At 54.6% G+C, this 56087-nt stretch carries 53 protein-coding genes and 2 pseudogenes (1 of these 55 running past the window's edge); 29 read left to right on the top strand and 26 right to left on the bottom strand.

The window, feature by feature from the left end; genetic code table 11:
- On the top strand, window positions 1–104 hold the 3' portion of the coding sequence (locus tag ACN6NG_RS19800; protein WP_474315654.1) for a response regulator. The gene continues 328 nt to the left of window position 1, outside the view; 104 of the gene's 432 nt are visible here — the last part of the coding sequence; its start codon lies beyond the left edge, outside the window; it ends in the stop codon at window positions 102–104.
- Here the strand turns inward: ACN6NG_RS19800 and ACN6NG_RS19795 are convergent.
- Window positions 70–474, bottom strand: a complete 405-nt coding sequence (locus tag ACN6NG_RS19795) for a response regulator (RefSeq protein WP_474315651.1) — start codon at window positions 472–474, stop codon at window positions 70–72. The two genes, ACN6NG_RS19800 and ACN6NG_RS19795, sit on opposite strands and share 35 nt — an antisense overlap.
- Before the next feature lie 138 nt (window positions 475–612).
- The gene (locus ACN6NG_RS19790; protein WP_008091010.1) at window positions 613–1026 is read right to left on the bottom strand and encodes a low affinity iron permease family protein; all 414 of its coding nucleotides are present in this window, start codon (window positions 1024–1026) and stop codon (window positions 613–615) included.
- A 162-nt stretch (window positions 1027–1188) separates the two neighbouring features.
- Here ACN6NG_RS19790 and ACN6NG_RS19785 point away from each other — a divergent pair, with 162 nt between their 5' ends.
- Window positions 1189–2235, top strand: coding sequence for a zinc-binding metallopeptidase family protein (locus ACN6NG_RS19785; protein ID WP_474315647.1), 1047 nt, complete (start codon window positions 1189–1191; stop codon window positions 2233–2235).
- 19 nt (window positions 2236–2254) lie between these two features.
- Here the strand turns inward: ACN6NG_RS19785 and ACN6NG_RS19780 are convergent, their stop codons facing one another.
- The 5 genes from ACN6NG_RS19780 to ACN6NG_RS19760 form a co-directional block, all read right to left on the bottom strand.
- Window positions 2255–2503 (bottom strand): hypothetical protein, encoded by a 249-nt coding sequence (locus ACN6NG_RS19780; protein ID WP_280345083.1) that lies wholly within the window; start codon window positions 2501–2503, stop codon window positions 2255–2257.
- 143 nt (window positions 2504–2646) lie between these two features.
- Entirely contained in the window at window positions 2647–4401 is a 1755-nt protein-coding gene (locus ACN6NG_RS19775; RefSeq protein WP_474315733.1) for a glycoside hydrolase family 15 protein, read from the bottom strand.
- Between the two features lie 535 nt (window positions 4402–4936).
- Complete coding sequence (locus ACN6NG_RS19770) at window positions 4937–5380, bottom strand: DUF421 domain-containing protein (protein ID WP_008091015.1); 444 nt, start codon at window positions 5378–5380, stop codon at window positions 4937–4939.
- A 9-nt stretch (window positions 5381–5389) separates the two neighbouring features.
- The gene (locus ACN6NG_RS19765; protein WP_442118874.1) at window positions 5390–5896 is read right to left on the bottom strand and encodes a hypothetical protein; all 507 of its coding nucleotides are present in this window, start codon (window positions 5894–5896) and stop codon (window positions 5390–5392) included.
- 11 nt (window positions 5897–5907) lie between these two features.
- Window positions 5908–6411 carry a CinA family protein gene (locus ACN6NG_RS19760; RefSeq protein ID WP_474314628.1) on the bottom strand — a complete coding sequence of 168 codons (504 nt, stop codon included), beginning with the start codon at window positions 6409–6411 and terminating at the stop codon, window positions 5908–5910.
- 184 nt (window positions 6412–6595) lie between these two features.
- On the opposite strand from ACN6NG_RS19760, the gene ACN6NG_RS19755 reads away from it, so the two are divergent.
- Entirely contained in the window at window positions 6596–6760 is a 165-nt protein-coding gene (locus tag ACN6NG_RS19755; RefSeq protein ID WP_474315644.1) for a hypothetical protein, read from the top strand.
- A 30-nt stretch (window positions 6761–6790) separates the two neighbouring features.
- Here the strand turns inward: ACN6NG_RS19755 and ACN6NG_RS19750 are convergent, their stop codons facing one another.
- On the bottom strand, window positions 6791–7648 hold the full coding sequence (locus tag ACN6NG_RS19750) for a glucose 1-dehydrogenase (protein WP_474315642.1): 858 nt from the start codon (window positions 7646–7648) through the stop codon (window positions 6791–6793).
- 433 nt (window positions 7649–8081) lie between these two features.
- Here ACN6NG_RS19750 and ACN6NG_RS19745 point away from each other — a divergent pair, with 433 nt between their 5' ends.
- Window positions 8082–8348 (top strand): hypothetical protein, encoded by a 267-nt coding sequence (locus tag ACN6NG_RS19745; RefSeq protein WP_319006744.1) that lies wholly within the window; start codon window positions 8082–8084, stop codon window positions 8346–8348.
- Between the two features lie 92 nt (window positions 8349–8440).
- Here ACN6NG_RS19745 and ACN6NG_RS19740 read toward each other — a convergent pair whose 3' ends face one another.
- Both ACN6NG_RS19740 and ACN6NG_RS19735 read right to left on the bottom strand, forming a co-directional pair.
- A complete protein-coding gene (locus tag ACN6NG_RS19740) occupies window positions 8441–8674 on the bottom strand; it encodes a PLD nuclease N-terminal domain-containing protein (RefSeq protein WP_008091025.1) in 234 nt (77 codons plus the stop codon).
- Between the two features lie 19 nt (window positions 8675–8693).
- On the bottom strand, window positions 8694–9896 hold the full coding sequence (locus ACN6NG_RS19735; RefSeq protein WP_161990096.1) for a zinc-dependent alcohol dehydrogenase: 1203 nt from the start codon (window positions 9894–9896) through the stop codon (window positions 8694–8696).
- Window positions 9897–10223: 327 nt separating this feature from the next.
- Between ACN6NG_RS19735 and ligD the strand changes: the two genes are divergently transcribed.
- Both ligD and ACN6NG_RS19725 read left to right on the top strand, forming a co-directional pair.
- Entirely contained in the window at window positions 10224–12875 is a 2652-nt protein-coding gene (gene ligD, locus ACN6NG_RS19730; RefSeq protein WP_474315730.1) for a DNA ligase D, read from the top strand.
- A 179-nt stretch (window positions 12876–13054) separates the two neighbouring features.
- The gene (locus ACN6NG_RS19725; RefSeq protein WP_054881380.1) at window positions 13055–13345 is read left to right on the top strand and encodes a hypothetical protein; all 291 of its coding nucleotides are present in this window, start codon (window positions 13055–13057) and stop codon (window positions 13343–13345) included.
- A 302-nt stretch (window positions 13346–13647) separates the two neighbouring features.
- Here ACN6NG_RS19725 and ACN6NG_RS19720 read toward each other — a convergent pair.
- Both ACN6NG_RS19720 and ACN6NG_RS19715 read right to left on the bottom strand, forming a co-directional pair.
- A pseudogene (locus tag ACN6NG_RS19720) lies at window positions 13648–13854 on the bottom strand (helix-turn-helix transcriptional regulator); the annotation flags it as partial.
- A gap of 24 nt (window positions 13855–13878) precedes the next feature.
- Window positions 13879–14259 carry an NUDIX domain-containing protein gene (locus ACN6NG_RS19715; RefSeq protein ID WP_161990093.1) on the bottom strand — a complete coding sequence of 127 codons (381 nt, stop codon included), beginning with the start codon at window positions 14257–14259 and terminating at the stop codon, window positions 13879–13881.
- A gap of 161 nt (window positions 14260–14420) precedes the next feature.
- On the opposite strand from ACN6NG_RS19715, the gene ACN6NG_RS19710 reads away from it, so the two are divergent.
- The 3 genes from ACN6NG_RS19710 (at window position 14421) to ACN6NG_RS19700 (ending at window position 18362) form a co-directional block, all read left to right on the top strand.
- Window positions 14421–17063 carry an ATP-binding protein gene (locus tag ACN6NG_RS19710; RefSeq protein WP_161990092.1) on the top strand — a complete coding sequence of 881 codons (2643 nt, stop codon included), beginning with the start codon at window positions 14421–14423 and terminating at the stop codon, window positions 17061–17063.
- 98 nt (window positions 17064–17161) lie between these two features.
- A complete protein-coding gene (locus ACN6NG_RS19705) occupies window positions 17162–17596 on the top strand; it encodes an NUDIX domain-containing protein (protein ID WP_474315637.1) in 435 nt (144 codons plus the stop codon).
- A gap of 202 nt (window positions 17597–17798) precedes the next feature.
- Window positions 17799–18362 carry an isochorismatase family protein gene (locus ACN6NG_RS19700; RefSeq protein WP_161990090.1) on the top strand — a complete coding sequence of 188 codons (564 nt, stop codon included), beginning with the start codon at window positions 17799–17801 and terminating at the stop codon, window positions 18360–18362.
- A 200-nt stretch (window positions 18363–18562) separates the two neighbouring features.
- On the opposite strand, the gene ACN6NG_RS19695 is transcribed toward ACN6NG_RS19700, so the two are convergent.
- Entirely contained in the window at window positions 18563–19357 is a 795-nt protein-coding gene (locus ACN6NG_RS19695; protein WP_161990089.1) for an OBAP family protein, read from the bottom strand.
- A 1013-nt stretch (window positions 19358–20370) separates the two neighbouring features.
- Here ACN6NG_RS19695 and ACN6NG_RS19690 point away from each other — a divergent pair.
- A complete protein-coding gene (locus tag ACN6NG_RS19690; RefSeq protein ID WP_161990087.1) occupies window positions 20371–20613 on the top strand; it encodes a hypothetical protein in 243 nt (80 codons plus the stop codon).
- A 33-nt stretch (window positions 20614–20646) separates the two neighbouring features.
- On the opposite strand, the gene ACN6NG_RS19685 is transcribed toward ACN6NG_RS19690, so the two are convergent.
- On the bottom strand, window positions 20647–21237 hold the full coding sequence (locus ACN6NG_RS19685; protein ID WP_474315633.1) for a class I SAM-dependent methyltransferase: 591 nt from the start codon (window positions 21235–21237) through the stop codon (window positions 20647–20649).
- Window positions 21238–21497: 260 nt separating this feature from the next.
- On the opposite strand from ACN6NG_RS19685, the gene ACN6NG_RS19680 reads away from it, so the two are divergent.
- The 11 genes from ACN6NG_RS19680 to ACN6NG_RS19630 all read left to right on the top strand — a co-directional run bounded on the left by ACN6NG_RS19680 (window position 21498) and on the right by ACN6NG_RS19630 (window position 33088).
- Window positions 21498–21695 (top strand): DUF4113 domain-containing protein, encoded by a 198-nt coding sequence (locus tag ACN6NG_RS19680; RefSeq protein ID WP_420029643.1) that lies wholly within the window; start codon window positions 21498–21500, stop codon window positions 21693–21695.
- Window positions 21696–21786: 91 nt separating this feature from the next.
- A complete protein-coding gene (locus ACN6NG_RS19675; protein ID WP_161990085.1) occupies window positions 21787–22056 on the top strand; it encodes an antirestriction protein ArdR in 270 nt (89 codons plus the stop codon).
- Window positions 22057–22209: 153 nt separating this feature from the next.
- Window positions 22210–22533, top strand: a complete 324-nt coding sequence (locus ACN6NG_RS19670) for a hypothetical protein (protein WP_161990084.1) — start codon at window positions 22210–22212, stop codon at window positions 22531–22533.
- Between the two features lie 457 nt (window positions 22534–22990).
- Entirely contained in the window at window positions 22991–23200 is a 210-nt protein-coding gene (locus tag ACN6NG_RS19665) for a hypothetical protein (RefSeq protein ID WP_161990216.1), read from the top strand.
- Window positions 23201–23362: 162 nt separating this feature from the next.
- On the top strand, window positions 23363–23572 hold the full coding sequence (locus ACN6NG_RS19660; RefSeq protein ID WP_161990083.1) for a hypothetical protein: 210 nt from the start codon (window positions 23363–23365) through the stop codon (window positions 23570–23572).
- A gap of 690 nt (window positions 23573–24262) precedes the next feature.
- A complete protein-coding gene (gene drt2, locus ACN6NG_RS19655; RefSeq protein ID WP_474315629.1) occupies window positions 24263–25558 on the top strand; it encodes an antiviral reverse transcriptase Drt2 in 1296 nt (431 codons plus the stop codon).
- A gap of 171 nt (window positions 25559–25729) precedes the next feature.
- Window positions 25730–26014, top strand: coding sequence for a metallophosphoesterase (locus ACN6NG_RS19650; protein ID WP_474315627.1), 285 nt, complete (start codon window positions 25730–25732; stop codon window positions 26012–26014).
- Window positions 25896–26144 (top strand): hypothetical protein, encoded by a 249-nt coding sequence (locus ACN6NG_RS19645; protein ID WP_474315737.1) that lies wholly within the window; start codon window positions 25896–25898, stop codon window positions 26142–26144. Before ACN6NG_RS19650 ends, ACN6NG_RS19645 begins: the two co-directional genes overlap by 119 nt.
- Window positions 26145–26929: 785 nt before the next feature.
- On the top strand, window positions 26930–28726 hold the full coding sequence (locus ACN6NG_RS19640) for a hypothetical protein (protein ID WP_474315623.1): 1797 nt from the start codon (window positions 26930–26932) through the stop codon (window positions 28724–28726).
- Window positions 28727–28837: 111 nt separating this feature from the next.
- Window positions 28838–29125: a hypothetical protein gene (locus tag ACN6NG_RS19635; protein ID WP_474315621.1), complete on the top strand. Its 288-nt coding sequence runs from the start codon at window positions 28838–28840 to the stop codon at window positions 29123–29125.
- Window positions 29126–30934: 1809 nt separating this feature from the next.
- Window positions 30935–33088: an AAA family ATPase gene (locus ACN6NG_RS19630; RefSeq protein WP_474315619.1), complete on the top strand. Its 2154-nt coding sequence runs from the start codon at window positions 30935–30937 to the stop codon at window positions 33086–33088.
- Between the two features lie 557 nt (window positions 33089–33645).
- Here ACN6NG_RS19630 and ACN6NG_RS19625 read toward each other — a convergent pair.
- Window positions 33646–33864 (bottom strand): hypothetical protein, encoded by a 219-nt coding sequence (locus ACN6NG_RS19625; RefSeq protein WP_474315616.1) that lies wholly within the window; start codon window positions 33862–33864, stop codon window positions 33646–33648.
- A gap of 370 nt (window positions 33865–34234) precedes the next feature.
- On the opposite strand from ACN6NG_RS19625, the gene ACN6NG_RS19620 reads away from it, so the two are divergent.
- Both ACN6NG_RS19620 and ACN6NG_RS19615 read left to right on the top strand, forming a co-directional pair.
- Complete coding sequence (locus ACN6NG_RS19620) at window positions 34235–34423, top strand: hypothetical protein (protein WP_306381544.1); 189 nt, start codon at window positions 34235–34237, stop codon at window positions 34421–34423.
- Window positions 34424–34482: 59 nt separating this feature from the next.
- Window positions 34483–35166: a metallophosphoesterase family protein gene (locus tag ACN6NG_RS19615; RefSeq protein WP_474315614.1), complete on the top strand. Its 684-nt coding sequence runs from the start codon at window positions 34483–34485 to the stop codon at window positions 35164–35166.
- 397 nt (window positions 35167–35563) lie between these two features.
- Here ACN6NG_RS19615 and ACN6NG_RS19610 read toward each other — a convergent pair whose 3' ends face one another.
- The 3 genes from ACN6NG_RS19610 to ACN6NG_RS19600 form a co-directional block, all read right to left on the bottom strand.
- Window positions 35564–36577: a DUF3800 domain-containing protein gene (locus ACN6NG_RS19610; protein ID WP_474315611.1), complete on the bottom strand. Its 1014-nt coding sequence runs from the start codon at window positions 36575–36577 to the stop codon at window positions 35564–35566.
- A gap of 805 nt (window positions 36578–37382) precedes the next feature.
- Window positions 37383–38210, bottom strand: coding sequence for a hypothetical protein (locus tag ACN6NG_RS19605; RefSeq protein WP_474315609.1), 828 nt, complete (start codon window positions 38208–38210; stop codon window positions 37383–37385).
- Between the two features lie 477 nt (window positions 38211–38687).
- Entirely contained in the window at window positions 38688–39377 is a 690-nt protein-coding gene (locus tag ACN6NG_RS19600; RefSeq protein ID WP_474315607.1) for a hypothetical protein, read from the bottom strand.
- Window positions 39378–39733: 356 nt separating this feature from the next.
- Here ACN6NG_RS19600 and ACN6NG_RS19595 point away from each other — a divergent pair, with 356 nt between their 5' ends.
- The gene (locus ACN6NG_RS19595) at window positions 39734–40219 is read left to right on the top strand and encodes a hypothetical protein (RefSeq protein ID WP_474315604.1); all 486 of its coding nucleotides are present in this window, start codon (window positions 39734–39736) and stop codon (window positions 40217–40219) included.
- Between the two features lie 228 nt (window positions 40220–40447).
- Here ACN6NG_RS19595 and ACN6NG_RS19590 read toward each other — a convergent pair whose 3' ends face one another.
- The 5 genes from ACN6NG_RS19590 to gmtY all read right to left on the bottom strand — a co-directional run bounded on the left by ACN6NG_RS19590 (window position 40448) and on the right by gmtY (window position 48413).
- A complete protein-coding gene (locus ACN6NG_RS19590; protein WP_474315602.1) occupies window positions 40448–40960 on the bottom strand; it encodes a hypothetical protein in 513 nt (170 codons plus the stop codon).
- Window positions 40961–41604: 644 nt separating this feature from the next.
- Entirely contained in the window at window positions 41605–42081 is a 477-nt protein-coding gene (gene greB, locus ACN6NG_RS19585; protein WP_474315600.1) for a transcription elongation factor GreB, read from the bottom strand.
- Window positions 42082–42328: 247 nt separating this feature from the next.
- Window positions 42329–42925 carry a gamma-mobile-trio protein GmtX gene (gmtX, locus tag ACN6NG_RS19580; RefSeq protein WP_474315597.1) on the bottom strand — a complete coding sequence of 199 codons (597 nt, stop codon included), beginning with the start codon at window positions 42923–42925 and terminating at the stop codon, window positions 42329–42331.
- Entirely contained in the window at window positions 42922–46938 is a 4017-nt protein-coding gene (gene gmtZ, locus ACN6NG_RS19575) for a gamma-mobile-trio integrase GmtZ (protein WP_474315594.1), read from the bottom strand. The genes gmtX and gmtZ overlap by 4 nt, the downstream gene beginning before the upstream one ends.
- Window positions 46939–47066: 128 nt before the next feature.
- Complete coding sequence (gmtY, locus tag ACN6NG_RS19570; protein WP_474315592.1) at window positions 47067–48413, bottom strand: gamma-mobile-trio recombinase GmtY; 1347 nt, start codon at window positions 48411–48413, stop codon at window positions 47067–47069.
- 706 nt (window positions 48414–49119) lie between these two features.
- Here gmtY and greB (ACN6NG_RS19565) point away from each other — a divergent pair.
- A pseudogene (greB, locus tag ACN6NG_RS19565) lies at window positions 49120–49452 on the top strand (transcription elongation factor GreB); the annotation flags it as partial.
- Window positions 49453–49578: 126 nt separating this feature from the next.
- Here greB (ACN6NG_RS19565) and ACN6NG_RS19560 read toward each other — a convergent pair.
- Both ACN6NG_RS19560 and ACN6NG_RS19555 read right to left on the bottom strand, forming a co-directional pair.
- Window positions 49579–52086 (bottom strand): ABC transporter permease, encoded by a 2508-nt coding sequence (locus tag ACN6NG_RS19560; RefSeq protein WP_197862879.1) that lies wholly within the window; start codon window positions 52084–52086, stop codon window positions 49579–49581.
- Window positions 52086–52769, bottom strand: coding sequence for an ABC transporter ATP-binding protein (locus ACN6NG_RS19555; RefSeq protein WP_016500545.1), 684 nt, complete (start codon window positions 52767–52769; stop codon window positions 52086–52088). The genes ACN6NG_RS19560 and ACN6NG_RS19555 overlap by 1 nt, the downstream gene beginning before the upstream one ends.
- A gap of 10 nt (window positions 52770–52779) precedes the next feature.
- Between ACN6NG_RS19555 and ACN6NG_RS19550 the strand changes: the two genes are divergently transcribed.
- From ACN6NG_RS19550 to ACN6NG_RS19540, 3 genes are all read left to right on the top strand, one after another.
- Window positions 52780–53385, top strand: coding sequence for an arylesterase (locus tag ACN6NG_RS19550; RefSeq protein ID WP_016500544.1), 606 nt, complete (start codon window positions 52780–52782; stop codon window positions 53383–53385).
- Between the two features lie 58 nt (window positions 53386–53443).
- Window positions 53444–53734, top strand: a complete 291-nt coding sequence (locus tag ACN6NG_RS19545; RefSeq protein ID WP_016485900.1) for a hypothetical protein — start codon at window positions 53444–53446, stop codon at window positions 53732–53734.
- A gap of 113 nt (window positions 53735–53847) precedes the next feature.
- Window positions 53848–54825 (top strand): L,D-transpeptidase family protein, encoded by a 978-nt coding sequence (locus ACN6NG_RS19540; protein WP_016500543.1) that lies wholly within the window; start codon window positions 53848–53850, stop codon window positions 54823–54825.
- A 133-nt stretch (window positions 54826–54958) separates the two neighbouring features.
- Here ACN6NG_RS19540 and oprI read toward each other — a convergent pair whose 3' ends face one another.
- A complete protein-coding gene (gene oprI / locus ACN6NG_RS19535; RefSeq protein ID WP_003259780.1) occupies window positions 54959–55210 on the bottom strand; it encodes an outer membrane lipoprotei OprI in 252 nt (83 codons plus the stop codon).
- Between the two features lie 508 nt (window positions 55211–55718).
- On the opposite strand from oprI, the gene ACN6NG_RS19530 reads away from it, so the two are divergent.
- On the top strand, window positions 55719–56000 hold the full coding sequence (locus tag ACN6NG_RS19530) for a GNAT family N-acetyltransferase (RefSeq protein WP_016500542.1): 282 nt from the start codon (window positions 55719–55721) through the stop codon (window positions 55998–56000).
- Window positions 56001–56087: the final 87 nt, after the last annotated feature.

The raw sequence follows: 56087 nt of genomic DNA, 5'->3' as shown, positions 1-56087 counted from the left end.
TATTCAAACCATGGTCGGTCGAAGAGCTGACTGCGACAATCGCCAAGGCCTTGGTTCGCAAGCCCGGTATTACGCAGCAGGACGTTGATCAACATCCTGCATGAGATAAGGCTTCACGCACTCTATGAAACGTTCTAGCGGCCAGGGTTTTTGGAGGAAGTGGATGCCTTGAGGTAGTGCCTCACTCATTTCAGGATGATAGCCGCTGGATACGATGACGTCGGTGTCTGGCAGTTCCTTACGTGCGATCCAAGCCAGGTTCAATCCTGTCGAGACTCCCGGAGTCCGGACATCGGTAATCACCAGTGACCATGGTTGCAGTCCCAGCATCGCAATGCCTTCATCGGCAGTCGCCAGCGCAGTCACGGCTGCGCCTAGATCTTCCAGCAGCATCGTGATCATTTCTCGGAGGGCGGGTTCATCCTCCACCAGAAGAACAGAGGGAGGCATATCGGGGAGTTTTGGCTCAATCATCAGGGTACTCTTATCCAAGCGCACGTGAATAAAGCCATCCATCCTTGAACCGCCGCAACGGCATGGCGACGCGCGATATCATTCCGACATCGCTTTCGCCGGGAAAATTCACTCGCACTATCTGAAAGAAATTTCACCTCATTTTATAGCGTCTTCGCTGGGGGCTTGAGCGGGATCGGCGTCGGCCCTAGGTACTTCCTGATCACATTTCTCGCCCATCGCCCGGTACTCCTTTCGCAGCGCATGCAACTGCTTGTTGTCCAGCGCTTCGAGGTCAAGGACGGAACGCTCGGCAGACTTTGTCGCCCGGATCAGCTCGTCCAGCTTGAGATGGATGATGTCGTTGTCCCGGTTTTGAGTGTTCTGAATTAGGAAGACCATCAGGAATGTGATGATCGTGGTAGAAGTGTTGATAATGAGCTGCCACGTATCGTTGTAATGAAACCAAGGCCCGGAGGCTGCCCACATCGTGATTAGTACGATGGCGATGAGAAAGGTGCTTGGCCTGCCTGCGTGGTCTGACAGCCGTTGGCAGAATTGCGCGAATTTCATGATGCTCTCCCTCTGATACGTTGCGCTTACTCAGTTGACCGCCCGCGTGATCAGAAATCATTTTTTACATTTGGCGGATGCAGCGAAAGGTGGGCACGATCACTTTGAACAGCAGCGGCGCAAGCAGGGTCAACCGCTACGACTTTGCTTTGGAGGGTAGTCATGGAAGTCGAGCCGCTGTTGACAGAGCTCTTGATGGCGCGTGGCCCAGGTGGTCAGGAAGATGAGGTACGTTCGATTTGTCTGCGAGAGCTCACTGCATTCTGTGATGACTTGAAAGTCGACAGGGCGGGGAACGTCATAGGCCTGATCAAGGCTGCGCATGACAGTGATCCTGGCAAGGCGATCAGGGTTATGGCGCACCTGGATGAGATCGCCATGATCGTAAAAACGGTCGAGGCTGACGGGACGCTTAAGGTTGTCGCGCTTGGTGGAGCTCAGCCGATCTGCTTTGGCGCTTGCCCAGTCGACATGCTGGGCGACCGAACGACACTTCCGGGCGTTCTCTCTTACGGCTCGATGCACAACAGTGGCAGCACCCCCACAGGCCGGGACGTATTGGCTGGCGACGTTCACTGGAATGATGTTCATGTGGTTACTCGTCTAACCAAAGTCGCGTTGGAAGAAGCGGGTATTCGACCAGGGTCGCGCGTGGTGCTGAGTCAGCACTGGCGCAGGCCATTCATCGTCAACGACTGCATTGCCGCGCATTTCCTTGATGATCGAGCGCCTGTCACCGCCGTGATTCATTCCGCTGCCTTGCTCAGCAAGCGTCGGCATTTGCTCAAGCAGGATGTCTGGGTGGTGTTGACCACACTCGAGGAGGAGTCCAACGCTGGTGCAATGTATGCAGCCCGCACGCTACCGGGGGATACCACCATCGCGGTTGAAGTAGGGCCCGTACTAACTGAGTACGACACGCGGCTATGCGCAGACCCGATTATCAATACCGGCGATCAGAAGGGCTACTACAGCCGGACGGTGATCCACGGCTTGCTTGATGCTTCCCGGCGGGCCGGTTACGAACCTCAGGCAGCTTTACTGTTGGACTTCGCCTCGGATGCCAGTGCCGTAATGAGCGCAGGAGTCTGCGCGCGTGCGGGCTGCATTGCCATTCCAACTGAAAACACGCATGGGTTCGAGTTGATCCATTCGCAGGGGATATCCGCCTGCGCCGCGACGCTCGTCGAGTATCTGATCGACCCTTAGACTACCTGTTTCAAGCCGGTCATGACCGCAGCTCGGCTGCTGTGTTCTTCCTCCAACCCCTGAGGTTCATAAGACACAGCACTACCTGAAGCACAATCAATGCCCACGCTTGTGCATGCCATCCCCAGACCGTCCATAAAATGTTGCTTGCGATAAAGCAACAGAAGCCCACTTTGCGCCGCCCAGGGCGATGCGATCCAATACACCAGGCTGCCAGCACTGTGACCGCCATCGCTGGCCATTCCAGCAGCTCAACCCAACTTTCCATCAAACCATTCCAGACCATTTCCATAAACCTAGAGCCATTTTCCGTCGGTCAAGCCGCTTGTGAGTAATCCGGATCCCTTTGGATTTGGAGTTCACCCTAAAGGACTGGGTTCCGCACACGATAGGGCAGGTGAGCCGGCCCATTTAACGCTCTGGGCCGTAACCGCTGATTGCCAGGGCGGCGCGCATCGCAGCAAGATGCGTAAGCCCTTGCGGCAGGTTTCCGAGGAAGTTTCCTGTACTAGGATCGATCATTTCTGAGTAGATCCCCACGCCATGTTCCAGGCCTTTCACGGCAGCGTGATACGCTGACTCGCCCCGCTCGCACTCCCCGAGAAGCGCCCAAGCTTCAATGATCCAGAATGTACAAGCCAGGAAGCAGCCTTCTTCCTCATAGGCTTGGCTATATCGGTAGTGGAAAGCCCCCGCGCCGAGCTCGGCCTGGACAGCTTCCAAGGTACTACGCAGACGTTTTGGTGAGGGATAGCCTATGCGCACGGCAAGTGCTACTGACGCATCGAGTCGATCTGTCCCAGGATAAAAAACGTAGGCCTGACGTCGTTCACTCCAACAGTGTTGCTCGATCCATGCCTGGATGCGTTGCCGTTCTCGATCCCACCGTTCTCGGCATGTGGTCGGGAGGTGACCACCATCAGCAAGTTCGATGGCGCGACTCAAAGCCTGCCAGCAACTGATCTTGGACATCGTGTAGTGACGCGTCTCCTGCAATTCCCATATCCCTGCGTCAGCCTGCCTCCAGCAATCGGCGCATTGATCAGCAAGACCCGCCAGGAGCATTGCGCTGGGGGAGTCGAGGATATTGCCGCTGTCGATGAAACAGCGAGCGGTCTCGAAAATGTCGCCGAAGACACCATGTTGGAGTTGGTCACGCGCGTCGTTTCCCACTACTGGAGGTGAATTCTTGTAGCCAGGGAGGTTAACCCTGCGCGTGCAATCACCGAGCGCCCCATCCAGCGTATAAAACACCCTTGGGCCATGCTCGCCCAGTCGATTCAAAAGCCAGGTGAAAGCTGCCTTGGCTTCTGGCTGTGCACCGATAGCCAGGAATGCCTCGATGGTATATCCAGCGTCCCGGATCCAGGCGAAGCGGTAGTCGAAGTTCTTTGTACCACCTATCCGCTCGGGCAGCGACGAGGTGCCTGCAGCCATGATCGCGCCGCTCGGTGAGGATAAAAGAAGCTTTAGAGCGAGTGCATTGCGCACAACCAGTGGTTTGAGTGGGCCGTCATAGATGAGGCTCTTCGACCATTGGCACCACTCTCGATGCGAACCGTCAATACGCTCGTCGATGAGCTCCAGTGGTGGGAGCACCAGTGGCTCATCTCGCCCAGCCACAATCGCCAAAACAGTCCCTTGCCCCCGGCCTACCCTGATGAATGCCCGGACGCCCATGTCATCCTTGCGATCAATCCGCAACTGGGCGTCGTGCATAAACATTCCTAGGATGCGACCGGCATGAAACACGCAGCCGTTGTCATTCGGCGTCAGATAAGGGCTTACGGTATCGGCCTGTGTACCGAAATCAATGGCGATGTCGAAATCGACAAAACCGTCCATCCCCTCTATACGCCTCGCGAGTTCAGCCCAAGGTAAACGACCAGCTGGGCCACTGTTGAGCGATTCGGTCACTCGCGCTTTCCCGCTTGAAGTGACAAAGCACGTCTCTAGTACGTTGCTGCCTGGGAGATAACGACGTTCAGCACGATACTTTTCGCGAGGGGTGATGGAAAAGAACCCACCTGAGTGAGGTGCCAACAACCGGTCGAACAATGGTGGAGAGTCCATCTGCGGAACGCACCACCAATCAATAGAGCCGTCCAAGCCTATCAACGCCACCGAGCGCCCATCACCCAGAGCCCCGTATTGCTCCAGCAGCAACCATCCGCCGTCGTCGCGTTGGGGTTCAGCGTGCTGCATGCCATCGGCGAATTGGTTTTCCACGAGACGTTACCCTGCTGGAGTGTCCAGTTGGGACAGGCTTGTCGAGCTGATGGTTCGCTCCGACTTTCAGCTGGAAGTCTTTTCTCAGATGATTTAACAATCGGAATTTCGAGTTGCCGCTGAACTCTCAGTCGACGGTAGGTGCATCTTTTTCTCGGCTCCAATCCTCCCAACCAACAAGACCAACAGAGGGTTTTATGACTTGTCTGATTTGCGCAGGGCATGCGCACTCCGTGGAATGTGCGACGGGGTGGGAAGAGCGGCATCGTTCGGAGTGCGGAGGCTATCGCATCTCCCAATCACTCATTTTGGCGATGATGGATCAGGGGCAGATCTTCGACACCAGTAAAATGTGAGATGGCTGACCACCCAGCGGAGTCTGATGCCTACTCCAATAATTGAGCCTCACCACGCCATTCTCCTTAGTTAAATAGGCGGGGCCCCGTGGCCTGCCCGAGGCTCCTAGAGAATGTCACTCGTTGGGAATGATCGAGATCTTGCCGTTGCGCTCGACAATGGCAAATTTGATCTGCTCCACTTTTTCGATTCCCTGGCTATCGCGTGCAGATTCAAGAATATCGTCTTCAGTGAGTCGCGCTCGGTGCATACGGTGGTGCAGAAAACGGCCATGCTCAACGACCAGCGTAGCGTGGCCGTCCAGCAGTCGCGCCAAAGGCTTGGAATTGAGTTTCGCGAGCGACAGTCCGACATCCAGGACGATCAGCGTCGCGATGACCAACATGGCATTGGTGAAGGAAAAATCATCGCCCAGCAAAGCCTGTTGGGTCGCTTCGCCGATGATTAACAGCAGCACAAAATCAAAGGTCGTCAAGTCAGCTAAGGAACGTCTGCCTGCAACGCGAAACAACAGCATGAGGGCGATGTACATGCCGGCTGCGCGAAGGATTGAATCCATTGCTCGCTCCTAAGGGAATAGGAAGGTAGAGAAGCGGACTGCACTGGATGGGCCTGCGCGCACCGCGCATTCCAGTGTTCCAACATACTCGCTGCGTAAGGTCAGATAGAGCGTGGCAATGCCATCCTCGCTGGTTCCCAGTTGCAGCAAGATGGCCTTGCCCTGTGAGAGCGAGGCTTGTGGTTGAGGTTGTATAGTTTCGATGCTGGCTTCGCGCAGTAGTGAACCATCGAGCTGCACCATGATGGGTTCTCGGGCGCTGCCGCGTACCGTGATGCGCAAGCTGTCAGTTGTGCCACTGCGGCTGAGGCGTTGATACTCAACATGCAGACGGCCATCAGCGCTCGTGACCTGAGCATTGCTGAGTGGGCCATTACCGAATACGCCGGCCAATCCAAGTAAGACAATGACGACCAACAGGTACCAACCCACGCGTTCGAAGCGCCAGACGCGCTGCTGCATGGTCATGTCTTCCTGGACAGGCTGCTGTCTCGACACCAGTTCATCATCCGCCATAGCCCTAAACCTCAGGCGCGCTCCCCACGAAGCCAGCGCTCGTGATAATGGATCAGGCGGGTCAGTCCGTAGACAGCCCCGTCATGCATGACCTGCGCTCGCTCTCCAAAAAAACGCTGGGTACCGGTAAATACGGCAATTGGTTCCCCGGCAAATGCCCACGCAAAGCACAGCGTGCCGGGTAGAACTCCAGATGCTGGGCTAGGCCCGGCTACACCGGTAGTTGCAATAACGACATTGGCATCGCTGTCCTTCAAAGCCCCTAGAGCCATCTCCCAGGCGACTGGTTCGCTAGTCAGCCCGTATCGTTCGATGGTCTCCGCGCTTACACCTAGCAGACGCTTCTTGGCGGAGGGGGAATACACTACGTAGCCGCTTTCGAGCACCTCGCCTGTACCTGGGAATGCCGCTAGCAGAGCGACCATGCAGCCTGCTGTGCAGGACTCGGCAGTGGTAAGTACCAGATGGTGGTCTTTGAGGTATCCAAGCACGGCCAGTACGGGATCACTTGCCATTTTGATGTCGACTCGTTGTTCTTTTGTGGTGGACGTGTCAGCTATGTAAATGGTTCACCGGTTCAGCGTAGGTTCGCTTGGGTTCTTGACTTGAACTTCATTCCCCGCCTCAGCCTCAATTTAGGTAGCACGGAGCTGGGCTCCGAAGTGTTATTTGAATGACAGAGATAAGGATAGGGTAGCCATGAAAAAGCACACCGACACCGGGCATAGGCCAAAGGCCCCGTCAAAATCCCAGGGTGAAGAAGAACGCGACAACGATGCTCATCGACCGGATGGCTCATCAGGCACCGATCATGACTCAACCGCACAGAAAACAGCGCGTAATGAAGGGGAGAAGAAGCACTGAGGCCAGCAACAGCTGGCCTCAGTGCTTTCATCAGAGGATGGGTTTGCCGCCGGTTATCCCGTAGCGTGAACCCGAGATGTAGCTGGCCTCATCAGAACCCAGCAAGACATAAATCGGCGCGACCTCCACCGGTTGCCCTGGTCGCCCCATTGGGTAGCTCGAACCGAAGTTCTTCACGGCTTCATCCGGCATGGTGGCAGGTATCAGCGGTGTCCAGATCGGGCCGGGGGCCACGCTGTTCACCCGTATGCCTTGCTTACCCAGCAGTTGGGCGAGGCCGGCGGTGAAATTGGCAATGGCGCCTTTGGTGGCGGCATACGCCAACAGGCTGGGTGATGGGTCGTCAGAGTTGACCGAGCTGGTGTTGATGATCGACCCGCCTTTGGGCATCGACGGCAACGCGCGTTGGCAAATCCTGAAAATGGCGGTGATGTTGGTATCGAAGGTTTTCACCCATTCATCGTCGTCAATTTCGGCCAGGCTTTCATGGGCCATCTGGAACGCGGCGTTGTTGACCAGAATATCGATGCGCCCGAACTGCGCCACAGTCTTGTCGACGATGTCGTAGCAGTGCTGCTTTTGCGCCAGGTCACCCGGTAGCAGCAGGCACTGCCGGCCAGCAGCTTCCACCCAACGCGCCGTTTCCTGCGCATCTTCGTGCTCATTCAGGTAGGAAATCGCAACGTCGGCGCCCTCGCGGGCGTAGGCAATGGCCACTGCGCGCCCGATGCCGCTGTCGGCGCCGGTGATCAGAGCGATTTTGCCTTCGAGCCGGTTGTTGCCGCGGTAGGTCTGCTCACCGCAGTCTGGATACGGCTCCATCTTGCGTTGTGAGCCTGGCACGCTTTGCGGCTGAGAGGGAAACGGGGGAGTAGGGTAGTCGCTCATGGGGGGAAGCTCCTGCAGTTAAGAACGCTTATTACCGTTCGAAACGTACTAGAGGCTGGTGTTGAGGTGAATTCAGGAATAGTACGACGGACGGTCAGCTTGCCATCGCCGATGACTCCCGAGGATTGAATGTAACAATCGCTATCAGTCTCACCGAGTCACGGGCAGGGCTTAACTAGGAACAGCCCTCCGGTAGGACTCAACCTATGAACTCAAAGTACCCCGTCATCATCGTCATATGAGTCTGGGATATTGGTGGTGAGCGACCCAGTCCAAACCCAGAACAATCAGCAAACCTCTGATCCTAACGTCACAGAGTGCCCAATCATCTTTACATTCGTCTCGAGAACCTCGTCCAGGCCACTGACACTGCTCCTCTGAACCTTTGAGGCATTGACGACTCAACCGGGCATCCGACGTGAGAGTGCTATTGATGCGCACCTTTGAGAAAGACCTCTCTGCACCTCAACTGTTAAAGCTCAACTGGTTGGCCGGATGGTTTCGGGTGCTAGAGGACAGAGCATTGCGTATGGATTCGCCGGACGACTATCACGAGGAACTGCTTCGCCGGGCGGATGAGATGGATCGTCAAGGAATCATCTCTTGGCAGGAGTGGCGTGATTTACGTCGAGAGGCTGACGCTGCTTACCTTAGAGCCGTAGCAGGGGACGATTATCCCTCAGGGTTTCTCAGGAGCTGAGTTAGGGAATGCCGCTACGCTGCGCCCTGAGGCAGGGCAGGGCCCCATAGGCGCCGCGCAGGTATCCATGCAGCTCGGTTTGAATGAGAATGTCAGCCCTTGCTGTGTTCGTCTGACGTCGGCCCAGTCCCGCGTTTAATTCCACGCGGCCCAGCTATTCCCCAAACGGCCAGTCCAACCAGCGGTAGAGCCAGGATCAGCAAGGCCCACATGGCTTTGGTTGCATCGGTCTTGTCGCTTCGGAACACGCTGACAATTGCCCACAGGTCGATCAACAAAAGAATGGTTGCTACCGCGATCCAGAAGTACGTACCAAGGTCGTTCATGAGTTTGTCCTCCGGTGGCTTACACGTAATCACTCCCTAACGTTCCAGAGGCCGCCCCTGGAACGAGGATGACTTTCCGGCAGTTATCCTGTTTTTGATCGAACATTTTGTAGCCCATGGCAGCCTCTTCCAGGGCTAGGCGGTGAGTAACGATCAGTTCCGGTTGCAGACGCCCGGCTTCTATGTGTTCGAGCAATTCCGGTAGGTATTTCTGCACATGGGTCTGGCCCATCTTGAACGTCAGCCCCTTGTCGAACGCATCGCCAAACATGAAAGCGTGAATGAAGCCGGCATACACGCCCGGCACACTGACTACGCCTCCGCGCCGCACGGCGGCAATGCTTTGGCGCAGGGCCTTGCCGCTGCTGCCCTCGATCTTGAGTGCCGTCATGACTGTTTCTGCAGTGCTGCCCTTGGCCTCGAAGCCAACGGCGTCGATCACGGCGTCGACGCCCCGCATACCCGATGTTTGTCGAATGATGCTGTCGGCGGGATCATCATCCTGCTCGAAGTTGATTGGAATTACGCCGTAGGCGTCGCGGGCGTAGGCTAGGCGGTAGTCGTTGTCATCCACCATGAAGATGGTCTGCGCGCCGAGCATTCGCGCGCACGCCGCGCTGAGTAGACCCACTGGCCCCGCGCCGTAAATGGCGACTGAGGAACCTTGGCCGATCTCGGCGTTTATGACGGCCTGCCAGGCGGTCGGCAATATGTCGGAAAGAAAAAGCACTTTATCGTCAGCTAGGGCGGTGGGCACCTTGAAGGGGCCGACATTGGCTTTGGGTACACGCACGTAATCGGCCTGGCCGCCTGGAATGCCACCATACAAATGGCTGTAGCCAAACAATGCGGCGCCTGGCGGAATGCCTTTCTTATTAATGATGGAACCGCGTCCAGTGTTAGTGGTTTCGCAGGCGGCGAACAGATCGTGCTGGCAGAAGAAGCAACTGCCGCAAGCGATGACAAAGGGGATCACTACACGGTCGCCTACCTGCAGATTGGTTACGTCCGTCCCTATGTCTTCGACGATGCCCATGAACTCGTGGCCGAAGATATCGCCCGACTCCGTTTCCGGAATCTTTCCTCGGTACAGATGAAGATCAGAGCCACAAATGGCAGTCGCGGTGACCCTGAGGATGATGTCGTCGGGGTCTTTAATAATGGGGTCAGGGACGGTATCGACTCTGACATCGTTAGCTCCGTGGTAAGTCAATGCTCTCATTGTCTCAAGCTCCTGCAACCGTGGATTTCGATAGAGGTATGCAGGGGAAGCCTCATTGAGGGCCAAAGTTCAGCTGAACCTGTCGAGTGGTGCTGCCCTTAATTATCTGAGCTCTCACCGAGCCCCGATTCTGATCTGAACGATAATCCGGTTGCTTGAATCAAATCAGGAAGGCTAATCCCGGGGAGTGAAACTCAAGTGGACGACACTTCGGTTGCTTTCATGATCTTTGCAGCTGACCACCCAGATGCGCTTCAGCAAATTCGTGCATTAGGCGAAGCCGAGGCTCTAGAGGCAGGTGAACCGTTGCCAGAGCTTCGCAATACGATGGTCAATCAGATCCTTGCCGGGGAAGCCACCCATCGAGGCATTTCGCTAGAAGCCCTCGTAGAGGAGCTCATTGGAAGGCTTGACGAATCAGCTCACGACTCAACCCTGCCTGGCCTTGAAAAATACAACCAAATGCGGAATTTCGATGCCACACCCGAACCATCAGGTGAGCCAAGAATTTCGAGGCGTTCAAAGCGTGCCGCTCCTCAAGCCTTACAGTTCTGTGTTCAGAAACATGATGCCACCCGGCTGCACTACGATTTCCGTCTGGAGCTTGATGGCACCCTTAAAAGCTGGGCCATACCCAAGGGGCCGTGCTTCGATCCAAAAGTGAAGCGCCTCTCGGTGCATGTCGAAGATCACCCACTCGATTACGCCTCGTTCGAGGGCACCATCCCCGAAGGGCACTACGGCGCTGGGGATGTGATCGTTTGGGATCGCGGTGTCTGGCTTCCTCGAGGTGATCCAGCGGAGGCCTATAAGAAGGGCCGCATGAAGTTCGAGTTGCAGGGTGAAAAGCTATGTGGTGAGTGGAACCTCGTTCGAACGAACATAGAGGGAAAGCAGGAGCAGTGGTTTCTGATCAAGCACCAAGACGAGGCCGCTAAACCGCTTGCCGATTTCGACGTTGTTGTCGATCTGCCCAACAGTGTGCTGAGCGACCGTACCATCATCCCCAAGAAGCGCGGTCGGGTGAAAGCAACGTCATCCAATCCGACCCCTCCTACAACCGTCACCGGGCCGGGCACAGAAGACGCTGTGGCTGCAGCACTGCCAGAGAAGCTGTCTCCGCAGCTAGCGACCTTGGTGGACTCCAGCCCTCGAAGCGAAGAGTGGCGCTACGAAATCAAGTTCGATGGTTACCGCATGCTGTGCCGCGTCGATGGAGATGACGTCAGGCTGTTCACCCGCAATGGTCACGATTGGACTGCGAAGTTGCCCAAGCAGGCGGCTGCAATCGCCTCGCTTGGACTTGAGTCAGCCTGGCTTGACGGCGAGATCGTTATACCGGATGAAAACGGCGTGCCGAATTTCCAGCTGCTACAGAACGCATTCGACGCCGGCAAGAGCCAAGGCATCGTTTACTACCTCTTCGACCTGCCATACCTCAACGGCACGGATCTTCGGCAGGTGCCGGTCGAGGGCCGTCGGGCGTTGCTAAAGCAGGTTCTCGATGAATCGACCGACCCGCTGCTGAGGTTCTCCGAAGACTTCACCGAAGACGTCGACGCATTGATGAACAGTGCTTGCCAGATGCGTATGGAGGGGCTGATTGGCAAACGCTTGGGCAGTCTTTACGTATCCCGGCGCAGCGATACCTGGATCAAGCTCAAGTGTAAGCATCGCCAGGAGTTCATCATCGTTGGCTATACCGACCCGAAAGGTGCGAGGAACGGCTTTGGAGCACTCGTCCTTGCCCTCACTGATGGAGACAGCGGAAAGCTGAAGTACGCCGGCAAGGTCGGCACTGGTTTTACCGAGTCGACTCTCGCCACCATTTTGGAAACGCTGCTGCCCCTGGAGCAGAAAGAGGTGCCGGTGATGAACCCACCGAAAGGTGTCGACGGCAAAGGCATTCACTGGTTGCAGCCGACGTTGCTAGCCGAGGTCACCTTCGCAGAGATCACCTCGGACGGTGTGGTCAGGCACGCGGTGTTCCAAGGTGTCCGGACGGACAAACCTGTCCACATCATCACGGAGGAGAAGCCGGCGCCTGCGCCGAAGGAGCGAAGGTCAGCCAAGGCGAAATCGGACGACAAGGGCTCCCCGACCAAGGTGCGGATCACCCATCCTGAGCGTGTGATTGATCCCAGCAGCGGCCTCACCAAACGAGACCTGGCCGAATACTACGCGCAGGTCTCACCTTGGCTTCTGCCTCATCTGAAAGACCGGCCCATCGCTCTAGTCAGGGCGCCCGAAGGGATTACCGGAGAGCTGTTTTTCCAGAAGAATGCTGACCGTCTCGCCATCCCGAACATCACTATGGTGCCGAAGGCCGAAGCTGGTAAAGCGGGTATGGTCATCAACAGTGTCGAGGCCCTGGTCGGTGCCGTGCAGATGAGCACCATTGAGCTGCACTCCTGGAACGGTACGACTGATCACATTGAGCAGCCAGACCGCTTCGTGTTGGATCTCGACCCGGATCCCGCGCTGCCTTGGAAGGCCATGGCCGAAGCGACTCAGCTGACCTTGGTCGTGCTCGATGAATTGGGCCTGCAGTCGCTTCTTAAAACCAGTGGCGGCAAGGGCATCCACATCATGGTGCCGCTCACGCCTAAAGCTTCATGGGAAGAAGTGAAGGACTTTAGCCAGGCCATTGTGAAATACATCGCCAAGCTGATCCCGGATCGGTTTTCAGCCGTGTTAGGCCCGAAGAATCGTATCGGCAAGATCTTCATCGACTACCTGCGCAACGGCAAAGGGGCGACTACCGCCAATGTCTTTTCCGCGCGTGCCAGGGAGGGGCTACCGGTATCGGTGCCGATCTTCAGGGAAGAGATCGTCGAGCTGCAGTCGGCGGCGAAGTGGAACATCAGGAATGTTCAGGAGCGGCTGGACGAGCTTGGTGGTGATGACCCGTGGGAGGGCCTGCCAAACATGAGGCAATTGATCACCCTGGAAATGAAAACGCGGATCGGAATGAAGTAGGCCTTAGCATTCTGCGGCTTGGTCGGTCTCAACTCTAAGTTGTACAAGAAAATTTGTTTGTATCAGTAATCAGACCAGTTGTCCGATACCTATATTTGGCCACGCCAAAGTCATTGAACCACCGTCTTGCTTTGCTATGGTTAGGTTTCCGTATAAGACTAAAGTCGTAGGAGGACGGCATGCGTATTCGTGGTGATGTTTTTTGGGATTGGGCGGATCCAGTGCTTCATCATCGCAGCCACGACGAGGAGCTCGATGACGGCACGACTATCGATGTTCAGGTCAGGCTCTCGCGCACAGGTCAGACGCAAATGTTCATCGGCGTGTACGCAGGAAGTGGAATGGCGCTGCATGAGGAAGCTTTCGAATCCCGCCCCGGCGAGTCAATGACCCGAGCATTAGCCTGGGGGGTTGGTCGAGCAAGGCGTCTGGCGACAGATCAGCGCCCTAATGTGAAACAAGTGGCCTAGCTGCAGCCAGTATCCGTGGCCGTTGGCTCAAGCGTCAGCGGCCACAACCGTCTCCTCTCAAAAGCCAATCCCATTTACCAGCGTTAGGGTCAGCCATTTGCTGCTCGTCCCGTAAAGCCTTTAACGTCGTGTACTGAAAGTCAGCTCGCATCCGCAGATTTGCGCAGTCTGGGACAAGCCATCTGAGGCTTCCAAAGCCCTGAGCGACCTCAGTACCTGGCCACAAGCATTAAGTTGAGCCGTTATTAGGATCGATTGGGATACCATTCCCGACCTTGCTAAATAGTCTCTTGTTGCCATGCCTAGGGCGTCATCCCTTCGGATCTCATAAACTTTCGACAGAAATGTGGTTGATCGTAGAAACCGCACTCCAGCGCGGTCTCGGCGAGCATCATCGTCGATGTCTCTAGCAGTTCTTTACTCTTCCTCAGCCGCTGCTCACGCAACCACTGCTGAGGAGAGACCTGTGTGGATACCTTGAACATTCGCGAGAAATGGCTTCGGCCCAACAGCGCCAGCCTCGGGATTCTGGGCTACCTGTGATTGATCAGGCCTTCTCGCTTCAGCAGCTTGATGTTGGTTTGCTTCACGATCACCCCTGTCAGTTCATGATCGCTGAACCAGCGGCATTCCACGATTTCGTGACCCGCGCTCGGCAGCATCGTGGGTTCGATAGACATTTGATAAAGGTAGTGTTCTTCGTCATCGAAGATGTAATGGCCCAGAAACCGAGCGCCAGTGAAGGGCAGGCTTGTCTCCTCCTTCAGCTCTCGTTTTGCCGCGTCAACATGCCCTTCGCCAGGATCAATCTTGCCGCCTGGCAGTGACCATTCAGGAGCTTCCTTGCGGACAAGAAGAATCTTCCCTTTCTGCAAGCAGATCACTGTCGAATGCATCTCTCGTATGTTGGTCATGTTCAGTCCTCCTCTATGTACGGAGGGCTTGAGAATCACGGGGAAAGTTCACGTTAAACGACGATGTGAGCATTGGCGCCTGCCAGCTTTTGTCAGACCAGCACGCCGGTGCATGGATCTTGAGTTAGATTTATAGGTCTACCCCGATGGTGCTTTTTCCTATGGATTACGGTGATCAGCGCTCAGCAATCGAATCGTTCGTGACGAACGACGGCCAGATTGGTACCCAGATGCGTCGAGTAGATTGGGCCAGTACTACCCTGGGTGATCCAGGGTGCTGGCCAGTTCAACTGCGGCACGCCGTGAATTTCTTGCTCAGCTCGGATCTGCCCACAGCGCTTCTTTGGGGTGCCGACAGCACACTGCTCTACAACGACACCTGGATCCCGGCCATGGGGCACCGTCATCCCCTAGGGCTGGGCAGGCCCGCGCACGAAGTCTGGACGGCGGTGTGGGGGCGGGTCGGTCTGCAGCTCGAAGCGGTAATGGAGAAGGCAAGCCTGTTATTACTCTCCGATGCGGAGTTTCCGGTTCGCCTGGATCGAGAAAAGCCGTGGGCGTTCAGCTTGAGTCCTTTAAGAGCCCCTGAGGGGCACATCGTTGCTGTCCTGGTGCAAGGGCAAGAAGTACAGCCGTCAGCCCTTGAACCAGTACCGTCGCACATTATGCTGGGTCGAGATCGCCGTATGTTCGACCAGGCACCGGGGTTCATCACCATCTTCCGAGGCCCTGACCACATCTTTGAATTCGTCAACGAGGCCTTCAGGCGGAGCTTTGGTGATCGAGGCTATCTCAACCGCTCTGTACGTGATGTATTCCCCGATCTGGAAGGGCAGGGTTATTTTTCCTGGCTGGATGAGGTGTTCAAGTCGGGCGAGCGGTTTGTCGCTACCGGCACGCCTATTTCGCTGCTCTGGCAATCAGATGGGGCCGAGATCCGCTACCTCGATTTCGTGTATGAGCCTGTATTCGACGATGCCGGTGTAGTGACCGGTATTTTCTGCGAAGGCTTCGATGTCACGAAACGAGTGGAGACCGAGCGGGCGCTTAAAGAGGAAAGCCGCACGCTTGAGATCCTTCGAGACATCAATGCGGCGTTCGCCAGTGACCTGAACCTTGAACGGATCGTGCAAAACCTCACGGATGCAGCAACGTCGCTCACAGGAGCAGCTTTTGGCTCGTACTTTGCCAACGAGGTCGACGATGCCGGCGCGCATCTGAAGCTTTATACCTTGTCAGGTGCTGATCGCTCGGCCTTTGAAAAGTTGGGTCATCCTCGTGCCACTCCGGTGTTTGCACCTACTTTCCGGAATGAAGGTGTCGTTCGATCCTTGGACATCCTGGCTGACCCTCGCTATGGCCAGTTCGAGCCCCATCATGGAATGCCTAAGGGGCATCTGCCCGTACGCAGTTACTTGGCGATCTCGGTGGTATCGAGAACAGGCGATGTCCTAGGAGGGTTGTTTTTCGGTCATCCCGAACCGGGAAAATTCACTGAGCGGCACGAACGGCTCGTAGTCGCCCTGGCCGCCCAAGCAGCAGTGGCCATCGATAACGCCCAGCTTTACCGGCAGGTACAGCAGGCGAAAGCCACACTTGAAGAGCGGGTCGCTCAACGCACAGACGAGCTTTCACAGGCCAACGAAGCCCTCCGCCAAGCTCAAAAAATGGAAGCACTTGGGCAGTTAACGGGCGGAATTGCCCACGACTTCAACAACATCCTGGCGGCGATTCTGGGAAGCGCCGATTTACTATCACGGCGATTGAAACAGGGGAAAGGCGAAGCTACGGCGCGCCTGTTGGAGGGAATTCAAGTCAGCGCCAAGCGAGCAGCATCGCTGACTCAGCGCCTGCTCGCATTCTCTCGACGGCAGACGCTCGATCCCCGGCCTACGGACGTCAACGTACTTATCGATGGTCTGGTCGACCTGATCAATCGCTCGGTGGGGCCGGCAATTTCTGTCGTCACGCATCTGGAGCCGGATCTTGGGTTGTCCCGGATTGACCCTGCCCAGTTGGAGAGTTCGCTGCTCAACTTGGCGATCAACTCGCGTGATGCCATGCCCGAGGGGCGCGGTGCGATCTCCATCACTACGCAGACAATCGAACTCGACGACCTGATGGCGGGTCGTGCCGACCTGCCTCCAGGCGAGTACATCGCGATTTCTGTAACTGACTCGGGAAGCGGCATCTCCCCGGAGAACATCCAGCGGATATTTGACCCGTTCTTCACCACCAAGCCACTTGGCCAGGGCACCGGACTGGGGCTATCCATGGTGCACGGTTTTGTACTGCAGTCCGGTGGCCAGATTGATGTGCATTCCCAAAAAGGTGTGGGCACGACGATCCGCCTCTTGCTGCCAAAATTCGAAGGGCAACTGGAATTACTCGAGGGCGAGGCCAGGCAGAGTGCGCTTAGCGGTCAAGGGGGCGGGAGAATTCTAGTAGTCGATGACGAACCTATCGTGCGCATGTCCATCGTGGAAGCCTTAATGGAGGCCGGATATGAAGTTGATGAGGCTGAAGATGGATTTAGCGCCATGCATACGCTTCGCTCGTGTCCACCCTATGATCTTCTCGTCACCGATGTCGGGCTTCCAGGTGCGCTGAATGGACGCCAAGTGGCAGATGCTGCTCGTGAGGCTTTTCCAGACCTTCGGGTTCTATTCGTGACCGGTTTTGCAGAGGCATCGGTTTTGAAAGGTGGATTCCTGACACCTAGCACGGCAGTGATCACAAAACCGTTCGACATTCAGGTACTCCTGAACAAGGTGACCGTAATGCTGCACCAGCCCCAGACTTGAGCAGGGTGCCGGAACTCAGCTTCCTACCCGGCAGTCATCAGCATAAGGAAGTTCGTCCCCGCGTTCAGGATGTCGCGCGTTCTTAGGTGCGATCCCTCATGAGCGTCATCAAGCATCGTCCAGCAAGGGCAAAAGTAACGATCATCTGTACTCGAAATGACCAGATTCTTCTTGTTCGCAGGAAGGGTGCCAAATGGAAGTTTCCAAACGGTCTGCTTGAGAGAGGTGAGGCCCCGACCGTGGCTGCTGCTAGAGAGCTTTGGAAGGCGCTATCTTTGCACTGCTCAGGTCTGCATCACGTGGGCACCATTGAGGTAGGCAACGTGCTCCACCATATCTTCACCACTGACTTCGCTGATGGCTGTAGCGTTGCGCTGGGGAGAGGCATTGTCGCGTGTAAGTGGATCGGCTGGGAGGAGCTGAGTTCCACCATGCTAAAGCCTACAGCCGCGGCCTTGCTTTCCCTGGGCCTGCCACAACTTATCCATTTCGATGAAGTGGAAGCGCTGACGTCGGCAACCGCTGAAATTTGAACGGACGTATGGAGTTTGCGGTGGCTCTAACCTAAGCGTCCGCCAAACAGGCCATGCGCGAGCACGACCGGAATCCAGGTACGTGTAGCAGCCGCTCATCACTGGTCTTTTGTCGGCACCGATTCCCTAGCGGGACTGCACTGCTTGTTGAAGGGAGGTCGTTGCAGCACACTGAGCATCCATCGTAAGGAAACGGCCGCATATGAAGGCTACGCCTCACACCCCCCTGATTATCCTGGATGTCCAAGATGCTATTGATCAGCCTATCTGGAATGGCAAGAGCCACCCTGGTTATCTGTCCGTCATCCAGCGCCTTCTGCGGCACTGGCGATCAAACGGCTGGCCCGTACTTCATGTGAAACATGATGAAAAGAATCCCACCTCCAGCTATCACGTTCATGGCCCCTGGAATGGAATCAAGAAAGAAGTGGCTCCGATAGAGGGCGAGGCTGTCATCATCAAGCATGAGAACTGTGCATTCATAGCAACCCGATTGGATGCCATTCTCAGAAGCATGCAAGTAAAACGTATTGTTCTGGCTGGCGTTGTGATTCATAACAGCATGGATGCGACTATCCGAGCGGGGAAGGCACTTGGATACGAAATTATTCTCCCTGCGGATGCCACAACTGCCGTACCCGTCAACAGGTCAAACGGAACGTGCTGGGACGCCTTTACCGTTTATGAGCTGACCTTAGCAATATTGGGCACTGAATATGCCCACGTTATGTCATCAGAAGATGTTATCGCACAGTTCTGCTTGTAAAGCAGTTCCTGGCACCCACTCATTCGACAGCATGACTGCAGTGGCCAGTTCGCCTTGAGCGCGGCTAAACTGCCCAAACCTGTGAGGATGGAAGCCCGGAGGGCCGCAACTTAGCTAAGCCAGGTTGCGGTTTACGACAGCGTCCCCGATAGGGGCCCGTTCAGTCATTCCTGCCGCAGCAACGGAGCAAAGCTCTACGGCTACCGGCTTGACCGGCTGTTTGCTTTCTCAGGTGTCGGTCTGGTGGGCTGATGCAGATGAGCGCCTGTTGGATCGGTGATCTGAATAACGTTGCCGTGCTGCCAACCATCCGCCTTCGGATCAGCCGCAGGGATTTGAATGTCAGCCCGCTGAGCTTTCGTTTTTGCCGCATCCACCCTCAGACGCCGATTCCGCTGCTCGAGCATCGTTGGATCAGCCTGGCCATCCGCTGTGAACCCCATCATCAACTGCGGGACGCCCACCGGTAGGGCTTTGTCCTGGTCGGTATGCCACGTGTGCCATGTCTTCCCGTAGGTACGGGCGAGCCGCTCCATCAGCGCATGTTCTGCAGGTGCGGGGATACCCGGCGCGATCAACTGCCCGGATGAAACCTCATAGCCATGGCTGTGCCACATCGCCTTCTCCTTGGCCGGCAGACCAGCAAACAGCTTCTCGTCGATGATGTACTCGACACCCATGATCTTCGCTTCCTTGGCATTACCGTCGAAGATGACGCACTGGATGACATCCTCATTCAGGATGGAGCAGTAGTGATGCGCTTCCATCTGCACATCAGGATGTCCATTGTAAAAGTGGAAGCCATCCAGATAGGCGTTAATAGCCTCAATGGGCGGCTTGACCTGCAAGGTCGCTGCCCCGGCTTCCAGCAATTGGGTCTTGGCTGATTCGGGCCTGCCGGGTGTCTCCACAGGCGACTTCGTCTCAGGAGCAGCGCAAGCCCACAGCAGACTACAGGCCAGGGGAAGGGTTATGAATCTGATGAGTTGTGGCATGAGAGTGGCTCTAGCTAGTGTCCTCAAGGGACAGCCTGGGCCAGCAGAAGGGACAATTCAGAAGACAAACGGCCTGTGTTGATAACAAATTCCAGACAAAAGAAAGCCCGCTGCTAGGCGGGCTAATGGGAGCTTCTATCACACGTAGGGATAGGGCGAGTGTTGCCTAGGTGTCGTGAAAATTGGGTGAAAGAAAAGTCCCGACAATGTCATCAGCGGATTCTCCTAACACAAAGCAAGCCATATGCGCGTGATCTGCGGCTGAGATTTGCGACGGTTCACGTGGTTGAATCTTGTGGTCAAAAAGGCAAGCGGAGCGCGCCGGCCCAAAGGGCCAGAGGCGTGAGGATGGAAGCCCGCTAGGGCCGATCCCTGGCGACGCCAGGGATCGGTTCACGACAGCCGTCCCCGGTTAGGGGCACGTCCAGGGGGATGATTGGATCAAGCAGTTTCAGGCAGGCCTGAAGCTACCGTCTGGGTAGCATTTACGATGCCAATCGGATGCCACTAGGGTGGGGGCCTTCTTCCAAGCGAGGTGAGCCACCATCACGCTCCAGGTTCACTATTTCCAAGCGAAGGTCATCGATAAGCTCCGCTGAGGATCTGCCAGATTCCAAGCTCAAGGTCAGTGTCAGCAGCGTCAGTGAGCTCACCTCTAGCCGCTGACTCACCTGCTCGAGCTTATCTAGCGTCAAGCGGGACTTGCCGCCTTCGAGCTTTGAAAGAAACGTCCTACTCGTGTCACCGAAGTCCCGCTGTGTGATTTTTCGCTGACTGCGTAGCGCCCGAAGAACAATGGCGAAAGACGATTTCAGTGACATATGCGATCTCTCCGCTTGAGCGTGTCTCCGGTGAAATCCACGTGGGATCTACGCGCATCCTCGAAGCCTGTGGGCTGGCCTGGCCTCGCGGTCAGGAGGAGCTACCGTTCCGTCGAAATACTGTTGATGCATCCAGTATATCTCGCTAAGCTCGTCAGGAGAACATTTGTACTACTCGCGGTGATGAGCGTTATGAACAAGCCAGACCAGACCCTTGATGATCGCTTTGCTTTTTTCTCGCGCGAGGAGCTGCTCGAGCAGCAGTGCCTGTTGCTGGAGAGTGAGCTGACGGTGATGGGCGAGGAATTGATGGCCTCTCGCGAGAAGATCGCCACCTTGGTTTTGATGTGGACGGGCGTCAAAGCTGAACTGCAGAAGGCGGAGATAGAGCTTACTCAGGCGAGGTATCAGCTTCAGGTGGGCAGCGCTCACTGAGGAGGTAACGGCGTTGCTAACCACTTGCGTAGGTTATTGATGAGGCTTGCGCACGATCACATTGATCCGGTGCCAATTCACAGCTCCAGAGTCGATGACCATGGATAATTCAGATTCACGCAGCAGGACAATCTCGAATCCTTCGCTTAGCCTCCGAATGTCATCCACGCTATGGAATGACATCAGCTCTTCGCTCCCCCAGCCGTGCCTCAAACCAAAGAAATGACCTACGAATACACCGCCCGGGACAAGGGCGTTGCGAATCTGGCACCAAAGGTTGGGAAATCTGTTAGGCCTGCAAAAAGGAAGAGCTAGCCCTGCGTGAATCAAAGCAGACGATGGAAAGTGGGCCAGATGCTCGAAGTCCGCGACCTCAGCAGTGAGTAGGCGAGCTTCGGCCATGGAGCATTTACGGATCGTTCGCGCGATGGCCTCAGGTTCTTTGTCAATTGCCAAGACCTGCCATCCGCCTTGAATGAGCTGCCAGGCCTCATTGCCTGACCCACATCCCAGGTCTATCGCATGGCGAGGCTGTAGGCCTCTGACGTGATCCATCGCACAACTGAGAAGTGGGGAGGGAGCGCGTGTTTCAGTACGTTCGTAAAAAGCATTCCAGCTCGTCATGGATGAAGCGTCCTTACCAGTCCATGTCTTAGGGCGCAGGGGCCATTGTGGGAAATCTTACCTCACTGGATCGATACGGACGCTCGGGTAATGTTTCCCTAGATTACCTAACGGAGAAAGTGGGGTCGTGCGAAACGGACGACACGCGTTTGCTGACAAAGACAGCGCAGGAGGAATGAAGCGGGTGTACCGGGAAGGTTTTAGCTACAGCAAGGTAGAGGTGCTGCTGCTCGACCTTAGCCCATCGAACGAAATCACCGGTGACCTGTTCGCGGGCTCAGCCAGTGACGAGTGAGAAACTGTTGGGCGTGATGGATGCGGTTAACGGCAGATGGGGTAGGGGAACGATGGGGCTTGTGAGCGTGCCTGTTGATCCTGCTTGGGGCATGCGGAGAAAGATGATGAGTCAGAGTTTCACGGCGAGGGTTTGTGAGCTCTGGACTGTCTACGGCGAGTGAAAGGCTAGGACAGCGGTAGGTTTGTTGGTGGGCGTTTCATTTCCGCTGCTGAGTGCCTGATACTTACAGCTAACAAAGGAGAAATCGATCTATGAAGGCGTTTTGGAATGCACTGCGCGTAACTGCTGCCCGATGGCGAGCAAAGAATGAGGAGTACCGGGGCGGGATTGTGATGATCTGGGAAGGGGAGGTATACGCCTGGAAAGATGAGGTTCGAGATCCTCAATGCGAACGACCAGGCGTGTTCGCAGTTGATGAGGAGGGTCAAATTTTTATCGCGGTAGGTGGTGATGACTACAACGGAGCAGAACGCTGGGTCGTGAAACAGCCAGCGGTGGATAATTGTTCAGGTTCAAGCTAAGCAAATTTTGAGGGCCTACTGCTTCGTCCTCGATGATCAAACGCTTTGGCACCAAGGCACATCCTCCAGATTGTCTCTTCGCAACGCTCATTTGATGGCTGAGCCTGATCGACGGGTGGTCTGTCATTCGAAACAGGGCAGGAGCTTTCCGATATGCATCCAACGACACCTGACGGTCGCTACTTCGTAGTCAAAGGTCAGCTCTGGCGCTGCAGCAACCCCGCGCTGCCTGATGAGGAGCGTCAGCACTTGGTGCATGACTTGATGGAAGCCCGGCGAGCAGTGAAGGAAGCCAAAGCACTGGATGATGAAGACAAGCTGCATTCCGCTCGAGCAGAGGTGGATAAGGTGAAAGTGGCTCTAGGAGAGAGGGGCCCGGTATGGTGGTGCGACGGCAGCCCGGATTACAACCGCCACAAGGCAGTGAATACGCCCTACGCTGACTGGTACGCCGCGATGTTCCCTGATGCCCGATAATCTCGCCAATCCCCGCAGGGGCTAATGCCGCTGTAAAATCCTCTAGAGGTAGTAACGGCCAGATCTGCCTCCAAGCGATGGCACAATTTTAAGGAGTTACACCTGGTGTGCAGGACGGTCATGGAATTGATATTCGCGGTGAGCGTGGCTATGGCGGTGTTCACCTTCGTTCTTTTGCCGTGCATCATCTTTTGCCTCGGAGTGCTGCTTGTGCTAGGCATCGATGACAGATTTGTAAGCCCCGTTGTGGTTTACGTGGCCTTCCCTGAGGCCGTTTTGATCAGCGGGTACCTGCTGCTTCACTACTGGAGGCAAATCACGGAATTCGTAAGGTCGATTTCACCGTGATCACTCTGATGCTGATCCGTCGATTGCTCGCGCCAGGGCTCCCGCTGCATTGAGTCTCAGCGATGTCACGTGCATTGGAGGACTCGGAGGAGTACCTAAAATGACTGGATTGAAGCGAACGCTTTTGGGCATGGCAGAAGCAGGTGAGCCGCTGCTGAGGCAGGCGCTCGAGGCAATTAGAGCCTACAACGAGGCGATGGCCCAGGGCCGGCCCGAAGCTGAGCTTGAGCGCCTTCGCGTCGCGGCTGATCACCTCTACGAGACCGTGGTCGACTATCAACTGCACGTAGCTGGTACCTTAGGTGAGTCGGTACACTAAATTGGAATGTGCCGTGTCACGCCGCTCACCGTAGCGATGCTGATTACGGAGTTGTCCTCAGTGAGATCTCACCGCCCCGAGAGTGCCGAAACCGGTACCGCAGAAGCTGACGTATTCGTGGCTATGATTCAGCCAATCGTATAGCCCATTGGAGTTACCACGATGAAGAAGGATTTCAACAGCGTTTTGCTTCCTGATCATCCGATGTACGCCGATGCGGTGGAGGCTATGAAACGGTACCATCGGGCACAAGAAGACGGTGTCAGCGGGCCTGACATAGAGCGCCTGCGGCTGTTAGCTGAACATAGCTTTCAGGCAGTCACTGACTATCAACTGCAGGCGCTTGGCGGGCCATCCAAGACCAGCCATTAGTAAGGAACGCTAAACGCAGTGCGGTCTGTCAGCCCCAAGAGTGGTGGAGTAAAGGCCCTCTCCCAGGTTCAGTGTCTCCACATCGACCTAATGCTGACGAGTTGGAATCTGCCCTCCCGCACCGTTAGCCGGCGGGCCACAGTCATCTAGATGCTGCCAGGCCTAATTTGGCTGCCATCAGGTCGGGGGCCTTTATCTTTCGAAGATACTACTGATGACAATTTAGGTTTGAGGTTATCTGTCAGGGGTGTCCGTGGCTTAATTATAAAATTTGTCAGCTTTTTGACGCCAAATCTGGTGGCTCTAAGAGCTCTAGAGGGTTATGGGCGCATTTCGGCGACGCTTTATAGAGGATAGTTGAGCTTGTTTTACTTGGTGGGCTCTGCTAAATTTTCAAGCGCTCGTAGTATTTGACCACGAGGTGAATCACAGATTGTCAATCTCTACCATATTTGTCGCCCAGGCGACCAACAGGCTGAGAGCGAACGAGCGGAACTTGTTCTTCATTGAGCACCTCCGAGCGAAACAATTATCGTGATCCTGACATTATACGTCATCCCTAGCAACTGCGGCCTAGTTCACGTTACCGTTTTCGGTACGCGGGAATGGATAGTGTGGGGAACATTTAAGATTAGCCGGTGAGGTAGCCATGGAATGCCGCCATCCTAGCCTCACCGGTTGGCTTATTTCATGGATAAATTAGCTGAAATGGATAGCCGTGAGTGGTATAAGCCCAGGAAATATCTTCATTTTGATCGCCCTGTTGGCGTGAATAAAGCATTAAATTATGTAGCTAACCCCGATAAGGTTAGTACGCATTCTTTTTATCCTTTTATTCGTAACGTCGCGCTTTCCACTAAAATAAGCTACAATTCTAAGCATAAAATATTTACTCAAGTTAATAAGCAGAGAAATATTTCTTATGCTGCGCATATGGATTCGCATATATGTGCTTATTATTCAGCTATTTTAAGTGCCGCGTATGAAAAGGAGCTTGCAATGCACGGCCTGGGTACTTCGGTGCTAGCGTTTCGCTCAGTAGATGGAAAAAGTAATATCCACCATGCTCACGCGGCGTTCGAAGAGATCAAATCACGTGACGAGTGCAGCGTCCTTTGTTTTGATATTAAGAGTTTTTTCGATGAGCTTGACCATGGCCTTATCAAAAAAGCTTGGGCAAGATTGCTCGATCTGAAAGTTCTTCCCAAAGATCATTTTGCCGTTTACAAAGCCATAACGAAATATTCTTGGGTTGGTAAGGCCGCAGCGTTTGAGACTCTAGGTGTCTCGATCCACAATCCGTCCGTTGAAAATAATCGCCTGTGTACGCCCGAAATTTTCAGGGAAGTTGTGCGTGCCGGGGAGTTAATCAACCCGAATTTGGAGGGGTTTGGTATACCCCAAGGGTCGCCGATTAGTGCGCTAATATCAAATTTCTATATGTTGGAATTTGATCGTCAGATGATTGCCTTTTTGGCCGCAACAGAATCGGTTTACTACCGGTACTGTGATGACATCATGGTGATTTGTCCAATTGAATTTGAAACGAAAGCGCATGATTTTGTTGTTGAGGAAATACGAAAGCTTAGGCTTGAAATACAGCATAAGAAAACAGACGTCCGTCAGTTTAAGCGTAATCGAAGTGGTGATCTAGCTGCAGAGAAGCCAATACAGTATCTGGGTTTTATGTTTGATGGAAGTCGAGTTTACATTCGGCCCGCATCTCTGACACGTTACTATCGTAAAATGCGTGTAAAAATTCGGCTAGCCAAGAAGTCTAGAGATCGGATCAATGCTCTTCGTAGAGATAGGGGAGAGGTGGATCGTAAGCTATTTCTCAAATCCATATATAATGGATATTCACATCTCGGACGCCGGAATTTCATAACATACGGGTACAGAGCCGCAGACATCATGGATTCTAAAACCATTCGTCAACAGCTCCGCTCACACTGGCGTAAAATCCAGAAAGAAATCCTAGATTGATCTTACACCTTCAATAGTCGCGAGAAGGCGTTGAGGAAATGAGCCCCAGCGCTTGCCTGGCCGAGCGGTGGTAAATTGGCAGCAACAAGAACGGCTTGGTGGATAGGGGCCGCGCGCGCTTCACACCGGTTAGCTGCTAACGAACCGCAATACAGTGGCAGGATCGAAGGAATGATTTGGTTTCTAGGCGACGTACATGGGCGTTTTGATCATGTCATCAGGCTGGTGAAGGTTCATCGTCCTGATGCTGTGGTCTTCCTTGGCGATCTTGAGTGCAGCTTGCCCCTCGACACGATCCTGCGTCCGATCCTTGGCCTTACCGAGATCTGGTATATACATGGCAATCACGACACGGATCAAAGGAGCTACTGGCACAATCTGCGTGGCAGCGGCTTCGTTCTTCCTGAGCTACCTTGGCATCCCGGCTCAGAAGGTTGGGGTGCTTCCGCTGCGTGAGGTGATCAACCGTATTGCTTCAGTGCCGTTGATCAACTGGCCTCTGGAATCCCTGCGTGCCGTAGGTCGTGGTGTTAAGCGTGACTTTATCGACGGTCTGCCGTGGATTCCTTGGATGGGGTTGCGCTGACGCTTTGCCTTTCGATCGGTAACGAAATGATCGTTGACCCTGCAACGAATGGGATTCCGTTCACGTCTGCGTATGGCAATTTCGTTGAGGACGTTCTCGGTATGGTTCTGTTCCTTTGCGTGGCACAGCCGTTCGTGCGACGCGCCAAGCAAGCGGCAGCTTCGCTGGTTTGACTGGAATGCCGCCTAAGGATGGGCGGTATCCGTCCCGAAGGTCGTGCTTCTGAGAAAGTGATCAGTTCTAGGAGCTCAGCTGGTTTCTTCAACTGCTCCCTTGGAATGAGCATCACTATTAAAGCAGGGGCAGATCGTCTTCTGCTCGGCAATCGGACTCAGTGAGTAACTGGAACTCGATGCCAGCTGCCTTCAGCTTCTCACGTAGCTCTTGGATCTGAGCCTGCATTTTTGTTCTCCCCTCATCACTGGCAACATTGCTATGTCAGGCCTGAGCTTCAGTGCCAGCTCGGCGAAGCCTATGAGGTCATTTGGGCGAAGACTTCTCCAGGAGGTTTTGACCTCGCACATGATTGAGCGTCCGTCGATAATGGCTATGCGTGACCACCATTTCGCAACCAGTGCAAGCTAGATTCTTCAAGCGACGGGCGGCAGTCATCGATCTCTGGACGACTGGAAGGCGCAGTGTGACGCGAAGGCCGTCGCGAGCTGGACTGAGTAGACAATCCGGTCAACTCACGCTGGGTAAAGGCATCTTCGGCTTCCGGTTAAACTGATGCCTGGCGCCTCGCCCACAAGTGTGATGGGGTACTGGTGTTGCCTCAGCCGTAAGTGCTGGACGGGATCAATGTAAAGCCGATCATCAGTGCGGCTGACGACCCAAAAACGAACATACAGGGAGTTCCCGTGCTACAGGCTGCGACCGGCAAGCTTTTCAGCAATCGCGATAACCCACGTACCCAAGTTCTCAAAGGGGTGATCTACACGAACCTGAATCTCGGGGTTGTTGACCGAGTCAGCACCAGGATCGGGAGCCTGATCAACCTGGATACTTCTCACACTCCGGCCGCGCTTGGGTATGAAATGACCGAGTACATGGAGGCGGCCGAGCCGGAACCTGGGGTTCTGGTTTCGCGCACCATGGGTGCTTACATTGACGACTTTGCTGACGTGGCGTCCTTCAGCTTGCAGGTGATTTGCTCGCCTAACGTTCACGTTGCTGAACGCCTGCTACGCCAGCGCCCCCGACCAGGGGAGCGGCAGCCCAGTGAGCGCATGGCACGCTTCTATGACGCGTCCGTGATGGTCACTCAGTCGGAGATCCAGGCTTTCGAAAAGTTAGCCGAGCAGCTGATCGGGTTGCAGCGCAGCACATACCTTGCAGCCATCCAGGCCATTAGAACGTACGTGGCCGCTGTTCACAGGATGAGCGATGACCTCAACCTGGCCTACACGTTGCTAGTGATGTGCATCGAATCGCTGGCTCAGAGGTTTGATGGCCACGAACCAGCCTGGACGGATATTCCTGAGCCGAAGAGGGCAGGGATCGATGCGGCTCTGGACGGTGCGGATGGAGCGCGCACGCAGGCAGTCAGGGCCGCGGTGCTGGAAGTGATCCACCCTCGCCTTAGTTATCGATTTGTCCAGTTCATCCTGGCCCACTTGCCGGCGGATTATTTTACCGCTCAAGCCGATGCTCAGGCACATCCGATCGGACGCCGTGACCTGGAGGCAGCACTCCAGAATCTCTATGGGGTGCGCTCAAGCTATGTTCACACGCTCAAACCGTTAACCAAGGAATTTCTGCACTTCGCCAGCCACCATGAAACCTGCGAGGATGATGGCAAGCTCACCTTTACCTTCCAGGGGCTTTTTCGACTCGTCAGGACGGTAATCATTGAGTTCGTTCAAAAGGCAGAGACGATTGAGCATGAGCCATGTAACTACGAGTGGGATAATCCTCACCTTCTGAGGATCAGACTCGACCCGTCGATGTGGATGTACAACCCTGCCAGTTTGAATAGCCAGACGCCAAGGCGCTTCTTCCAAGGGTTGGTCGAGTTGCTGAATCAGTGCCTGCTTGAGTACCCCAACCGCAAGCTCCACCGACCCGCCCAAGTGATCGACGCCGGCTGCAGTATCATTTCGCAAATGAGCGAACCCCAGAGGGTTTCGTTCTTGGCGTTCTGGTATCTATCCAACGTCTACCTAGGGCACGTACCAGGTCAGAGGCTCCACACGGCTAAAGAGCTGGAGCTGCTGAACAAGCCCAGCGTCGAATCACTGATTGCGCAAGCAGTCCTGGGAGGCGATACCGAATGGACACCGACAGACCATCAGACTCAGCTGGATCGCTATTACTCTCAGCGCTACAAGTCCACCGGCATCAAGGTGCCTGCAAACGTGGAGGCGTGTATGGGACTAGCAATAGCAGAACGCTACAGGCTCGCAGGTGACTCAACTTCGGCTATTTCAGCGTTGGCGTCTGCTGCCGAGAACTTCCCGCATCTCAAGCAGCTGCGTACATTGTCGGCTGGGTATGACTTGGACACTCCCATCACGTGGCTTTCGATCATCTACCCACGCACCACAGGGCCGCGGGCAACCCTCGAATGCAATGGTTTGTGACGGGCCATTGTTGCAGCTGTTGATTTGCTCTCCCGTCAGCTCAATAGCGCAACCGCAGCACTTTTTAGTTCGCCTCCCAGTGCGAAGGCCCTGGAGGACTTACGCCTAGCTGTGGAGATATCCATCAAGGCTGTGCTCGTCCTAATGTTGAGGCATACGGATGCGACCCTTCAGAAGCGGTTCAGCCACCGACTTGTACCGCTGAGGACGGAGCTGCTTAATGTCAAGCCAGACCCAGGCTTCACCGAGGCAGAGCTCGCGATCTACCCAGAAGTCTCTGCGCGCTACGGTGACCTCCCAGATGATCGGGCGAACATCTGGAAGGGCTATGAGTTGGCGCTTCGTGTCGTTGCGATGAGCTTTGAAATCATCCAAAGCGAGCTGCTGGCCAGGCAGTGATGGATTGGCGGCATCAGGAACGGATTGGTGTGCACGGGAAGGGTGGGACGCACTTTAAGGGCGGTTCATCGCTAACCAACCGCAATATTGCAGCAGGGTCTAAGCAATAATTTGGTTTCTTGGCGACGTACATGACCGTTTTGACCACGTCATGCATTGGAATTTGGATGCAGTGAAGTTTGCCAAGCAGGAGCTAGAAATTTACTGGCGTTGGTTTGGCACTTTTTCCTGTTTGGGTATGTACGTCCCCGTTGGAAATGGCGGGCCCAATACGCTGCCCCTTGGGTGCGCGTAGGTGCCAAGGCCATTGGTTGGGTCATGAGCATCTCGTGGCAAGTAACGGAACAATTCTGGTTGGCGATCTAGTCGGGCATGTGGGGCTGGATCAGGACGATCGACTGCGGTGGCGTTGGCGGAAGCCATGAGTGGTTGCAGGCGTGTAGGTTCGGCGTGTGCTGCGTTGCCAGGTTGTACAGGTGGATGGTCAAAACCAGCTTTGTAGCCGGCGAAGTCGTCGCAGATCAGCTTGTCGTTCCAGTCGCCCAAAAAGTTACGTGCATGTTCGCCAGCACGGCTTGCCTAGGTCGCGTCCTTCCGGCTGTCCGAGGCGGGGTGACTTCTGGCGGCGTTGTCACGGGGCAGGCCCAATGCACGGCGATTGGAGGGTGTGCGGTCGGGGTTGGCAGGCCGTTTGAAAGCGTCGCTGCTGCGGGCTCGAAGAGACCGGCTGAGGTAGGCTACTTGAGCCTTTATGTCGGCAAGGAGCAGACGATATGTGATGGCCGGTTGGATGTAGGGGATAGAACGGTTCGTGTAATCCAAAAAAGAAAACCCCGGCTCGAGGCCGGGGCGGGTGTTTCGTGGTCTACGCAAGGAGTCGTAAGCTTTCGCCCATTGGAGCTCAGTGCCAACCATTTCTCAATCCTACGGCGGTTGATACTGATGTCAACCCTTTTATAGAGGCCACTGGCCAGTAGGAAGCTGAGCATGCTGGACACTGTACAATACAGACCCCACATGATCGACCAGCTCATCAGCTCTCCTGTGGAGCTCCAAAGTTTGCGGTGTTCTTTACCCCTTGCCCAGCGCTGCAGAGGTAACGCTTCGGAACTCCATTGACATCGTTTTGACCACCGGAATCGGCAAGTTTTGGTGAAAAGCCGGCGAGTTCTCATACAAAAGCTTCAACCCCTCCACTGAATTAGCTAGCAATGCAGTGAGCCTTATGTCGCAGCTCCGCGCTCGAAGAGCCGGCTATGTGATGGGGGAGGCCTTCTATGCTGAGATCAGCATGGCATGTTTTGAGCTGAGTATCTACGCCGGCTGTTTATCGAGTATGAGGTGTAAATGAAAGTCGCTGAGCTGACTCAGTTGCTGCAAGCGTTCGACCATGAGATGAAAGTGCTGATGACACGTTCGGATACGGGCCTGGAGAACGTTGTCGCTTGCTATGACGATCTGGTTTGCCGAGGGCGGGTATGCAAGTGCTATCGATCTCGAGTAGCAGGAGAATGTCATTCTGACCCTTGCATCAGCCTTTAGATGCCTCGTGTACGCTGAGCGCAGGTTATGTACCTATCGCCAATCTGGACTCGAAGAGGCCGGCTTGATCTTCTTAAGTTGTGGGGCTCGGGCAAAAGCTTGATACGGCCAAGAGCACAAATGTACTCATTTGGGAAATTGCTTACCACCGAGGTGGGCGGGGAGTGCGGGCAGCCCTTCCGTTGCCACTATAGTGCTATTAACATCAGCGGATAGCTCCATATCATTGATCCAAACTAGATCGGCCGGTTGCCAAGGACTGCCCTCATGCTGCTAAACGTGTCGTTGTGTGATGTCTCCAGCTACTCCCCAGTCGCTCCAGTGGTGCTTGGGCCACTGAAGAAGATAAACCTCATCTACGGCCAAAATGGGGCGGGGAAATCAACGATCGGTAACTATCTGCAGACCCTGGATCATCCGTCGTTCGGTCGCTGCAGCATTTCAGAGCAAGCCGTAGAGCCTGATATCTGCGTTTACAACCAAGTCTTCATCGAGAAGAATTTTCATGGGGGTAGTCAGCCAGGTGTATTCACTCTCAACGAAGACAACGTTCAGGCTGAGAAATTGCTCAGGGAGGCTGAGGCCGCGATTCAAGCACTGGAAGCCGACTACCAAGCAGAAATGACGCTAGGGAAGGAGTCCAAAGCCGCTCAAGAGGCCTTGGAGCAATCCTTTAAGGACGGAATCTGGGCCCTGCGTAAGCAGGTAGAGTCGACGGCGCTAGCCTACTGTCTGCAGGGCGTCCACACCAAGGATCGCATGCTTGATAAGGTCACTACTCTGGCGTTTTCGGAGACCCCAGACACCTTTGAGTTACTAGCAAATGAGGCGAATGAGCTGGTCAAGGCTAATGACCAGCCCATCCCCTCCATCCAGAGCGTTTCCTTCTGGGCGAATGTGGTCGAGCAGGATCCACTGCTCCAGGAGCAGATCATCGCTTCGGACGAGTCCTACCTCTCAGGCCTGATACTTGCCTTGGGTAACTCCGACTGGGTGAAGCAATCTTTCGGCTACCTCGAACTAAACGCCGAGCAATGCCCGCTCTGCCAGCAAAGCCTGCCCAAAGATTTCTACGACGACATCAAAAAGGTGTTTGACAAGACCTATGAGGAACGGCTAGGCCGGCTGCAAAAGCTACGGTCGCAGTACAGTTCCGGAATGCAGACACTGGTTGCCCAAATTGATGGCGCAGAATACCCCACTCCAAAACTGGCTCAGCTGACTGCCGACCTCAAAGCGTTGCTGATCGATAACCTCTCCTTGCTCGACAAGAAGGTTTCGAATCCATCTATCGTGGTCACGCTCTCCTTAAGTGACGATCTGATCGCAGACATCAATCAGCTGATTGATGTGGAGCAGGTTCGTATAAAAGCTTTCAACGACAAGCTTCGTGAGAAGGGTCGGCACCTGGCAATGATCACCGAGCGTTTTTGGTACTGCTATCGAGACGCTTGCGATGAGCTGATGCGAGACACGCTGCCAAAAATTGAGGAGTTCAGAGAGCTTCGCAACAAGAAGCGCGAAAGCGTGCAAGCCATGCGTGACGAAATCGTCGAGCTTCGTAAGAAGAAAGCTGAATACACCTCGCAAACCACCAACGTTGATCAGGCTGTCGAGAACATCAATCGTTGGCTGGGACTGTTGGGGTTGCAAGGCTTCAAATTGGTAAAAGAGGAGGGGCCTATCCCTCATTACCGACTGGAGAGGGCGGGTGCGAGGGAGAAGGTTTTCGACACGCTCAGTGAGGGGGAAAAGACACTGATCTCGTTCCTCTACTTCCTAGAGGTGTGCAACGGAGAGCTGGATTCAGCGTCGAAAAAGCTCAAAAGCCAGCGTATTGTCGTGATCGACGATCCAATTTCCAGCCTGTCCCACAATTACGTCTACGATGTCGCCGCGCTCATCCGCAAGCAAGTACTTCTGCCCGCCAATCGCTTCAAGCAGGTCATCGTCATGACCCATAACCTATTCTTCTACCATGAGCTGATCAAGCTGATAGAGGACGACCGGCGAGATAACGAAATGACCTTGTTCAAGGTTTCCAAGGCCGATTACAGTACAATCCAGCCTCTTCAAAGGGGGGACATTCGGAATGACTACCATGCCTTCTGGCACACCATGAAGGACGCCCTAGAAGGCAAAGCTTCCCCAGCTCTCATCCCAAACATGATGAGAAACATCTTGGAATACTACTTCGGCTTCGTGCAGCGGAAGGAAAAGCTCTGGAAGGTGATCGATGACCTGTCCGATGCGAACCCCGAGTTCCGAGCTCTTTACCGGTACATCAACCGCGAATCTCACTCTGACCCCGTCAATCTGGGTGAATTTGGCGGCATTGACCCTAGGCAATTCCTAGAGCAGTTCAAAAAAATCTTTGTCGCTACAGATTTCGAAGAGCACTACAACCTGATGATGGCCTGACTCCGTGGTCTTATCCCATCAGCCTTTGACGCCAGGTTGGGGCTACTAAAGTCTAGGGCGGATGCTTTGTTGGAGATGGCCAATTGCCTTCTCAACAGCATCAGGCCTTGCTAGTATTGCTTTCGCAGCTACCCCCAAGGATCTCTAGTACCGCCGCGCATTCAACGTGCACTGCTTCGCATACGGAGTGTGAAGGCGCTCAGCAGCCCGCTGAGGACGGATGGAGAAACTGATCATGAGCAATCGTGAGAAGGTAGTGCCTGTACGGCAATACGAGCGTTTCCGCCTGGGTCGTTGGGAGACGGTGTGCAAGCATCGTCGCTCGCTCCCACAGCGGTAACTTCTAAACCCCTTAGGGGGTGGCTGCTCCACATCCTCCTCACTTCCCCAGCCGCGGTGGTAGTTTTTCGTGATGGGCTCCATTGGTGAGCTAGAGCTTCCGGTTAGAAAATTATCGCTGGGACATAATTATTGCCGAGCATAATTCCAAATAGTCTCCCACCCCATCTGCATCCTTCAGCTTCAGTACTGCATCGGTTGTTCGGGCAGGAGCCCGCCTAAGGTTTTACGCTCGCCGCTACCAGTACCGCGATGCCCTGCCGCACGGCATCAATATTGTCGTCCAGGGTGGCAAGTGCCCCATTGACGTTGTCCACAACCGTAGCTGCGGCCCTATCACCAACCCATTTAGCCAACTCTTCGATTGCGGCATGCAATGCGTCCTGGTTATGGCTGAGACGCTCAAGGACTTCAGTAGCTGTCCGTAGCTCTTTCATGATTAGCATGTCCTGGAGAGGTTGGCAGTAGACCTTGTATCACGGCTTCCGTTAGTAGAGCTGGCATCTGATCGTTACGAAACTAGAATTCGCAACAAGCGGAGCGCGTAGGCGTGACGGATGGACGCCTGCAGGGCCGAGACCACGGCGCACGCCGGGGGCTTGGTTCACGACAGCCGGCTCCGAAAGGGCACGCCCGCGTTAATCAGACAAGAACGTCAGCACCTGGTGCTTGATTTAGTAGCTTTCATGCCGAACCATCAGTTGTTGCACCGGAGCTTCCTAAGTGTCAGGTTTCAGCGATGGCGCTTGTACTGGTAGCAATGTAGGAATACCTGAACTGCCTGAATTGAAGCGAACGCTGCTGGGTATGGCTGAAGCAGATGAGCCACTGCTGAGGCAAGCGCTGGAAGCGATTCGAGCCTATAACGATGCGACGGCTAACAATCGACCTCCAGCTGAAATTGAACGGCTGCGCCTTGAGGCAGACCATCTCTATCTGACAGTGATCGACTACCAGCTTTATAAAGCCGGGGCGTTGAGCGAGTCGCTACATTAGTGCGGCTTGACTGTGCCAGTGCCGGATCATCTGTGGATACGATTGCGTGAGGGAAACGAGTGATTTGGTTTCTAGGCGACGTACATGGGCGCTTTGATCATGTGATCCGACTGGTGAAGCTTCGTCGTCCCGAGGCAGTGATCTTCCTGGGTGACCTCGAATGCAGCTTGCCCCTGAAGATGATCATGCGCCCGATCCTCGACATCACTGAGATCTGGTTCATTCACGGCAACCATGACACGGATCGTCCAGCCTATTGGCATAACCTCCATGGCTGCGGTCTCGCTGAACGCAGCCTGCATGGTCGGGTAGTGGAGATTGCTGGCCATCGCATAGCGGGGCTGGGTGGCACATTCGAGTCGCAAGTCTGGCTACCAGGCAGCCCTGATACCGGCATCCAGAATTACGCAGACTACCTCGACCGTCTGGCGCTCAGACCTCACCACGAAGACATCGTAGCGACGAAGAAGCAGCACGCGCTTTCTGCAATCTACCCGGACGACTACTTCACGCTCGCTATGGAGAAGGCGGACATTCTGGTCTGCCATGAGGCTCCCAGCTGCCACCCTCACGGTTTCTCAGAGATCGATGAACAAGCCCAGGCAATGGGCGCAAAAATGGTCGTGCATGGACATCATCATGATTGCCTGGATTACAGGTCAGAGTGGCCGAAGCTTGGTTTTGAGGCTCATGGTGTAGCGTTCAGATCCATCATGGCCATCGACGGCTCTGTCATCTGTTAAGGCTTGGTGTCTTCACGGTGCGGCAAGCTGCTTGGTCATAGCCATCGGCGTTTCGGGCTCGAAGAGGCCCGGCTGAGTCGTCGCTAGGTCTTCTATCCTGAGCTTGCAGGAGAGAGGGCGAGCAGTTGCGTCAGGTCATCGTCGCGGAGTGGGGTGAGTACATGAAGGTTGGTGAGTTGATTCAGTTGCTGCAAGCGTTCGACCCTGAGATGAAAGTGCTGATGACACGCTCGGATACGGGCCTGGAGGACATTGTCGCTTGCTATGACGACCTGGTTTGCGAAGGGCGGGTTGCCGGGTATGACCAGCTCGATGAGTACGTTCAGTCAAAGGGCGCAGACGCAACCACTGCTTACAAAGTGGTTGTCATCGACATGTGCGAGCTCCTACCGATGACTCATCCACGAATCATAGGTCGTTGCTGTCGCTTCATCATTTTGACCAGCCTTTCGGTGGGCTTGTCGAGCACCTTTTCCTCGCCCATCGATAGCAGCAGCAAGGGATGCCGACCGCGTCCGCGAGCAACCATTAGCCGCCCTAAAAAAGCCGCCGCTCTGAGGTTGTCTTTGAATCCTTTTTTCAGACACCGTCTCAACCCTGAGGCTAGTAAATCCGCCAATTGGATACCGAAATCACTCTGAGAATCGACGAATTGGAAATCCTCTCTAATTAATTTACCGATATCCAACACATCGCTCAGGTCAACATCCATTCCGTATTGCTCTTGGAGATAGGTTGGGCGCTCTTCAAAATTATACTTCGCCATGTGGCTGTAATCGAAACCTTCGATCATTATGAGTGGGTCATCTAGAGACAGCGTCTGTAGATACGGTGCGCTGAGCTCTTCGAATACGGTTTCAAACTCAGTTTTTCGCGTAGGCTCTTTTTGATCCACGCGCCATGCAAATGAACCCAATGACTCCGGGCTCCTTTGTACGTAGTAAATTACCGCCTGAGAAATTATGTAGTGCATCAATTGGATTTGACTTGCGAACTGAATGTAGAGCTGATCTGACAGGCCTAGCACTTTTTGGGAGAGGTTCAGAATACTGTCCTTCATGCTTTGGTGAACCATTTTGTCGATATGCTTCACCAGCGCCTCAGCAGCTTGATTTTTGTGTCGGCGCGCAGCTTCGGGGGTATTGAGGTGAGCGTTTGTCGCCAGTCCATAAAATGTGCAATTTAGCTGTGCGAGCCGATTTAGCAGCCGGAAGTAGCTCAGCTCGTTGCCAGCCATTCCGAGCTTTACCTCGTCAGTTACTGTAAACCCATTCTCTACTTTGAACTGTTGGAGCGCACTTTCAGCAGCGCCCTTCGCCTCGTCGAGGATGACCACTGCTCCGATGGTGCTCCAGGCGTTATTATCGGTTGCGTAGGCGAACGATCCTGACTCGTCGATAAAAATTCGCATCACTTCTCCATGCTTCGACTAATGGGGCAACGAGTGGCATGCGCCGAATTCTCCGGGCAGACCCTACTCATCCTAAGTGGCCAAGAACGAGCGCGAAATTACATTGCCAGATCGAGAGGGGAGGGTTCAAGTGGGGCGCATCGCTAAAGGGCTTCTATGCGCAAACTCGGCCCGTTACCAGGAATATTGACGAGGGAGGTTGAGCCGAGTCTATTGAAACTTCGGACTCGAAGAAGCCGGCTGAATCGTTGCCAAGGCCTTTATCCAGGCTCGTAGGGTAGGGAAAGCTCAAGGTCACAATTGAACAGATCTGCAAGCGCTGGCAGACCGCCAACAAGCCGCTGATAGCGTTCCTGATCACCTATGAGATATCCGGGAGGAAGCGACGCTTCAAGGAGCTTCAGATCTACATGTTTGCAAAGGGCAAATACAAAAAAATCCGCTCTCAGCCTGCTTTGCCCTGGGAAGTAAATCGAGCGAAGGCGAATAACGAGTCTGAGGAAGCCGCATGATCGGGAGGCGCGACTAATGAGGCGGTAGGGGGCGCCGAATCAAGTGCCCCCTAGATTCCTGGCTATTCCTCAGATTCCCCAACCACTGCTCGTCGGCATTAGTAGGGTTGAGAGGGCCTGCTGGGTCTGTCCCGAGACAACGGCCGCCTAGGTGAGCGCGTCCGCTGTGAGGGTGGGAACTCCAGTCTATGCCCTCCGCCTGATTCACCAAGGTTGTGGCTGCGTCTTAGCGGGAGCACTGGAGCTTACGCTGTACTGAGTGGCGACCACCATCGATCGGTTATGCGCATAATTTAAGCCGCCGCCTTCAAGGGTAATCTTGCGTCAGAGATCGGTAAGGTGGCCCGTTTTAGCAGAGCTTGAACAAAAAAGTTTAAGGTGTTTTTGGAGCACTTTCCCTTACGGCGCTCTAGGTAGAAGTCCCGCGAAGCTCTCCAGGCTAGTGCAACCATGCCAAAGACTACCACGCTATAGATGGTAAGAACGATGCTGGTAACAGTATACGCTGTGAGATTATGAAGGTATGGAGCTGCTTGCACTTTCAAGCTCTCATTGTTGTCCAGTATTCGGAACGTAGCATTCATTGCGAGCCCGACAAAGCCAAGGGTAAAAAATCCGCGAAACAATTTGAAGCTAAATATGTGATTAAGAATATTTTCTCCAAGAGTAAGCGCATTTTCTTTGAAGATTTTGCTGAGGCCAATTACTTTGTTAAGATTTTCTACGATCTCTAGATAAGAAGCCTCGGGTGCATTAACGTTTCGCTTTAACCAAACTGTTTTATAGTCTTCGAGCTTGCTTTTTGAGAAATTGCTTTCATTACCAAGAATGCGATGCTTTCTGAGCATGAACTGCCGGTATTGCGGTTCGTACCTGTGCGCCAGTAAGTATAACGCGATAAGTTCGAAGATGGCGGCAGTAAGGCTAAGGGGAAGTGTGAGATTCGAATCGGCTACTTGCGCTGCGATCGATACGCCCATGAGAATCACTGTAAGGAAGATGAAGCCAATGGCAAGCCTATAGGTTTTTGTCTTGGGGCCAGATGCTATTGTTGAGGGGCCGAAAATCAGATTATATTTCATCGCCAGTGTTTCAATCTTTTCTAATGTTAAGGTTTCCATCGGTTCTCTCAGCCTGTATTTCGTTCATTGCAAGCGCTTTTTTAATAAATCATTTACTGAGAAGCTATGTTGAGTGACTGCCCACGGCACCTTACCGCACTTCGCCAGGGCTGTCAGCGGTCTATCCCATGCCATGTGCATGTCGCCGCTGCGGGATCGAAGAGGCCGCCTGGGTTGGAGATTAGTCAGACGATTGGACTGGTCGCATAGCTGTACACTGTTGCACTTTCGTTTTCCAGAGTTGACTGGGCGCTTCCACCGATCTGCGCTACCTGTGCTCTTCCATATTGGGAAAGTGCGGATATTGGATCTAACCGAGTTGAAGGCGGCAGGAGAGCTATCGCGTTTCCCGCAGGGGCTGCGGTTTTTATTCACGAAGTTGGAGTCGAGGGAATCGCGTGGTCTTCCACGTTGTGACTTGCAGGAGAGCGGCTGAGCACACCAACAGCGTCAGCCGTTTGTCATGGATCGGAGAGATCACCACCCGGCGTAATGGCTTACAAGGTGAGCCCAAATCTTCAATGCCACGCGATCCTGGCGAAGCGTTTTAAGAGCCTCTACAGCAGAAATTTTAGTTGGACATCCTCCGATGAGAAAAATCTTGTCGCGCTCCCCGAGATAAAGGTGCAACAGGGTAAGAACCATGATCTGCTGTACGGGTTCCATGAATCTGTACGACTTACGCATGGCCTCCAATCGCTCTGGAATGGGCTCAGATTGATCATAATCGAAAGCCTTTGGTCGCATTGTGTAGTGACGGCCTTCATCACCATAGGGGCTGACCTGGGTGAAACAGCTTTCTAACCCATAGTCATTCACAATCTTCCAGGCGGTTTCCCCAAAAATCTCTCCTCGCTGGGCAGCCGAAGGAAAGAGCGGTGGCTCTGCACCGCAGATAATAGCTAGCGCAGTGTATTCAGTTGCGTCCATGCAAGGGATTTTGATGATCAACTCTACGAGTTCGTAGTTTGGGATGCGACCTGCGGCGAAGATAGGGTCAATAGCTGCATAGGCAGCCACAGCCACGGGGATACGGGAGTGATGAATGTAACCTGAGCTTGCCCTTTCCATGTCGGTAAACGCCCAGGTGCCAGCAGACGTTTTGTAAACGCCTAATTCATTAATAAGTGCAATGCTTTCATCCACATGTTGGCTGTAGCTGCTCATAGAGATGTCCTCCTTCGTCACGGCGGGGTGTTTGATGGTAAGTGACTTCCAGACTGCAGGATTTTCTATCGGAAAAGCAAGTGGGTGCGGTCGATGCATCTCTTTATGCTGAGGCGCTCAGCTAGTGATACTTGTCAATTTATATATATTGTTTATAATTTTTGTTCTTGTGATCAATGCCTTGCGAAAGTAACGGTATCAGCTCATATCATTTTTTTCGGCGGAGCTAAGAGGGGGGCGGCCAAGTTTCCCGATGAATGGTTGTTTTCCGGTGGGCCTGGTTTTCGGGAAGTGCCGTAGAAGTAATCGCTTGACTTACATGTTACCTGCTCATCTCTCCGGTCAATTAGACGAACATGGCTTACACTGATGTTTCGTCTATCAGCGGAGTCTTGGACGTGCCTCAATCACCGTATGAAATTCATCAGGGTATCCTCCTAGACGGTAAGTATGGTACTGCCTACCTACTCCAGGATTTCGTGCTTCACCAGTACGACAGTGACCTGTACCCCTTCGATGCCAGCCGGCATCTCGGCGGCTTCGATACCCGTCATCTACAGATCTATAAGGATCTCAAGCAGTTCTACTGGGACAAAGGCCCAAGCACAGCGCAGTTGGAAATTACCCGGACGATCATTGCCCGGCGCACTGCCGAAGCCCAGGAAAATTTTGACGAGCTGACCGTACTCAGAGCGATGAGTCCAGAGGACTATCCAGCTGAAAGCGGTGATCGACCAGTTGATGGCTATCGCTCTGCGGTAAGGTCGTGTGAGATGCACCACCGGCGCTATGCAGAAAAGGGGTTTGAGATTTCTATGGCATCGCCCGATCTGAAGATTTGAGATGACAAACCTTCTCGCTTCAGGGTCAGGTGACCGAGTTAACTGCGTGTAAAACTAAGAAGACGAGGAGCTCAAGGGCGCCCAGTCAATGCTGGTTAAAGCGCCCTTCATGCTTAGCGAGTGGAACTAGAGCAGTCGTAACCGTTTGCCATCGACCCTCCCGTAGGGGCTACAGCTTTGGATACCGAGGCTAGGAATACGATCCTGTCACAGCGTGACACCCTAACTTCATTGCGTCTGCGTCGTATCGTAGCTGTTGAGTTCGGGTCGGTACATAGGGCACTGCAGGCAGGATGTAAGACTCTCTGACAGCTCCGCAGGGCGCTCGAACGTCGAAATGCAAATACCGATCAGTGTTCCTTGGCTACTCTCGAGTTGCATCCGGTTTACCTGGAGGGCTGTGGTTGCCATGAGCACTGTGAGGGGCAAAGACGCCACTAACCGCTCAAGTTCAGCTTGGTCAGCAGCAAGCGCATCCTGAAGACTCATCACAGCTTTCGCTGCAGTCAGGATTCCGCACCTGATGTCAGTGAGTCGCGGCGAAGGGGCGCCAGGTGTCCAAGATTTCGATTCTTGGCGAAGGTCATGGAAATCACGGTATCCGAACCCTTTAGCGAGAATTTCTTGAGCCAAGTCGAGCGAGATCGGGTTGGGGCCGCACCATTGCCTCCAGAGCCTTTTAGCCAGGGACTTGAAGCCGCGATTGCGGGCAAGATCTTGAGGGTATACAGGAACGCGCATGGCATCTCTCCAATAGCGTCAGGGTGTCGGCTGCCCGCTGACCATGGTCGAAATGCGTGCATAGAATGGGGTGGAGCTACCTGTGGCATTAGCCGCCGCGCGCCGACCGCGTAGATGCAGGTTTCATCTGAAGCGAGAAAGTAGCATGGCCTTTAAACTCGTGTCGAGCAGTGGCGGAGCATCTCTATAGCCTCATCAGCGAGGCGGCGCTTGACCCAGGAAGGTGAAGAGCAGTAAACGTAGGTCAGAGTCCATCAATGACAATCAGGCTAATGAAAATACAAATGGAGTACAAATGTACTCCGCGGGCGCGACTACCACGCTAGGTCGGCTATCTGCCTATTTTCGGAAAGGTGTCCGCCAAGCTCTCATGACTGCCCAATGTCTGTATAGCCGGGAGCTGTGCCTGATGTGCTTGCCGTTCGTTGAATCCTGACGATGGAAGACTGAACAATTCGAGCTGTGAAATCTGATTGTCCAGATCGAAAGGTATACGTGCCCGGCAATCATTTAAACTCTTGGCTTATCACATGATTGGTGAGAGCGCCGCCTGAAGGTAACCCGGAAAGTCCACATGGAGGGTTGAGCCGAGCCTATCGACAATTCCGACTCGAAGAGGCCGGCTACAGCAGGTGGGCTAAGCCTTAACTCTGCGGGTATTGAATAGAATTTACGAACCAGACTGCTTCGCCGGTCGGTGTTTGCACTACAAACTCGTCGTCAATGGATTTTTTCAGCAGTGCACGAGCCATCGGTGAGTCGATTGAAATATAGTCATTGCGCCCATAGATCTCATCATAGCCAACAATTCGAAATTTCTTTGTCTCACCATCTTCGTTTTCTATCTCAACCCAAGCACCAAAGAAAACCTTACCTTCTTGCTCTGGTGAGTAGTCGACTACGCGAATATTTTCTAAACGCTTACGTAGATAGCGGATACGTCGATCAATTTCTCTCAGAAGCTTCTTATTATATTGATAATCAGCGTTCTCACTGCGATCGCCCAGGGATGCTGCCCACGCGACCTTCTGAGTGATCTCAGGCCTATAGGTTTGCCAGAGGTGATCCAGCTCTGCTTTGAGCGCGTTGTGGCCTTCACGAGTAATGATGTTAGTAGGCAACACAGCCTCCTAGGTAAGAAAAGCGATGGCCTGCTTTTTGAAAGGAACAAGAGCAGCCTTGAGTTTCTGAGGTATCACAACCCCCAATCTGCGAGCAAGACTATCACGCAGGAGCTGCATCCGACACGGAGACAGACCTCATATTTATCAAAATAGAGGAGTGCGCGGCGCAGCCGCACTACCCACTGAGGCTCTGTCCAGAAGCTCAACCCACCCTGAGGTGGGTGTCTAATGAACAGGGCACCTATTAAAGATGTTTCAATGCTTTCTCAATCGCATCCATTGTGCCCGGACGAAACAGTTGCTCGCCGCCCGCGCCGAACGCATCGCCACGCTCACCGCGAGTCAAGGAGTGCTTGTTGAAGAAACTCTCCGAACAAATGTACTCCAGGGCCCGGCGCTCGCCTGGCAGAAGCTTAAACTGCACTGACGGCTCAGGGCGCATATCAATCTCAAAAATCTTATTCGGTGGCACGATCTCACGCAGCTTCCGCTCCGCAGCTTTCAGTTCAGCGAGCATGATTTTCACGAGAAGCTTTGTTTCACCTGTCGGAAGATTCTCAATCCAAGAATACTGGCCCGTTACCTTCGGTGTCTTTGCTGGCACTCCGGCAGCGAATGAATCTATCAACGTCCGATATGATTCACCACTAGCATTGTGAAGGCTCTGCACCGCAGGGACACCATATACCTTCCCGACCCTAGCGATCATTGCGTAGCTAAAGTCAGTACTCCCGCGATCCTTTTGCTCCTTGCACGCCATATAGACCGCGTCCAGTGTCCTTTGGGTGCGGGCTTTGGCGTTAAGCTTAAGCTGAGCCAGTACTTCTTCGGGATGCATCATGAGTGCTCTAGAACCCCATAATCATCACTCTCTTCAGAATATTCAAGGCTAAGTTGCCCTACCTTCTTACTCTGAATATCAAAGTCTGCTCTTGCCTCACGTTTTTCTGCATCAGCGTTAGAAAGTACGGTGACGGCATTTTGACCGGAGAGTAACTGTTGGAATGATTTTTCAGTTAGTCGTTGGTCTTCAGGTAAGTCACGCATTAGCAAGCGACCCTCCATCACCGCATCTAACTTCTCCCATGACTGCAAGCGGTTGAGCATGAATTGGGTGAGTTGGTTGCCAATAGCAAGCTGTTGTTTATTGTCAAGCCTGAAAAATGTTGGCTTGAGATCGTTAATTTGGAGCAGGCGGTCGATGTGTTGAGATCGAGTAGCCAAGGCAAGTTCTGCTTTAGCGGAAACGTAGATTTGGGCATTTTCGCAGACTTCGTTTAGCTGATAGAAAAATGATGATTCACCGATGACGAGTTCGACTTCGTGATCAGATTGCAGGATCAATTGAGTGCTCTCTGATCCATCGTCGTTCTCGACACGATCGTTTATTACTGCCTGGCATTGCTCTATGAGGCGTTTGATAGCGTTCATGTCGGACAGGTACATGTCAGCTTTGCGTGATGCGTTAGAAATTTGCCCTTCGATTCCAGCCACTTCCAGCTCTATTTGATTTATTTCAGTTTCATTATAAGTGTTGCCGAGCTTCTCGACTTCGTACTGTTCATCTCGGCACTGGGTAGCACGCTCCTCGAGTTCAGCTATCTTCTCTTGCATTTCACTGATGTGGTCGAATTGAAGGGTGGCTGCAAGCGAAATTTCATTTCCTAGCGACAGCAGCCCGCCCAGAAAAACAGGCCCACTAATGAAATGCCGGCAACGGATACAATTCTCGCTGCCAAGATAACCAGCAGGTACAATGTTATACTTTCCTTTTTCGCCAAGAAACCCGTCACTGCAGCGCTCTGCAGCAAAAGGACAAATTCCGTAGTCACGGAACAATGTGCTTCCAGGGCTGATGCTGCCCGAAAATCGCTCAACGGCCTCAGAGTTGTTGGTGACGAGCTGATGTTGAATCTCATTCATGCGGCCTTGCTGAATTTTTTGCCAGTCTAATTTGGCTTTGTCGGATAGAGCTCTTTTCTCCGCCTCTGTAAATTTAAGGCGCATTAGCTCCTGATTGATTTTTACGTAGTAGATGGTCATGACTACAGAGCTGTGGCCGGCAATTTTCACAACCATTTCAATCGGTAGTCGGAATTCCATTACATAGGCAGTGATCAGACTAACCCGCATTGTGTGCGGGGTATAGATCGATTTATAGGATGTTACCCTGCGCGGATCTCCGTCAGCTGTAGCGAGCTCCATCGTCTTAGGTTGCGAATTGTAAAGCGCGATCGCCAATCTATTATGTAGCCTGGAGGAAAAGGTGCGGCTGCACTCTTCTTCACCAAATTCGCGATATAGGAAGCAATTGCTGCCTTTCTTAGAGAGATCAACCTCTGAGAAATTAGTGTATCTGCACTCTATCCATGGCATCGCGCGTCTGATTGGATTGTACTTGGTTTGCCAGTCGCGTAGGCGAATAGTCCAGATCGCAAGCGCCTCTGGTATCCACGGGACATCATACGATGTTCGCTTGCGAGAGGTCTTGTTTGTGGTGACGTGCATGCCAATTTCATTTCTCGGATATTTCTTGATGAAGCCTTGTTCGTTAGTCTTTCCTCTCAATCTGTTCGGATTTTTGATCCATTTGATCTTTCCTTCTCGTAGCACAGGAATTTCATCATCACCTTCGCCGGAGTCCACATAGGCGATTTGAGTGCCTCGTAGTGGTACTGATGAAAGGGAAAAAGTGTGCATCCATGCGGCGGGAAACCAGATTTTGTACTTTCCATCGACAATTTTGTACACACAATCAGGATCGTTTGGGTCGACCAAGGACTCATCAACTTCATACCAGTCAGCTTCAAATGCATGAAAGTGCTTCAAGTCTGAAAAGGTTTTAGCACCTTCCGGAATGATCCAGTTACGCAGTCCGGCCACAAAGTGGTAGGCTAGACAGGGCTTAATTGTCTCGCCAAGCGTACCAGATTCGACAAGTTGCCCAAGCTCTTTACTGAACGAAGCGAAAGGATCTCGCGCCCCTTCAATAATCACACACTCGTCCGTCCACTCATCTTTGATGCTCAAGTGGTTTTCAATGAAATGCGCAGAAAATTCTTTGAGTGCATTTACGATTTTTCGCTGAAGGGTCTCTTTGTTACTTTCAATATAGAGTTTAAACTCTTCTGCCTTGAATCGGTCGATAGTGAATAGTAACGTTGGGCTGGCTCCTATTCCTCGCGGCTCCAAAAAGTCTCTTACGAATCGAACTAAATAATTTTCCTTTACAGCGGCTCCTCGAACTGCGCGTAAGAACGTCGAAATCGCCGGCTGCCACTCTTGATAAGGGCCGCGTAGCGTGCGGATCACGTAGGGCTCAGCCTTTCCTAAGTAAACCGACCAACCAAGCCAATGTTTATCGTACACTTTGCCTGGTGTAAGTGGAAATCTGCGGTCGCCGCAACGCGTAGTGTATTTTTTATATTCACCTGAAGAGAGAAGTCCCAGCGGATGGAGTTTCTCTATGGCTTCTTCATAGGTGTATGGCTGAATGATATCGCAGAGGTCGTACCAGTCGACCCAATCATTTTTAAAATCCCTATCTGGGTTCGCTGGTAGGCATGAATAATTTCGCTGTTGTTCGCGATATTCAAGGCTATCCTTGATGTTTAGAGCTTTTACTGCAAACTTTAAATCCTCTAAGCTGTTGCATTGCTCAGGGAGAATAAAGCCTTCCCAGTCTTTAAAGTCTTTGTAATAATCCTGAAGATGCCAAGGGAGTCGAGCATCGGACTTGCGCAGTTTGGAATAATCAGAGGGTTTGTAAATTCCCAGTTTTCTTGCGGCAGCACCTGCTGCCTGGATTGTTTCATAATACCCCTCAAAAAGAAAAGTTCTCCAGTTTCTCGTACCCCAAGTCTCATGATAAAAAATGTCTGGACATTTAGGTAGTAGGGGGTCTTCACTATATCGCGCAATGTAATCGAACTTGCTTTTTATTGAAAGACTACGCACGGCTGAAGATGCTTCTTCAATTGTTGAGTATTTCTTAGGCGATCCCAGGAATAGTTCCCAACCTTCCCAAGAAGTCCCGTAAAATTCCGCTGGGTTTGTCGGTAACCTTGGATCCTCGGCGTAGCATGCTGAGTATTCAGAACTAGAGGAAATATCTAGGGCGGTTACGGCATTTTTTGCGTCATCGTATTCTTCATAGGGTTCTTTTTTAACTCCGAGAAAATCTCGCCAATTAGTCCACTGTTTTTTATAGGTGAGGTTGGGGTTGGATGGCAGCCGGCCGTCAGTTTTTCTAAAAGCATGATACTGAGAGTATGTTTTTACTCCATTGTTCCTGGCGGCAGACTTTGCTTCTTCGAAAGTGTAAAGAATAACTTCTTTGATATTAAGGTAGTCATTCCAGCTCGTCCATTCAGGGTAGAAAAGTTGCGGTGCGGTGTGGAGTCTGTCGTCGATGCTCAGGCATGTTGCTCGGTAGTCATTGGCGGAGCGAAAGCTACAGGAGTGCGCTACATTTCGAGCTTCATAGAAGTCATACTTAGAGGGCTTTTCTAAGAATTCCCCCCAGCTCTCCCATTCCCACTTGTATTCAATATCTGGGCGTGATGGTAGGCGGTAATTCTTTTTGTAGAGGCGCGCGTAGTCCTCTGCGGTTTTTACTCCTAAGCCAAGAGCTGCACTCTGTGCGTCTTCGTAAGATAAGAAAGGTACAGCCTCTTTCCCTAGGTAGTGAGAAAAGCCGCGCCATTCATCCTTGTATTTTTGATGTGGCGCTTGAGGAAGTAGTGGATCCTCGTGGCGCCGGGTCATGTACTCATCAAAAGTTCTGATCTTGAGTGCGACGCACGCAGCACTAGCTTCTGCGAGAGTCTTGTAAAAGTCTTTATGTTTTGCCATGGCTGATCTCTTAAGGCTTGCGTATGCGTGTGTATTGTTACGTTTACGTATTTTAGGGCGAGCAAATCCGTCTCACCTATTAAAGTACGGTGATCGTCTGTTTCTCTATGGTGCCTTCGAATCGGTCGCTATGAACTGTTCATCGTCGATTCAATAGTTCGCATTTTCTTTCGAAGGTCGGAATTGGTCATTTGTGTATAAACTTGGCTGGACTCTATCGACCTGTGGCGCATGCTCTTTTGGATTTCCAGAGGGGTGAATCCAGCTTCTGCTAGCCGATAGCCATAGGCATGCCTGTGGCCATGTTCAGTCGTGCCGAAGTACTTTCCTCGCGGAAGACCTATTCTCTCAACGGCCGCCTTGTGCAGTCGCTGGAAGTTTTTAATTGTTTCTGGTCGGCCTTCGCTATTGGTAAATGCATAAGGGTGTCCGTGACCACTCGGCTCCACACGCTGGTAGAGTAAGTAGTTCTTAAAGGCTAGCAGAAATTCTTGAGCCTTTGAGGGCGGGTAAAAGTGCACCTCAAAAAATTTATCGCTGTTAATTGTCGGTGCTTTCCAGCCTGCGTGTAGAGTCTCTGATTTAATAAGCTTATGTCGCGGCTTCATCCGGAATTTTTTAAGCAAGTACTCTTCGCGGTTTGCGTATTTTGAGTCCTTCACCCTTCCAAAAGAAGGGTGATGAATTCTGACAATTGCTTCCATTCGATCGACATCGATATCAATGTCATCAAGATAGAGGTGGAAGAGTTCGCTCTTCCTAACGCCGCCGTAGTTCATTAGCAAAGTCATCGATTGGCTTTTGTAATCGTTGAATTCTCTTGGGCTATTGCTCCTGACGCTTGCGCGAACAAAGCCTTCATCTATGAGCTTGTTGAAGCTTTCTTCAGGGAATCTCTTAACTTCATCGACTACTATACTGGAATGTCCCTGCCTTCTAATTTCCCTTACAAAACGGTTTGCCGCTGTCTCATCTACAGATGTGAGGTGATTTAAGAGTTTCCTGTTTTGTTTGTTATGATAGGCGCACCAGTTCAAATGCTCTTCGTGATTAGTGGCTTCTCTAATTGGATTTAATAGCACTTCGCTATGCCCCGGCTGACGGGCCAGCCAGTCCGTGTACTCGGTGAGCATATGAATTAACTCAGATGCCGCACTGTCGGCACGGGCACTCCAATAGAGTTCTGTGGGGTCTTCTAGATTTTGATTGACTGTGCCATGAGTTAATGCATGTCTAAATGCCTTTAGCATTTCAGTAGCTGAAGAGAATGGAATCCCGCATTGGGATATAAAATCCAGCAGGAGTCTGACGGCTAAATTGAGTTTCTCTCGCCAGGAAGGACTTCTAGAGTTCTCGCTTTGATACTGCAGCAGGGATAGCAGAATTCCGTGATTGGTGAGCAGGCCGGGCAGACGCACCGGGGTGACGTTGGTCGGCCCCCGGTAGTCGACCTTCACCTTGATCACGCTGCTCATGCTGCTACGCCCGGCCAGGGCAGGAGGGTTGCAAGCATCCACTCTCGTCGCTGGCTCGCCCCGCAGGCGTGGTCATCAGAAATCTCAACGAAATGAATAGCAAGTATTGACACCGGGTTAATCTCTAGAGTAATATAGTGAGATAGATATAGATCTATTCTGCATTATGCAGCCTGTCTGGGCAAGGCGTTCCTGCGTTCCTGCGTTCCTGCGTTCCTGCGTTCCTGCGTTCCTGCGTTCCTGCGTTCCTGCGTTCCTGCGTTCCTGCGTTCCTGCGTTCCTGCGTTCCTGCGTTCCTCTCTTCTCTCTGCTCTCTGCTCTCTGCTCTCTGCTCACGCTGCTCCGATTTCACCTGTCTTCGTGATGAGGCGACAGGGCTTTTGATTTGTGAGCTTGGTAAGGCATCTCCCTTCTATATATAAGCAGCGACGGCAACGCTCATCCGTATATCGCTTGCGCTTCATCCCCTGGGTTTATCTGCTTTTCAGGTGCGTCAATTTCATGGCGCAGAGGTGAGGCGACCGGCCCGCACCATCGATGAAATCGCTTCTCATTTTTTATGGTTGGGGGCTGCGGACGACAGTCGTGGTGGCCAAGCGTATTGATAGTTGCTGTGCCTGAGGGGGCGGCTCGATGGCTGTGACTGAGGTTCAGAGAGAGGGTGGTGGGGAGGCTTGAAATAGTAGGATGGATAGTGGGGTGATAATACCAGTACAACAAGAAGCTGCTGCGCGAAATCGACCGCCGGGTGCGTTACCTGCGCAAGCGGCTTGAAGATGTGAAGGTGGTGGCCTACTCGCCGCAACAGGAAGGCAAGGTGTTTTTTGGTGCCTGGGTCGAGATCGAGAATGACGATGGCGAGACCATGAAGTTTCGCATTGTCGGCTATGACGAGATCTACGGGCGCAACGATTACATCTCGATCGACTCGCCCATGGCGCGGGCCTTGCTCAAGAAGGAGGAGGGCGATGAGGTGGTGGTGCACACACCTACCGGTGAAGCGACCTGGTATGTGAAGAGCATCAGTTACGGCCAATGAATTGATGTTGTCTGCACCGGCCCCTTCGCGGGCACACCCGCTCCCACAGGAATATCACAGCATTTGAGCATTGTGCCGGACCTGTGGGAGCGGGCGTGCCCGCGAAGGGGCCGGTGCGGGTAACCCTCAACTGTCGCGCAACACCGCCAACGGGCTGGCATTCAACGCTCGCCGGGTCCCCAGAACCCCCGCACCGCCCACCAGCAGCGCCCCCGCCAGCGGCAACGCCAGCAGCCACGGGTGCGGGCTCCACTGCAAGTCGAAGGCATAGCGGTACAGCACCAGGGTAATCAGCTCACAGCCCACTGCGGCCAACAACCCGCTGGCCGCCCCCAGCAAGCCGAACTCGATACGCCGTGCCTTGACCAGCAATGGCCGCGCCGCCCCCAGCGCACGCAGCAAGGCACCCTGGCGGATGCGTTCGTCCAGCGTTGACTGCAGGCCGGCAAACAACACCGCCAGCCCGGCGGCCAGTACGAAGAGCAGCACATACTCCACCGCCAGGGTCACCTGGGCGAGGATGCTGCGCAGCTGGTCGAGCAAGGCATCCACCTGCAGGATCGTCACCGCCGGGAATGCCCGTGACAGCGCCACCACGTCCAGGTCGTGGCCCGGGGCCAGATAGAAGCTGGTCAGGTAGGTGGTCGGCAGCCCCTGCAGTGTGCCGGGCTGGAAGATCATGTAGAAGTTTGGCTGGAAGCTGTCCCAGTGCACGCTGCGCAGGCTGCTGACCCGGGCCTGGCGTTGCTGGCCGCCGATTTCGAAGGTCAGCAGGTCGCCCATTTTCAGTTTCAGGCTGCTGGCCAGCTCCGCCTCCACCGATACACCGGGGATTTCGTCGCTGGCGGGCAAGGCTTGCCACCAGTTGCCTGCGGTCAGTGCATTGCCTTCGGGCAGCTCGGCCGCCCAGGTCAGGCTGAGGTCGCGCTGCACGGCGCGCTCACCTGCCGAGTCCTTGCTGACGATTTGCTGTACCGGTTGCTCGTTGATTTGCACCAGGCGCCCCGGCGTTACCGGGTACAAAGGCGCTGAAGTGGCGTTGACCTGATGCAGGCGTTGAGCGAACGGCTCACGATCATCCGGCAGGATGTTCAGGGCGAAATGGTTGGGCGCATCCTTGGGTAACTGAGCTTGCCAGGTGTCGAGCAGTTCTGCGCGTAGCAGGGCGACCAACGCCATGGCTAGCAGGATCAGGCCGAAGGCCAAGGCCTGGCCGGCGGCGGCCGTGGGGTGGCGCAGCAACTGGCCCAGCCCCAGGCGCCAGGCCAGTGGCGCCCCGGCCAGCAGCTGGCGGAGGCTGCGCAAGCCGAGTAACAGCAGGCCGCCGAGCAGTAATGCGGCGACCAGGCCACCCCCGAGCAGGGCGAAGGTGAGCAACAGGTCGAGGCTCAGGCGCCACATGATCAGGCCAAGCGCAAACAGAGCGGCGCCGTACACCAACCAACTGCTGGGCGGTATCGGCAACAGATCACGGCGCAGTACCCGCAGTGGCGGGACCTGGCCCAGGGCGGCAATGGGTGGCAGGGCGAAGCCGGCCAGTGCAACCAACCCGGTGCCGATGCCGGCCAGGGCCGGGATGATGCCGCCTGCCGGCACCACGCTTGGCAGCAGGCCGTGCAGCAGGCGGAACAGGCCCAGTTGTGCCAGCCAGCCGAGCAGGGCGCCGGCAAGGGCGGCAACCAGGCCGAGCATGGCCAGTTGCAGGCAATACAGGCCCAGTGCCTGGCGGCGCGAGAGACCCAGGCAGCGCAGTAGCGCGCTGGCATCCAGACGACGTGCGGCATAACGGCTGGCCGACAAGGCCACGGCGACCCCGGCTAGCAGCACCGCCACCAGGCTGGCCATGTTCAGGTAGCGCTCGGCCTTGCCCAGGGCGCCGCCGATCTGCTGGTTGCCATCGCGGGTGTCGCGCAGGCGCTGGTTGGCGGCCAGGCCTTTTTCCACGCCTTGGCGGTATTGGGCCAGCGCCCCGGCATCGCCGCGCCAGAGGTCGCGGTAGGTGACCCGGCTGCCCGGCTGGATTACACCGGTGGCCTCCAGGTCGGCCAGGTTCATCATCACCCGTGGGGTAAGGCTGTAGAAGTTGTTCGCGCGGTCCGGTTCGTAAGTCAGCACACGGCTCATGCGCAGGGTTTTCATGCCTACGTCGATGCTGTCGCCAATCGCCAGCCCCAGCGCCGCCAACAGGCGGGGCTCGACCCACGCCTCGCCAGGTGCCGGGCCGCCGCCAGGTGTTTCCTCGGCATAGGGCGCCGGCGCGCTGCGTACTTGCCCGCGCAATGGGTAGGCACTGTCGGCGGCCTTGACGCTGGACAGCTGGATGCCGTTGTCGCCGCCCACCACACTGGTGAACTCGACCACCTGCGCGTGACGCAAGCCAAGTGCGGTGCCGGTATCGATCTGCTGCTCGCGGGCGGGGGCGCTGCCCTGCAGCACCAGGTCGGCACCCAGGAATTCGCTGGCGCGCAGTTGCATGGCGCCGTTCAGGCGGGCGCCGAAATAGCCGATGGCGGTGCTGGCGGCCACTGCCACCAGCAGGGCAAAGAACAGCACGCGCACTTCGCTGGCGCGAATGTCGCGCAGCAACTGGCGCAGGGCAAGGCCGCACAGGCGGGACAACGGCATGTGCTTCATCAAGCCTCCACCGGCGCCACCAGGCGCCCCGCGTCCAGGCGGATCTGGCGGCGACAGCGCCGGGCCAGGCGTTCGTCATGGGTAACCAGCACCAGGGTGGTACCGCGCTCCTTGTTCAAGTCAAACAGCAAGTCGCTGATGCGCTCACCCGTGTGGCTGTCGAGGTTGCCGGTGGGCTCGTCGGCAAACAGCACCGCAGGTTGTGCGGCGAAGGCGCGGGCGATGGCTACCCGCTGCTGTTCGCCGCCCGACAGTTGGCGTGGGGTGTGGCTCAGGCGCTTGCCGAGGCCGACCCGCTCCAGCAGGGAGCGCGCCTGCTCGCGGGCATCGCGGCGGCCGTCCAGCTCCAGTGGCAGCATGACGTTTTCCAGCGCATTGAGGCTGTCGAGCAACTGGAATGACTGGAACACGAAACCCACATGTTCGGCGCGTACCCGGGCGCGCTGGTCTTCATCCAGTGGCCCCAGGTCGTTGCCGGCGAGGATGACCTTGCCGGCACTGGGCAGGTCTAGGCCGGCGAGCAGACCGAGCAGGGTCGACTTGCCTGAGCCCGAGGCGCCGACGATGGCCAGACTGTCGCCTTTGGCCAGTTCGAGGGAGAGTGCGTGGAGGATCGTCAGGTCACCTTCCGCGCTGGGGACCACTTTGCTAAGGTTCTGCGCAACGAGTATGTTGGGGCCCATGGAGAATCCGATGCGAGTGTGGTGGTTGAGTGCCGGTCTGGCCCTGTATTGCCTGGCCCAGAGCGCGGCGGCGGGAACACTGCTGGTTGTTGGCGATAGTATCAGCGCCGGTTTTGGCCTGGATACCCGCCAGGGCTGGGTCACTCTGTTGCAGACCCGCCTCAAGGACGAAGGTTTCGACGACAAAGTGGTCAATGCCTCGATCAGCGGCGACACCAGCGCAGGTGGCCAGGCGCGGCTGCCGGCGCTGCTTGCAGCGCATAAACCGAGCCTGGTGGTGCTGGAGCTGGGCGGCAACGATGGCCTGCGTGGGCAACCGCCCGCGCAATTGCAACAAAATCTTGCCTCGATGATTGAGGGGGCACGCCAGGCCGGTGCCAAGGTGGTGCTGCTGGGCATGCGCCTGCCGCCCAATTACGGGGTGCGCTACACCACCGCTTTTGCCAAGGTGTATGAACAGCTGGCTGCGGACAAACAGGTGCCGTTGGTGCCGTTTTTCCTCGAAGGGGTAGGGGGCGTGCCTGAGTTGATGCAGGCCGATGGTATCCATCCGGCCCAAGGTGCCCAGCAGCGCCTGCTGGAAAATGCCTGGCCGGCGATAAAACCCTTGCTGTGACGCTTTAAACGGGGCGGGCTTTCGGCTAATGTTGCGCCCCCCGTTTCGAGTGCCCCCGATGCCGCGCCCTGCCTGGTCCCTGTATGCCTACCAACTGATCGAGCCCGATGAGCAGCTCGACCTGTTCGCCTGCCAGGAAATCCGCGTCCACCTGGTGGCCCGCCAGCTTGAGCTGGGCGTGCCGGTCGACCGTACCTTGTGCGGCGGCCTGCTGCCGGCGCAGCCGCGCTGGTCGGGGGTGCCGCGCGCGATCTACCGCGATAGCCGGCTGTGTGACCTCTGCCGAGCCATCCTCGATGCCCAGCGGCGCGGCATGCGCCCGGTCTGGCCAGAGCTGCAGGCGAGCTGAACGGCAAGCACCTTTCATCATCTGAAACGCTTGCATCGCGCCAATGCCTCCCGCTTGCATCGGCGCGGGTGTACAATCGATCCTCTTGACCCACCTTTCGAAGGATTTACCGGATGTTGCCGCGCTTTCCTGCCGTCACCCGTAGCCTGTCCCTGGCCGCCCTGCTGGTAGCGGGCCCCGCTGCTGCGCTGGAGCTGCCACTGCCACCGCCCGGTGAAGACATCGTCGGTCAGGTGCATGTGATCAAGGCAAAGTACGAGGACACGTTCGCCGACATCGGCACCGCCAACGACCTCGGATACCTGGAAATGATTGCCGCCAACCCGGGCGTCGACCCTTGGCTGCCGGGCGCTGGCACCGAGATCATCCTGCCGACCCGCTACGTGCTGCCGCCTGGCCCGCGCGAAGGCATCGTCATCAACCTGGCCGAGTACCGCCTGTACTACTTCCCGAAAGGGCAGAACGTGGTACATACCTTCCCGCTAGGGATTGGTCGTGAGGGTTGGGGGTCGCCGATCGCCAATACCAAGATCACCGCCAAGACGCCGAACCCGACCTGGACGCCACCTGCTTCGATCCGCAAAGAGCACGCGGCGGACGGTGACATCCTGCCGACCGTAGTGCCGGCTGGCCCGGACAACCCGCTGGGGCCGTTCAAGTTCACCCTGGGCGTGCCGGGCTACCTGATCCATGGTTCGAACAAGAAGTTCGGCATTGGTATGCGTACCAGCCACGGCTGCTTCCGCATGCTCAACAACAACGTGCTGGAACTGTCGAAGATGGTGCCGGTGGGTACGCCGGTGCGCATCATCAATGAGCCTTACAAGTTCGGTATCAGTGGCGGCAAGGTCTATCTGGAAGCGCACACGCCGCTGGACGACCAGGGTAACCCGTCGGTAGTCGATAAACACACCGCCGTTATCAACGCCTTGCTCAAGCGTGAAGACCTGGCCAATAACCTGCGTATGAACTGGGACATGGTGCGTGACGTGGTGGCCGCAGAAGATGGCATGCCGGTAGAAATTGCCGTGCCGGTCGAGAACCAGGGCAGCGCCCCTATGGTGTCGAGCATTCCGCCAGAACTGCAGTAAGGTAATTGCGACACATCACGGCCCCGCCTTAGTGCGGGCCTTTTCGTTACTGCCTGGCGCATTTACCTTGCTGGCAGGCAATAAAAAAGCCGACCCACAAGTGGGTCGGCTTCTTAACAATCCGCGAGGATTATTACTTGCGGCTGGCTTTGTCCAGCATACGCAGAGCGCGCTCGTTGGCTTCGTCAGCGGTCTGCTGAGCCTTCTGAGCGGCTGCCAGTGCGTCGTCAGCCTTACGGTAGGCTTCGTCAGCACGAGCTTGAGCGCGAGCTGCTGCGTCTTCAGTCGCAGTCAGACGAGCTTCGGTTTCTTTGGATACGCTGCTGCAACCGGTAGCCAGAACTGCGGCCAGAGCCAGAGCAGAGAATTTCAGAACGTTGTTCATCGTGTTCCCCTTCAAGGACTTTCTATTAAATAGCCATCTCTCAGGAAAGAGAAACTGGCCGGCGTACATAGTACCCATTACTTGTAGTAAGTAAACTGACTGAGCGCAAGAACTGCAAAAAAAATGTGGCTTGGCGCCACGCCGACAAGATTTGCGACGTGCGCGTGAAAAAAACGTGCAGGGTTCGCAAGCGATTGTAGTACCGGAACTTTTTTGTTGAACTAACGGTGACTTTAACTGTCCTTCGACGTCTTAAGCCCTACAACATCCGGCGGCTGTTGAAGGTAGCAGGGAAGAGTCGCTTTCTCAGCATTTTCGCCATTTTTCGCCGCTGCCACCTTGAGCAATCCCATTTGCGGCGCCTACTATCTTGTGAGTGCCAGAGGATCCGAACGATTACAGTCGTCCAGAGGTCGAAGGGGCAACAGGTGGCGTAGAGGGTTTAGCGCCGGATAAACCACCATCGGTTAAGGTATGGGTCTGCCGAGAAGACCTGCGAGGAGTAGTGATGAGCGAAGCGCTGACCATCCACCATGACCAGGCCGGTCATCAGTTCGAGACCACCGTGGACGGTCATCGTGCCTATCTGACGTACATGGATCTGGGCAAGCAGACGCTGGACATCTATCGCACCTTCGTGCCCAACGCCTTGCGGGGCCGCGGGATTGCTGCCGCTTTGACCGAGCGGGCGCTGGAGTACGCTGAACAGATGGGCTATACGGTGATTCCGTCCTGCTCATATGTGGAACGCTACATGGAGCGCCAGCAGCGGCATTCGAGCAAGGCCTGACGCTTTACATAAAAAAACGGGGGCCGCTTCGCGCCCCATTCGCGGCACAAGGCCGCTCCTTCAGGGATATGCGATCTCCTGTAGGAG

The sequence above is a fragment of the Pseudomonas sp. TSO6 genome, from assembly GCF_056098905.1.
Note: the sequence above shows the minus strand (reverse complement) of the source record. Positions and strands in the feature narration are given on the sequence as shown.

What these genes read in the sequence shown, in the direction of transcription:
- ligD (WP_474315730.1), top strand. Translation starts at nt 10,224, where the DNA reads ATGGTCAATCAGATCCTTGCCGGGGAAGCCACCCATCGAGGCATTTCG.
- gmtZ (WP_474315594.1), bottom strand. Translation starts at nt 46,938, where the DNA reads ATGGCAAAACATAAAGACTTTTACAAGACTCTCGCAGAAGCTAGTGCT.
- ACN6NG_RS19560 (WP_197862879.1), bottom strand. Translation starts at nt 52,086, where the DNA reads ATGAAGCACATGCCGTTGTCCCGCCTGTGCGGCCTTGCCCTGCGCCAG.
- ACN6NG_RS19745 (WP_319006744.1), top strand. Translation starts at nt 8,082, where the DNA reads ATGCGCACCTTTGAGAAAGACCTCTCTGCACCTCAACTGTTAAAGCTC.
- oprI (WP_003259780.1), bottom strand. Translation starts at nt 55,210, where the DNA reads ATGAACAACGTTCTGAAATTCTCTGCTCTGGCTCTGGCCGCAGTTCTG.
- ACN6NG_RS19740 (WP_008091025.1), bottom strand. Translation starts at nt 8,674, where the DNA reads ATGAACGACCTTGGTACGTACTTCTGGATCGCGGTAGCAACCATTCTT.
- ACN6NG_RS19625 (WP_474315616.1), bottom strand. Translation starts at nt 33,864, where the DNA reads ATGAAAGAGCTACGGACAGCTACTGAAGTCCTTGAGCGTCTCAGCCAT.
- ACN6NG_RS19605 (WP_474315609.1), bottom strand. Translation starts at nt 38,210, where the DNA reads ATGGAAACCTTAACATTAGAAAAGATTGAAACACTGGCGATGAAATAT.
- ACN6NG_RS19700 (WP_161990090.1), top strand. Translation starts at nt 17,799, where the DNA reads ATGAAGGCTACGCCTCACACCCCCCTGATTATCCTGGATGTCCAAGAT.
- ACN6NG_RS19595 (WP_474315604.1), top strand. Translation starts at nt 39,734, where the DNA reads ATGGCTTACACTGATGTTTCGTCTATCAGCGGAGTCTTGGACGTGCCT.
- ACN6NG_RS19780 (WP_280345083.1), bottom strand. Translation starts at nt 2,503, where the DNA reads ATGGAAAGTTGGGTTGAGCTGCTGGAATGGCCAGCGATGGCGGTCACA.
- ACN6NG_RS19555 (WP_016500545.1), bottom strand. Translation starts at nt 52,769, where the DNA reads ATGGGCCCCAACATACTCGTTGCGCAGAACCTTAGCAAAGTGGTCCCC.
- ACN6NG_RS19710 (WP_161990092.1), top strand. Translation starts at nt 14,421, where the DNA reads ATGGATTACGGTGATCAGCGCTCAGCAATCGAATCGTTCGTGACGAAC.
- ACN6NG_RS19795 (WP_474315651.1), bottom strand. Translation starts at nt 474, where the DNA reads ATGATTGAGCCAAAACTCCCCGATATGCCTCCCTCTGTTCTTCTGGTG.
- ACN6NG_RS19765 (WP_442118874.1), bottom strand. Translation starts at nt 5,896, where the DNA reads ATGGCGGATGATGAACTGGTGTCGAGACAGCAGCCTGTCCAGGAAGAC.
- ACN6NG_RS19670 (WP_161990084.1), top strand. Translation starts at nt 22,210, where the DNA reads ATGCATCCAACGACACCTGACGGTCGCTACTTCGTAGTCAAAGGTCAG.
- ACN6NG_RS19685 (WP_474315633.1), bottom strand. Translation starts at nt 21,237, where the DNA reads ATGACGAGCTGGAATGCTTTTTACGAACGTACTGAAACACGCGCTCCC.
- ACN6NG_RS19645 (WP_474315737.1), top strand. Translation starts at nt 25,896, where the DNA reads ATGGCAATCACGACACGGATCAAAGGAGCTACTGGCACAATCTGCGTG.
- ACN6NG_RS19530 (WP_016500542.1), top strand. Translation starts at nt 55,719, where the DNA reads ATGAGCGAAGCGCTGACCATCCACCATGACCAGGCCGGTCATCAGTTC.
- ACN6NG_RS19705 (WP_474315637.1), top strand. Translation starts at nt 17,162, where the DNA reads ATGAGCGTCATCAAGCATCGTCCAGCAAGGGCAAAAGTAACGATCATC.
- ACN6NG_RS19540 (WP_016500543.1), top strand. Translation starts at nt 53,848, where the DNA reads ATGTTGCCGCGCTTTCCTGCCGTCACCCGTAGCCTGTCCCTGGCCGCC.
- ACN6NG_RS19660 (WP_161990083.1), top strand. Translation starts at nt 23,363, where the DNA reads ATGAAGAAGGATTTCAACAGCGTTTTGCTTCCTGATCATCCGATGTAC.
- ACN6NG_RS19550 (WP_016500544.1), top strand. Translation starts at nt 52,780, where the DNA reads ATGCGAGTGTGGTGGTTGAGTGCCGGTCTGGCCCTGTATTGCCTGGCC.
- drt2 (WP_474315629.1), top strand. Translation starts at nt 24,263, where the DNA reads ATGGATAAATTAGCTGAAATGGATAGCCGTGAGTGGTATAAGCCCAGG.
- ACN6NG_RS19545 (WP_016485900.1), top strand. Translation starts at nt 53,444, where the DNA reads ATGCCGCGCCCTGCCTGGTCCCTGTATGCCTACCAACTGATCGAGCCC.
- ACN6NG_RS19600 (WP_474315607.1), bottom strand. Translation starts at nt 39,377, where the DNA reads ATGAGCAGCTACAGCCAACATGTGGATGAAAGCATTGCACTTATTAAT.
- ACN6NG_RS19785 (WP_474315647.1), top strand. Translation starts at nt 1,189, where the DNA reads ATGGAAGTCGAGCCGCTGTTGACAGAGCTCTTGATGGCGCGTGGCCCA.
- ACN6NG_RS19590 (WP_474315602.1), bottom strand. Translation starts at nt 40,960, where the DNA reads ATGCGCGTTCCTGTATACCCTCAAGATCTTGCCCGCAATCGCGGCTTC.
- ACN6NG_RS19630 (WP_474315619.1), top strand. Translation starts at nt 30,935, where the DNA reads ATGCTGCTAAACGTGTCGTTGTGTGATGTCTCCAGCTACTCCCCAGTC.
- ACN6NG_RS19675 (WP_161990085.1), top strand. Translation starts at nt 21,787, where the DNA reads ATGAAGGCGTTTTGGAATGCACTGCGCGTAACTGCTGCCCGATGGCGA.
- ACN6NG_RS19750 (WP_474315642.1), bottom strand. Translation starts at nt 7,648, where the DNA reads ATGAGCGACTACCCTACTCCCCCGTTTCCCTCTCAGCCGCAAAGCGTG.
- ACN6NG_RS19610 (WP_474315611.1), bottom strand. Translation starts at nt 36,577, where the DNA reads ATGCGAATTTTTATCGACGAGTCAGGATCGTTCGCCTACGCAACCGAT.
- ACN6NG_RS19760 (WP_474314628.1), bottom strand. Translation starts at nt 6,411, where the DNA reads ATGGCAAGTGATCCCGTACTGGCCGTGCTTGGATACCTCAAAGACCAC.
- ACN6NG_RS19620 (WP_306381544.1), top strand. Translation starts at nt 34,235, where the DNA reads ATGGCTGAAGCAGATGAGCCACTGCTGAGGCAAGCGCTGGAAGCGATT.
- ACN6NG_RS19735 (WP_161990096.1), bottom strand. Translation starts at nt 9,896, where the DNA reads ATGAGAGCATTGACTTACCACGGAGCTAACGATGTCAGAGTCGATACC.
- gmtX (WP_474315597.1), bottom strand. Translation starts at nt 42,925, where the DNA reads ATGATGCATCCCGAAGAAGTACTGGCTCAGCTTAAGCTTAACGCCAAA.
- ACN6NG_RS19755 (WP_474315644.1), top strand. Translation starts at nt 6,596, where the DNA reads ATGAAAAAGCACACCGACACCGGGCATAGGCCAAAGGCCCCGTCAAAA.
- ACN6NG_RS19715 (WP_161990093.1), bottom strand. Translation starts at nt 14,259, where the DNA reads ATGACCAACATACGAGAGATGCATTCGACAGTGATCTGCTTGCAGAAA.
- ACN6NG_RS19690 (WP_161990087.1), top strand. Translation starts at nt 20,371, where the DNA reads ATGAACAAGCCAGACCAGACCCTTGATGATCGCTTTGCTTTTTTCTCG.
- gmtY (WP_474315592.1), bottom strand. Translation starts at nt 48,413, where the DNA reads ATGAGCAGCGTGATCAAGGTGAAGGTCGACTACCGGGGGCCGACCAAC.
- ACN6NG_RS19725 (WP_054881380.1), top strand. Translation starts at nt 13,055, where the DNA reads ATGCGTATTCGTGGTGATGTTTTTTGGGATTGGGCGGATCCAGTGCTT.
- ACN6NG_RS19650 (WP_474315627.1), top strand. Translation starts at nt 25,730, where the DNA reads ATGATTTGGTTTCTAGGCGACGTACATGGGCGTTTTGATCATGTCATC.
- ACN6NG_RS19770 (WP_008091015.1), bottom strand. Translation starts at nt 5,380, where the DNA reads ATGGATTCAATCCTTCGCGCAGCCGGCATGTACATCGCCCTCATGCTG.
- ACN6NG_RS19695 (WP_161990089.1), bottom strand. Translation starts at nt 19,357, where the DNA reads ATGCCACAACTCATCAGATTCATAACCCTTCCCCTGGCCTGTAGTCTG.
- ACN6NG_RS19790 (WP_008091010.1), bottom strand. Translation starts at nt 1,026, where the DNA reads ATGAAATTCGCGCAATTCTGCCAACGGCTGTCAGACCACGCAGGCAGG.